Annotated in this window: 54 protein-coding genes, 1 pseudogene and 1 riboswitch (2 of these 56 running past the window's edge); of the genes and pseudogenes, 35 read left to right on the top strand and 20 right to left on the bottom strand. The window is 70.6% G+C overall.

Going from position 1 to position 55,619, the window contains the following annotated elements; genetic code table 11:
- The 9 genes and pseudogenes from BUB97_RS09395 to BUB97_RS09355 form a co-directional block, all read right to left on the bottom strand.
- Positions 1–591, bottom strand: partial view of a hypothetical protein gene (locus BUB97_RS09395; protein WP_245818256.1) — the 5' portion only. 807 nt of this gene lie to the left of the window's left edge; the window shows 591 of its 1,398 coding nt (coding positions 1–591); its start codon is at positions 589–591; its stop codon lies beyond the left edge, outside the window.
- Positions 582–1,031, bottom strand: a complete 450-nt coding sequence (locus BUB97_RS09390; protein ID WP_245818255.1) for a molybdenum cofactor biosynthesis protein MoaE — start codon at positions 1,029–1,031, stop codon at positions 582–584. Before BUB97_RS09390 ends, BUB97_RS09395 begins: the two co-directional genes overlap by 10 nt.
- A 9-nt stretch (positions 1,032–1,040) precedes the next feature.
- Positions 1,041–1,295: a molybdopterin converting factor subunit 1 gene (moaD, locus tag BUB97_RS09385; RefSeq protein ID WP_456306331.1), complete on the bottom strand. Its 255-nt coding sequence runs from the start codon at positions 1,293–1,295 to the stop codon at positions 1,041–1,043.
- Positions 1,292–1,966: a hypothetical protein gene (locus tag BUB97_RS09380; RefSeq protein ID WP_073133955.1), complete on the bottom strand. Its 675-nt coding sequence runs from the start codon at positions 1,964–1,966 to the stop codon at positions 1,292–1,294. The genes moaD and BUB97_RS09380 overlap by 4 nt, the downstream gene beginning before the upstream one ends.
- A 146-nt stretch (positions 1,967–2,112) precedes the next feature.
- Positions 2,113–2,727: a CDP-diacylglycerol--glycerol-3-phosphate 3-phosphatidyltransferase gene (gene pgsA, locus BUB97_RS09375; protein ID WP_073133953.1), complete on the bottom strand. Its 615-nt coding sequence runs from the start codon at positions 2,725–2,727 to the stop codon at positions 2,113–2,115.
- A gap of 219 nt (positions 2,728–2,946) precedes the next feature.
- Positions 2,947–4,983, bottom strand: a pseudogene (gene uvrC, locus BUB97_RS09370) (excinuclease ABC subunit UvrC); the annotation flags it as partial.
- A gap of 314 nt (positions 4,984–5,297) precedes the next feature.
- Complete coding sequence (folB, locus tag BUB97_RS09365; protein WP_073133951.1) at positions 5,298–5,696, bottom strand: dihydroneopterin aldolase; 399 nt, start codon at positions 5,694–5,696, stop codon at positions 5,298–5,300.
- A complete protein-coding gene (locus BUB97_RS09360; protein ID WP_073133947.1) occupies positions 5,693–6,469 on the bottom strand; it encodes an SDR family oxidoreductase in 777 nt (258 codons plus the stop codon). Before BUB97_RS09360 ends, folB begins: the two co-directional genes overlap by 4 nt.
- A gap of 9 nt (positions 6,470–6,478) precedes the next feature.
- Positions 6,479–7,423 (bottom strand): LysR family transcriptional regulator, encoded by a 945-nt coding sequence (locus BUB97_RS09355; RefSeq protein ID WP_073133945.1) that lies wholly within the window; start codon positions 7,421–7,423, stop codon positions 6,479–6,481.
- 129 nt (positions 7,424–7,552) lie between these two features.
- Here BUB97_RS09355 and BUB97_RS09350 point away from each other — a divergent pair, with 129 nt between their 5' ends.
- The 22 genes from BUB97_RS09350 (at position 7,553) to ychF (ending at position 31,755) form a co-directional block, all read left to right on the top strand.
- A complete protein-coding gene (locus BUB97_RS09350) occupies positions 7,553–8,719 on the top strand; it encodes an MFS transporter (RefSeq protein WP_073133943.1) in 1,167 nt (388 codons plus the stop codon).
- Between the two features lie 355 nt (positions 8,720–9,074).
- Positions 9,075–10,130, top strand: coding sequence for an alpha/beta hydrolase (locus tag BUB97_RS09345; RefSeq protein ID WP_073133941.1), 1,056 nt, complete (start codon positions 9,075–9,077; stop codon positions 10,128–10,130).
- Positions 10,130–10,876, top strand: coding sequence for an SDR family NAD(P)-dependent oxidoreductase (locus BUB97_RS09340; RefSeq protein ID WP_073133939.1), 747 nt, complete (start codon positions 10,130–10,132; stop codon positions 10,874–10,876). Before BUB97_RS09345 ends, BUB97_RS09340 begins: the two co-directional genes overlap by 1 nt.
- Positions 10,873–11,568 carry an SDR family NAD(P)-dependent oxidoreductase gene (locus tag BUB97_RS09335; RefSeq protein ID WP_073133937.1) on the top strand — a complete coding sequence of 232 codons (696 nt, stop codon included), beginning with the start codon at positions 10,873–10,875 and terminating at the stop codon, positions 11,566–11,568. Before BUB97_RS09340 ends, BUB97_RS09335 begins: the two co-directional genes overlap by 4 nt.
- A gap of 45 nt (positions 11,569–11,613) precedes the next feature.
- Positions 11,614–11,732: riboswitch (TPP riboswitch) on the top strand.
- A gap of 87 nt (positions 11,733–11,819) precedes the next feature.
- A complete protein-coding gene (gene thiC / locus BUB97_RS09330; RefSeq protein ID WP_073133935.1) occupies positions 11,820–13,640 on the top strand; it encodes a phosphomethylpyrimidine synthase ThiC in 1,821 nt (606 codons plus the stop codon).
- Positions 13,641–13,723: 83 nt separating this feature from the next.
- Positions 13,724–14,704 (top strand): Bug family tripartite tricarboxylate transporter substrate binding protein, encoded by a 981-nt coding sequence (locus BUB97_RS09325; protein ID WP_073133933.1) that lies wholly within the window; start codon positions 13,724–13,726, stop codon positions 14,702–14,704.
- 193 nt (positions 14,705–14,897) lie between these two features.
- Entirely contained in the window at positions 14,898–16,088 is a 1,191-nt protein-coding gene (gene zapE / locus BUB97_RS09320) for a cell division protein ZapE (RefSeq protein WP_073133931.1), read from the top strand.
- Positions 16,089–16,178: 90 nt separating this feature from the next.
- Positions 16,179–16,778 carry a hypothetical protein gene (locus BUB97_RS09315; RefSeq protein WP_073133929.1) on the top strand — a complete coding sequence of 200 codons (600 nt, stop codon included), beginning with the start codon at positions 16,179–16,181 and terminating at the stop codon, positions 16,776–16,778.
- Positions 16,779–16,971: 193 nt separating this feature from the next.
- Positions 16,972–17,103 (top strand): hypothetical protein, encoded by a 132-nt coding sequence (locus BUB97_RS27225; protein ID WP_277614026.1) that lies wholly within the window; start codon positions 16,972–16,974, stop codon positions 17,101–17,103.
- A 186-nt stretch (positions 17,104–17,289) separates the two neighbouring features.
- Positions 17,290–18,243 carry a malate dehydrogenase gene (gene mdh, locus BUB97_RS09310; protein WP_073133927.1) on the top strand — a complete coding sequence of 318 codons (954 nt, stop codon included), beginning with the start codon at positions 17,290–17,292 and terminating at the stop codon, positions 18,241–18,243.
- 54 nt (positions 18,244–18,297) lie between these two features.
- The gene (gene sucC, locus BUB97_RS09305; protein ID WP_073133925.1) at positions 18,298–19,491 is read left to right on the top strand and encodes an ADP-forming succinate--CoA ligase subunit beta; all 1,194 of its coding nucleotides are present in this window, start codon (positions 18,298–18,300) and stop codon (positions 19,489–19,491) included.
- Between the two features lie 2 nt (positions 19,492–19,493).
- On the top strand, positions 19,494–20,384 hold the full coding sequence (gene sucD / locus BUB97_RS09300) for a succinate--CoA ligase subunit alpha (RefSeq protein WP_073133923.1): 891 nt from the start codon (positions 19,494–19,496) through the stop codon (positions 20,382–20,384).
- Positions 20,385–20,724: 340 nt separating this feature from the next.
- Positions 20,725–21,288: an alkyl hydroperoxide reductase subunit C gene (gene ahpC / locus BUB97_RS09295; RefSeq protein WP_073133921.1), complete on the top strand. Its 564-nt coding sequence runs from the start codon at positions 20,725–20,727 to the stop codon at positions 21,286–21,288.
- A gap of 79 nt (positions 21,289–21,367) precedes the next feature.
- Complete coding sequence (gene ahpF / locus BUB97_RS09290) at positions 21,368–22,963, top strand: alkyl hydroperoxide reductase subunit F (RefSeq protein WP_073133919.1); 1,596 nt, start codon at positions 21,368–21,370, stop codon at positions 22,961–22,963.
- A 66-nt stretch (positions 22,964–23,029) separates the two neighbouring features.
- Positions 23,030–24,001, top strand: a complete 972-nt coding sequence (locus BUB97_RS09285) for a LysR substrate-binding domain-containing protein (protein WP_073133917.1) — start codon at positions 23,030–23,032, stop codon at positions 23,999–24,001.
- A gap of 222 nt (positions 24,002–24,223) precedes the next feature.
- A complete protein-coding gene (locus BUB97_RS09280; RefSeq protein WP_073133915.1) occupies positions 24,224–25,705 on the top strand; it encodes a SulP family inorganic anion transporter in 1,482 nt (493 codons plus the stop codon).
- A 127-nt stretch (positions 25,706–25,832) separates the two neighbouring features.
- Entirely contained in the window at positions 25,833–26,918 is a 1,086-nt protein-coding gene (locus tag BUB97_RS09275) for a branched-chain amino acid aminotransferase (RefSeq protein WP_073133913.1), read from the top strand.
- A gap of 83 nt (positions 26,919–27,001) precedes the next feature.
- Positions 27,002–27,541: a PRC-barrel domain-containing protein gene (locus BUB97_RS09270; RefSeq protein ID WP_073133911.1), complete on the top strand. Its 540-nt coding sequence runs from the start codon at positions 27,002–27,004 to the stop codon at positions 27,539–27,541.
- A gap of 12 nt (positions 27,542–27,553) precedes the next feature.
- Positions 27,554–28,735 (top strand): MFS transporter, encoded by a 1,182-nt coding sequence (locus BUB97_RS09265; RefSeq protein WP_073133909.1) that lies wholly within the window; start codon positions 27,554–27,556, stop codon positions 28,733–28,735.
- A 505-nt stretch (positions 28,736–29,240) separates the two neighbouring features.
- On the top strand, positions 29,241–29,897 hold the full coding sequence (locus tag BUB97_RS09260; RefSeq protein WP_073133907.1) for a 50S ribosomal protein L25/general stress protein Ctc: 657 nt from the start codon (positions 29,241–29,243) through the stop codon (positions 29,895–29,897).
- Positions 29,898–30,000: 103 nt separating this feature from the next.
- Complete coding sequence (gene pth, locus BUB97_RS09255; protein ID WP_073133905.1) at positions 30,001–30,573, top strand: aminoacyl-tRNA hydrolase; 573 nt, start codon at positions 30,001–30,003, stop codon at positions 30,571–30,573.
- Between the two features lie 87 nt (positions 30,574–30,660).
- On the top strand, positions 30,661–31,755 hold the full coding sequence (gene ychF / locus BUB97_RS09250; RefSeq protein WP_073133902.1) for a redox-regulated ATPase YchF: 1,095 nt from the start codon (positions 30,661–30,663) through the stop codon (positions 31,753–31,755).
- A 74-nt stretch (positions 31,756–31,829) separates the two neighbouring features.
- Here ychF and BUB97_RS09245 read toward each other — a convergent pair whose 3' ends face one another.
- The 5 genes from BUB97_RS09245 to BUB97_RS09225 form a co-directional block, all read right to left on the bottom strand.
- Positions 31,830–32,012: a hypothetical protein gene (locus tag BUB97_RS09245; protein ID WP_073133900.1), complete on the bottom strand. Its 183-nt coding sequence runs from the start codon at positions 32,010–32,012 to the stop codon at positions 31,830–31,832.
- A gap of 403 nt (positions 32,013–32,415) precedes the next feature.
- Positions 32,416–33,249 (bottom strand): serine O-acetyltransferase, encoded by an 834-nt coding sequence (cysE, locus tag BUB97_RS09240; RefSeq protein WP_245818254.1) that lies wholly within the window; start codon positions 33,247–33,249, stop codon positions 32,416–32,418.
- Positions 33,250–33,336: 87 nt separating this feature from the next.
- Positions 33,337–34,770: an ATP-binding protein gene (locus BUB97_RS09235; RefSeq protein ID WP_086062048.1), complete on the bottom strand. Its 1,434-nt coding sequence runs from the start codon at positions 34,768–34,770 to the stop codon at positions 33,337–33,339.
- Positions 34,771–34,794: 24 nt separating this feature from the next.
- Positions 34,795–35,490 (bottom strand): response regulator, encoded by a 696-nt coding sequence (locus BUB97_RS09230; RefSeq protein WP_073133898.1) that lies wholly within the window; start codon positions 35,488–35,490, stop codon positions 34,795–34,797.
- Positions 35,487–36,128 (bottom strand): MarR family winged helix-turn-helix transcriptional regulator, encoded by a 642-nt coding sequence (locus BUB97_RS09225; protein WP_086062047.1) that lies wholly within the window; start codon positions 36,126–36,128, stop codon positions 35,487–35,489. Before BUB97_RS09225 ends, BUB97_RS09230 begins: the two co-directional genes overlap by 4 nt.
- A 139-nt stretch (positions 36,129–36,267) precedes the next feature.
- Between BUB97_RS09225 and BUB97_RS09220 the strand changes: the two genes are divergently transcribed.
- The 8 genes from BUB97_RS09220 (at position 36,268) to BUB97_RS09185 (ending at position 45,998) form a co-directional block, all read left to right on the top strand.
- Entirely contained in the window at positions 36,268–37,167 is a 900-nt protein-coding gene (locus BUB97_RS09220) for a branched-chain amino acid aminotransferase (RefSeq protein WP_073133896.1), read from the top strand.
- Between the two features lie 348 nt (positions 37,168–37,515).
- Positions 37,516–40,401, top strand: coding sequence for a 2-oxoglutarate dehydrogenase E1 component (locus BUB97_RS09215; protein WP_073133894.1), 2,886 nt, complete (start codon positions 37,516–37,518; stop codon positions 40,399–40,401).
- 10 nt (positions 40,402–40,411) lie between these two features.
- Positions 40,412–41,656: a 2-oxoglutarate dehydrogenase complex dihydrolipoyllysine-residue succinyltransferase gene (odhB, locus tag BUB97_RS09210; RefSeq protein WP_073133892.1), complete on the top strand. Its 1,245-nt coding sequence runs from the start codon at positions 40,412–40,414 to the stop codon at positions 41,654–41,656.
- 109 nt (positions 41,657–41,765) lie between these two features.
- Entirely contained in the window at positions 41,766–42,161 is a 396-nt protein-coding gene (locus BUB97_RS09205; RefSeq protein ID WP_073133890.1) for a GFA family protein, read from the top strand.
- Positions 42,162–42,314: 153 nt separating this feature from the next.
- Positions 42,315–43,706: a dihydrolipoyl dehydrogenase gene (gene lpdA, locus BUB97_RS09200; RefSeq protein ID WP_073133888.1), complete on the top strand. Its 1,392-nt coding sequence runs from the start codon at positions 42,315–42,317 to the stop codon at positions 43,704–43,706.
- Between the two features lie 60 nt (positions 43,707–43,766).
- The gene (locus BUB97_RS09195) at positions 43,767–44,069 is read left to right on the top strand and encodes a PGPGW domain-containing protein (protein WP_073133886.1); all 303 of its coding nucleotides are present in this window, start codon (positions 43,767–43,769) and stop codon (positions 44,067–44,069) included.
- A 107-nt stretch (positions 44,070–44,176) separates the two neighbouring features.
- Positions 44,177–44,662: a winged helix-turn-helix transcriptional regulator gene (locus tag BUB97_RS09190; protein ID WP_073133884.1), complete on the top strand. Its 486-nt coding sequence runs from the start codon at positions 44,177–44,179 to the stop codon at positions 44,660–44,662.
- Positions 44,655–45,998, top strand: coding sequence for an MATE family efflux transporter (locus BUB97_RS09185; protein ID WP_073133882.1), 1,344 nt, complete (start codon positions 44,655–44,657; stop codon positions 45,996–45,998). The genes BUB97_RS09190 and BUB97_RS09185 overlap by 8 nt, the downstream gene beginning before the upstream one ends.
- An 11-nt stretch (positions 45,999–46,009) precedes the next feature.
- Here BUB97_RS09185 and BUB97_RS09180 read toward each other — a convergent pair whose 3' ends face one another.
- The 4 genes from BUB97_RS09180 to fsa form a co-directional block, all read right to left on the bottom strand.
- The gene (locus BUB97_RS09180; RefSeq protein ID WP_073133880.1) at positions 46,010–46,468 is read right to left on the bottom strand and encodes a cupin domain-containing protein; all 459 of its coding nucleotides are present in this window, start codon (positions 46,466–46,468) and stop codon (positions 46,010–46,012) included.
- Between the two features lie 362 nt (positions 46,469–46,830).
- Positions 46,831–47,727 (bottom strand): tyrosine recombinase XerC, encoded by an 897-nt coding sequence (locus BUB97_RS09175; RefSeq protein ID WP_408906128.1) that lies wholly within the window; start codon positions 47,725–47,727, stop codon positions 46,831–46,833.
- Complete coding sequence (locus BUB97_RS09170; protein ID WP_073133878.1) at positions 47,724–48,377, bottom strand: hypothetical protein; 654 nt, start codon at positions 48,375–48,377, stop codon at positions 47,724–47,726. The genes BUB97_RS09175 and BUB97_RS09170 overlap by 4 nt, the downstream gene beginning before the upstream one ends.
- Before the next feature lie 67 nt (positions 48,378–48,444).
- A complete protein-coding gene (gene fsa / locus BUB97_RS09165; RefSeq protein WP_073133876.1) occupies positions 48,445–49,101 on the bottom strand; it encodes a fructose-6-phosphate aldolase in 657 nt (218 codons plus the stop codon).
- Between the two features lie 42 nt (positions 49,102–49,143).
- Between fsa and BUB97_RS09160 the strand changes: the two genes are divergently transcribed.
- Positions 49,144–51,474 carry a primosomal protein N' gene (locus tag BUB97_RS09160; RefSeq protein ID WP_245818253.1) on the top strand — a complete coding sequence of 777 codons (2,331 nt, stop codon included), beginning with the start codon at positions 49,144–49,146 and terminating at the stop codon, positions 51,472–51,474.
- A 59-nt stretch (positions 51,475–51,533) separates the two neighbouring features.
- Here BUB97_RS09160 and BUB97_RS09155 read toward each other — a convergent pair whose 3' ends face one another.
- Together BUB97_RS09155 and BUB97_RS09150 are read right to left on the bottom strand one after the other, a co-directional pair.
- Positions 51,534–51,797, bottom strand: coding sequence for a hypothetical protein (locus tag BUB97_RS09155; protein WP_073133874.1), 264 nt, complete (start codon positions 51,795–51,797; stop codon positions 51,534–51,536).
- Positions 51,798–51,801: 4 nt separating this feature from the next.
- Positions 51,802–52,047: a hypothetical protein gene (locus BUB97_RS09150; protein ID WP_073133872.1), complete on the bottom strand. Its 246-nt coding sequence runs from the start codon at positions 52,045–52,047 to the stop codon at positions 51,802–51,804.
- Between the two features lie 368 nt (positions 52,048–52,415).
- Here BUB97_RS09150 and BUB97_RS09145 point away from each other — a divergent pair, with 368 nt between their 5' ends.
- The 4 genes in view from BUB97_RS09145 to atpD are tightly spaced (at most 24 nt apart) and all read left to right on the top strand, a layout consistent with a single transcriptional unit that may run on beyond the window.
- The gene (locus BUB97_RS09145; protein ID WP_073133871.1) at positions 52,416–53,012 is read left to right on the top strand and encodes a F0F1 ATP synthase subunit delta; all 597 of its coding nucleotides are present in this window, start codon (positions 52,416–52,418) and stop codon (positions 53,010–53,012) included.
- A gap of 2 nt (positions 53,013–53,014) precedes the next feature.
- Positions 53,015–54,547 carry a F0F1 ATP synthase subunit alpha gene (gene atpA, locus BUB97_RS09140; protein WP_073133869.1) on the top strand — a complete coding sequence of 511 codons (1,533 nt, stop codon included), beginning with the start codon at positions 53,015–53,017 and terminating at the stop codon, positions 54,545–54,547.
- A gap of 24 nt (positions 54,548–54,571) precedes the next feature.
- Entirely contained in the window at positions 54,572–55,468 is an 897-nt protein-coding gene (locus BUB97_RS09135; protein WP_073133867.1) for a F0F1 ATP synthase subunit gamma, read from the top strand.
- A gap of 13 nt (positions 55,469–55,481) precedes the next feature.
- A protein-coding gene (atpD, locus tag BUB97_RS09130; RefSeq protein ID WP_073133865.1) for a F0F1 ATP synthase subunit beta crosses the window boundary here: on the top strand, positions 55,482–55,619 show its start. It continues 1,293 nt past the right edge of the window; only the first 138 of its 1,431 coding nucleotides appear in the window; it begins with the start codon at positions 55,482–55,484; the stop codon falls past the right edge of the window.

The following is a 55,619-nucleotide window of genomic DNA, read 5'->3' as shown; positions in this document are numbered from 1 at the left end:
CAGCGCCACCGCCCCGGCCACCGGCACGGCCACCCGCGCCGCGGCGCGCCACCCCGCGAGCAGCGAGACGACGACGAGGGCGCCCATCAGGGGCAGGTGCGAGAGATGCGCGGCCGTGCCCACCGCGCCCAGCACGCAAAGCCAGGCCGCTTCTCCGCGCGAAAGGGCGGCGCGGCCGAATCCCAGCAGCAGCGCGCAGAGGAGCACGGCGGGGGTGAAGACATCCGGCATCACCAGCGCCACGGTGAAGGGTAGGGCTGTCAGCGCCGCCAGCAGGCCGCAGAGCAGCAGATGGCGCGCCGGGGTGGTGCCGCCGCCGAAGGCGCGCAGCGCGAGCCAGAGGAGGTGGGAGACCATGACGCCCTGGGCCACCACCACGGGCCAGAGGGTGCTGTGCCAGTGGAAGAGGAAGGCGGCCGGCCCGTAGATCCAGGGCTTGTCCCAGAGCATCAGCGGGCCGAGCGTCTGGTGCAGGAAGGCCCCGCTGTCGCTGAACAGCAGCGGATAGCCCGCGAGGAAGGCGGGCCAGGCGAGCATCAGCCCGCCCACCAGGACCGAAGCGAGAACCGGAGCCAGGGGTTTCAGCCCCATTCCCGCGTGCGCGCCTCGTCCTCGTGCCGGGCCTCCACCCAGCGTTCCGCGCCGCCGGCGAATTCCTCGCGCTTCCAGAAGGGCGCCCCGGTCTTCAGCCAGTCGATCAGGAAGGCGCAGGCCTCCAGCGCAGCCACGCGGTGCCGGCTGGCCGTGAGGACGAGGACGATGCCCTCGCCCGGCAGGATGCGGCCGTGGCGGTGGATGACGGTGCAGCCGGTGAGCGGCCAGCGCGCGCAGGCCTGTTCGACGATGCGGGCGATCGCCCGCTCGGTCATGCCGGGATAGTGCTCCAGCACCAGGGCCTGCAGCCCGTCATCGGCACGGCAGAGGCCGAGGAAGCTGGCGATGCCGCCGACATCCACGCGCCCGGCCGAAAGTGCCGCCGTCTCGGCCGCGAGGTCGAAGGGGCTGTCCTGCACGCGGATGGTCGGGGTCACGCCCATGGCTCAGCCCCCGGTCACGGGCGGGAAGAAGGCCACCTCGTCCCCGGGCTTCACCGGGTGGTCGGGGCCGCAGAAATCCTGGTTCACCGCCGTCCGCACCTGCGCCGGGTCGGCGAAGGCCGCGGCATGGCCGGGGGAGCGCGCGGCGAGCCAGCGCATGAGCCCGGCCACGTCGCGCACCTCCTCCGGGGGGGAGACCTCCTCCTCCCCGATGCCGGAACGCTGGCGCAGCCAGGCGAAGTAGAGGACCCGGATCAAGGGGTGGGCACCACCTGGGTGCTGCCATCCGGCCCGATGAGGGTGGTGGTGCCGCCCTGGCGGATGGCCGTGCCCGTGCCCACGCCCGGCTGGGTGTAGGTCTGGATGTTGCCGCCGCCGCCGGTGATCACGGCCGGCGGGCCGCCGGGCACCGGCAGCACCTGGCCGTCCACGCGCCGCTCCGGCGGGGTGGGCGGGGCGCCGCGGGGCACGCCGGCACGGGGCAGAGGCGGCGGGTCGAGCGGCGGCAGCGCCTCGGAGCTGCCGATCCGGCGGCGGGTGCCCGGCGCGGGGGCGCGCGGGTTGGGCGCGGCCTCCGGCGGCGCGCCCTGGCCGGGCGCGGTGCTGTTGGGCAGGTAGACGTCGGGGGATGTTCCCCGCTGCTGGCGCGCCCGCTCCAGCCCCTCGGAGCGGCTCCGCTCCTGGGGTGGGACGGTGGCAGCATCGGGGTTCTGGAGGGTGGCGCGCGGCGCTTCCTGGGCGGGCCAGACATTGCCGGGCTCGGGCGCCAGGGGCGGCACCTCGGCCGGCGTGCCCATGACCCGGCGCACGGTCAGGCTGTCCGGCGCGCCGAGCGGGTCGGTGCGGCCGAAGGGGGCCATGTCGATGTCGCCGAAGCAGCCGCCGAGCAGGAGGGCCAGCGGCAGGCTGGCAAACAGCCGGCCTCTCATACCCGGACGAAGGCGGTCCATAGTCGAAGTCCCTTTCCGATCGGCCCGGATGGTGCGGGCCTTCCGTGAAGTCGGTGAGTCGCTGCGGCGCAAGATGCGCGCGGGAGCCCCGTCTTGCTACCCGGTCTCGCTACCCGGGCGTTCCGCTACCCGGCCCGGCGACCCTCGCGCGAGCCCTCGCGGGCCAGATCCTCCGCCGCGGCGTGGCGCATTCCGGCTGTCATGTAGTCCCAGCCCGTCAGCAGGGTGAGGGCGGCGGCCACCCAGAGCCCCGCCTCGCCGAGCCAGGAGACCGGCAGGAAGCCCAGCCCGATGGCCGAGGCGCCGCTATCCCCCGCGATGATGGTGCCGATGGAGCCCATCTGGAAGCCGGTCTTCCACTTCGCCAGGCGGGTGACGGGCAGCCCGATCCGGATTCCCGCCAGGTATTCCCGCAGGCCCGAGACCAGGATCTCCCGCAGCAGGATGACGATCGCCGGAAGCAGGCCGAGCGGCGAGAGTCGGTCCATTCCGGCCAGCAGCATGAGGGCGGCGCCGACGAGCAGCTTGTCCGCGATCGGGTCCAGCATCCGCCCGAAGGCGGAGAAGGAGCCGCGTTCGCGGGCGATCTTGCCGTCGAAGTAATCTGTCACCGCCGCCGCCGAGAAGACGGCGCAGGAGAGGATGTCGCCCACTGGGGTGCGCAGGAACATCAACGCCACCAGCAGCGGGATCGCCGCGATGCGGGAGAGCGTCAGCAGGTTCGGCAGGTCGGTCGGCATCCGCGTCTCCTCAGGGCTTCCCCTAGCCCAGAATGTGGCCGCGGGGAACGCGGGGCAGGATTAACCTTCGGCCTCATGCCCCAGCGCGTCGGGCGCGGGGGGCGGGGAGGGGGGCTCAGGCTCTTCCGGCACCGGGTTCTCCACCGGGTCGGGCGCCTCCGCGATGGCGGTCACCGCCTTGCCGCGGCGCCCGCGCGGCTTCACCGCTTCCACCGGGCCGGTGGTGCCGGGGTGGAAGTGCTCATAGACCCGCTTGGCCACCGCCGGGCCGATCCCCGGCCCGTTCCGCAGGTCCTCCAGCGCCGCGTTCCGCACCCCCCGGGCCGAGCCGAAATGGTTCAGCAGGGCCCGCTTGATGGCGGTGCCCACGCCGGGAATGTCGTCCAGCTCGCTCTTCACCAGGGATTTGGAACGGCCGGCGCGGTGGGTGGTGATGGCGAAGCGGTGCGCCTCGTCCCGCAGGCGCTGGAGATAGTAGAGGACGGGGTCGCGCGGCGGCAGCTGGATCGGTTCGTGGCCGGTGCGGTGGAACCACTCGCGCCCGGCATCCCGGTCCGGGCCCTTGGCGACGGCGACCAGCGGCACGTCATGGATGCCCATTTCCGTCAGGATCTCCCGCGCGGCGTTGAGCTGGCCGAGGCCGCCATCGATTAGCACCAGGTCGGGCCAGGTGCCGCTCTCGCGCTCCGGGTCCTCCTTCAGGGCGCGGCCGAAGCGGCGCTCGAACACCTCCCGCATCATGGCGAAGTCGTCGCCCCCGGACATGCCGGGTCGTCCGCCGGTGGATTTCAGGGCGGTGCGGCCGGCGGCGTCATGCGCCAGCGCCTGCACATCCTCCTGCGCCAGCGGCTCCACCCCGGTGGCGTCCGCCGGGGCGGGGCCGGTATCCGTGCCCTTGCGGCCCTTCGCGGCGCCGGCGCCTTCCCCGCGGATGGAGAACTTGCGGTAGGCGTTCTTCAGGAAGCCCGAGGGGCCCGCGACCACCATCACGCCATAGGCATTGCTGCCCTGGATATGGGAGTTGTCGTAGATCTCGATCCGCTCCGGGGTGGAGGGCAGGTCGAAGAGCTTCGCCACGCCCTGCAGCAGCTCGCCCTGGGCCGCGCCCTCGGCCAGCTTGCGCTCCAGCGCCTCGCGCGCATTGGTCTGGGCGTGCTCCACCGCCGCGCGCTTCTCGCCGCGCTTCGGTGCGTGGACCTCCACCTTGCGGTCGGCCCGCAGCGCCAGCGCCTCGGCCACCAGCGCCGCCTCGGGCAGGTCGTGGGAGACGAGGACCAGGGGCGGGGGCGGCAGGTCGTCATAGAGCTGGCCGAGGAAGGCGGTGATCACCTCCGCCGGCTCCGCATCGGCGCGGATGCCCGAGAGGAAGAAGGGCCGGTTGCCGTTGTTGCGGCCACCGCGGAAGAAGAAGACCTGGACGCAGGCCTGGCCCGCTGCCTGGTGCAGCGCCACCACATCGGCGTCGCCGACGCCATCCAGGTTGATGCGGTCCCGGCCCTGCACATGGGTCAGGCCCCGGATCCGGTCCCGGATGGCGGCCGCGCGTTCGAATTCCAGCCGTTCGGCCGCCTCCTCCATCTCCTTGGCCAGGCGCTTCTGGATGGAGGGCGTCTCGCCGGAGAGGAACTGCGTCGCCTCCTTCACCAGCTCGCCATACTCCTCCTTCGAGACACGCTCGACGCAGGGGGCGGAGCAGCGGCGGATCTGGTGCAGCAGGCAGGGGCGGGAGCGGTTGTCGAACACCGTGTCCCGGCAGGAGCGCAGCAGGAAGACGCGCTGCAGGGCGGTCAGCGTCTGGTTCACCGCCCAGGCGCTGGCGAAGGGGCCCCAGTAGGAGGCGCCCTTCCGGCGCTCACCCCTGTGCTTGGCGATCTGCGGGTACGGATGATCTTCCGTGATCACGAGCCACGGATAGGACTTATCGTCCCGCAAGACGATGTTGTAGCGCGGCCGGAGCCGCTTGATCAGGTTGGCCTCCAGCAGCAGCGCCTCGGCCTCGGACGCCGTGGTGATCACCTCCAGGTGGCGCGTCTCGAAGACCATGCGCTTCAGCCGGTCCGGCAGCTTATGGACCTGGGTGTAGGCATAGACCCGCTTCTTCAGGCTGCGCGCCTTGCCGACATAGAGGGCGTCTCCCTTGGCATCGAGCATGCGGTAGACGCCCGGCGAGAAGGGCAGGGTGGCGAGGGCGGTCTCGATCACCTCGCGCCCCTCCATGGGGGCCTTCGGGGTGGTCTGCTCGTGGGAGAAGGCCATCAGGCTTGTTTCCGTTGGGTTTCCTGACCGCCTTGGCGGTTGTCCCCGAAAGCTGTGGATAAGCTTGTGGATGGAGGCGTGGGATTCATCGCTCGATAGAGGCGGATCAGGCCTCCCGACGCGCCCGCCCAAAATTTGTGCAACAACCTAAGTTATTGTTTTTGTGCTTCTTCAACTGCCGGTGGGCTTTCATGCTTCGTTCACATTGACCTTCCAGCCCAGTTCCGCCAGCCCCCCTGACCCTCTCCGGAGCGCAGGGGATGAATCCATCTCACAGCGGCGCGAGGGCGTTGACAGGCCACGAATCGTGACAATCAGGCGTCACGGCGGCGCTCCACGCTAACGCCGACGGCGCCCACGCCGGGCATGATGTCGGGCTTCTCCACCGTCACCCGCACCGCCTCCACCCGGTGGTCCTCCAGGCAGGCCAGGGCGATCCGCTCGGCGAGCGTCTCGGCCAGGCGGGTGTGGCCGCTGGTGGCCACCTGGCGGGCGCGTTCGGCCGCCGCGGCATAGTCCACCACCCGGTCCAGCCGGTCCGGCCCGACGCCGGAGGGGGCGGATTCGTCCTCCACCAGCATCTCGATCCCGATGACCACGCGCTGCGGCGCGGCCTCCTCCTTCGGGTAGATTCCCAGCCGTGCCTGGACGGTCAGGTCCCGCACGAAGACGCGGCGACGGGCGCGCCGGGCATCCGGAACATAGGCATTCATTCTTCCGGTCCCCCATGACCGCGCGGCGGGGACCATTGCAGGTGCTGCCCCCCATCCAGGGCGATCATCTGCCCCGTCATGGCCGGGAGGGAAAGGATGGCCATGACGCCCTGGGCCACCTCCTCCGGGCTGGAGCCGTGGCGGAGGGGGGTGCTTTCGCATTGCGCGCGGAACTGCGCCTCGGTCTGGCGCGTGCTCGCCACCGTGGGGCCGGGGCCGATCCCGTTCACCCGGATCCGGGGCGCCAGCGCCAGCGCCATGGACTGGGTGAGGGCCCAGAGAGCCGCCTTTGTCACGGTGTAGCTGACGAAATGCGGGGTGAGGGAGAGCACGCGCTGGTCCAGCATGTTCACCACCGCGCCCTCCGCCTCCTCGGGCAGGGCGAGGGCCATGGCCTGGGTGAGCACGAAAGGCGCCCGGAGATTGGGCTCCATGTGCCGGTCCCAGCTCTCGCGGGTGGCGTTGTCCCATTCGTCCCGCTCGAAACGGGAGGCGTTGTTCACCAGGACGCCGATCGGGCCGAGCTTGGCCGTGGCATCCGGGATGAGGGACTCGACCTCCGCCTCACGGGCGAGGTCCGCCCGCAGGAGGGTGGCGCGGCGGCCCAGGGCCCGGGCGCGCCCGGCCACCTCCTCCGCCTCCTCCGGACTGTCCCGGTGGTGGATGGCCAGGTCGAAGCCGGCTTCCGCCAGGGCAAGGGCGATCGCGCGGCCGATGCGCTTCGCGCCGCCGGTGACGAGGGCCGCACGGGGGATCTTCGGGGAAATCGTCATGCCGTTCCGCTAGATGGGGCCGTGGGGCCGGTCCGGGGAGAGGCCCTGCGCCGCGAAGGCGGGGAGGCGTGCCCTCTCCGCCAGGAAGTCGAGCACCGCCCGCACCCGGGCGGGCAGCCTCCCCCCGCCGCCGAGATAGACGGCGTGGAATTCCTCCAAATCGCCGGGATTGTGCGCCTCCAGCACCGGGCGCAGCCGGCCGGCGGCGATGTCGGCCGCCACGACGAAGAGCGCCAGCCGCGCCAGCCCGGCACCGGCCACGGCGAGCTGGCGCAGCGCATCCCCGTCATTGGCCTGCACCCGGCCGGTCACGGGCAGGGTGACGATCTGCCCGTCCCGCAGCAGCGGCCAGCCTTCCTGCGCCCGGGCATAGTTGAAGCCCAGCCGTTCATGCCCCTCCAGCGCCGCCGGCTCGCCCGGCTCGCCGGCGCGGGCGAGGTAGGCGGGGGCGCCGACGATCACCATCCGCGTGGCGCCGAGCTTGCGCGCCATGAGGCCCGAGCTGCGCAGCGGCCCCGCCCGGATGCCGACATCCGTGCGCTCCTGCATCAGGTCGATCACCGTATCCGTCTGCATCAGGTCCAGGCTGATGGCGGGGTGGCGGGCCAGGAATTCGGGGATGAGCGGGGTGAGGACATGCACCCCATAAGCGCTGCTGAGGCTGATCCGGACACGCCCGGCCGGCCGTTCCCCGGCGGCCACCAGCCCCTCGGCCTCGTCCAGATCGGCCAGGAGCCGCGTGGCGCGCTCGTAGAAGCCGCTCCCCTCCGGGGTCAGTTGCAGCTTGCGGGTGGAGCGCTGGACGAGGCGGGCGCCAAGCCGGGCCTCCAGCCGCCCGATCAGCTTGCTCACGGCCGAGGGCGTCATCCGCAGGGCGCGCGCGGCGGCCGAGAAGCCGCCGAGCTCCACCACCCGGACGAAGACCTCCATCTCGCCGGAGCGGTTGACCTCCATGCGCTCCCTCCTGCCGGATGTGCTGCCGGTTCACAGCTGCTGTGCCAGCCTGCAGGCTAATTCACGATCCCGGGGCGGTCCATCTTCGCCGCAACGCGAAACCCCCCTTCAGGGATCGGGACCTCTCCCATGCCACTTGCTCTCTATGCGCTGACGGTCGGTGCCTTCGGCATCGGCGTCACCGAATTCGTCATCATGGGCCTGCTGATCGAGGTGGGCGCCGATCTCGGCGTCTCCCTTGCCTCGGCGGGCCTCCTCATCTCCGGCTATGCGCTCGGCGTCGTGCTCGGCGCGCCGGTGCTCACCGCCTTCACGGCGCGCTGGCCGCGCAAGGCGGCGCTGATCGGTTTGATGGTCGTGTTCACCATCGGCAACGCCGCCTGCGCCCTCGCGCCCAGCTATGGGCTGCTGATGGCCGCCCGCGTGCTGACGGCCTTCGCCCATGGCACCTTCTTCGGCGTCGGCGCGGTGGTGGCCACCGGGCTCGTGGCGCCGGACCGGCGGGCCTCGGCCATCGCCACCATGTTCACCGGGCTGACCGTGGCGAACATCCTCGGCGTGCCCTTCGGCACCTGGCTGGGCCAGCACATGGGCTGGCGCGCCACCTTCTGGGCGGTGACGCTGGTGGGCCTCGTTGCGCTCGCCGTCATCGCCCTGCTGGTGCCGCGCGACAAGGCAGCGCCCGAGGCGGGGGACTGGCGGGCCGACCTGCGCGCCATGGCGCGCGGCCCGGTGATCGTCGCGCTGCTGACCACGGTGTTCGGCTTCGCCGGCGTCTTCGCCGTGTTCACCTATATCGCGCCGATCCTCACCCGGATCAGCGGCTTCGCCGATGCGGCGGTCTCGCCCATCCTGCTCGTCTTCGGCGGCGGGCTGGTGGTGGGGAACATCCTGGGCGGCAAGCTGGCGGACCGGAACCTCTCCCTCGCCCTGCTCGGTTCCATGGGCGCGCTGGCGCTGGTGCTGCTGGGGATGGGCCTGGTGATGGGCAACGGCATCCTCGCCATCCTCTCCGTCGGCCTGCTGGGCGCGACCGGCTTCGCCACCGTGGCGCCGCTGCAGATCTGGGTGCTGGAACGGGCGACCGGCGCGGGGCAAAGCCTCGCCTCCAGCCTCAATATCGCGGCCTTCAACCTCGGCAACGCGCTGGGCGCCTGGGCGGGCGGGCTGGTGATCGATCACGGGCCAGGGCTGGCCGCCGTGCCCCTCTTCGCCGCGGCCTTCCCGGTGGCGGCGGTGCTGCTCGCCTGGCCCTCATTGCGGCGGGAACGGGCGGGGGCGCTGGCGCGGGCTTGAAGCCCGGGCAGGATTAGACGGAGGGCTCTGCCCTCGACCCGCCAAGGGCTTGAGGCCCTTGGAACCCCGTTTGACTGCCGTGGATACCCCGGATCGAAGGGGTCTCGGGTTGCGGGTGTCCTTCCTGCGCTGGGAGTCGCCTCGGGTCCATGACCCGAGGCGCACCGTCAGCCCAGTGATTCCAAACTTTTAAAAGAAGATGATGGTGAGGGGTCCGGGGAGAGGAAGAATTCCTTCTTCCTCTCCCCGGGACAGACCGTCACCCCAGGTGGCGTACCCCCCAAGCCTGCGGCATCCTCCTTCCACCGGAGGATGGCCAGCAAAGGCCGCCCCCGCAGGGGAAGGACGGCCAGCCATGAGACGAGATTTCCTGCGTGCCGCCACGCTGACGGCCGCTGCCGCGGCCGTGCCCAGGGCGGGCGAGGCCCAGCCGGCGCCTGCCACGGCGAAGCGGCCGGTGACCTTGGCCGACTGGGGTTCATTCCATGTCGGCGGGAAGGAGCATGTGGTTTCCGGCCAGCCGGTGCGGGAGGTTCTGTTCTCCCCCGGCGGCGTGCCGGCGAAGGTGGACCCGAACGGTACCTATCTGATCGGCGGGATGTACGCGCAGTACATGGTTCCCGAGCCGGCGCGCGGCCGCTTTCCCTTGCTGATGTGGCATGGCGGCGGGCTGACCGGCGTGACCTGGGAGAACACGCCGGACGGGCGCGAGGGCTGGCAGCACTTCTTCCTCCGGCGCGGCTGGCCGGTCTATGTCTCGGACGCCGTGGAGCGCGGGCGGTCCGGCTGGACGATGCTGCCGGAGGCCACGGGCGGGCAGCCTGTGTTCCTCACTCTGGACAATCCCTATGAGCGGTTCCGTATCGGTGACGGCCCCGGTTCCTATGCGCGCAAGACCACCCTGCCGGGCAACCAGTTCCCGGCGGATGACGCGAGCTACCGGAACTTCGTGCGCCAATGCGTGCCGCGCTTCACCACCACCGATGCGCTGACGCTGGACGCCTATCTTGCCCTGCTGGACCGGGTGGGCCCGAGCGTGGTGATGGCGCACAGCCAGGCCGGGCTGTTCGGCTGGCGCGCCGCGCAGGAGCGGGCGGACAAGGTGCGCGCCCTGGTGCTGGTGGAGCCGGCGACGGTGGGCGACCCGGCCAAGGTGGCGGCGCTGAAGGACGTGCCGGTGCTGATGATCTATGGCGACTACATCGCGCAGGATGCGCGCTGGCCCACCATCCGCGCCAATGGCATCCGCTTTGCTGAGGCGGTGCGCGCCGCGGGCGGCACGGTGGATGTGGTGGACCTGCCCGAGCGAGGCATCAAGGGGAACAGCCACATGGTGATGATGGACCGCAACGGCGACGAGGTGGCGGCGCTGGTGCAGGACTGGCTGGCGGCCAAGGGGCTCTGGGCCTGATGGATGCCGTGCCCGCCCCGCTGACCGGGATCGCGCAAACGGGGCTCGCGGGCAAGCGCGCCCTCGTCACCGGGCATCGGGGCGGGATCGGCGCCGCCATAGTGGCGGTGCTGGAGGCCTCCGGCGCCGTCGTGGAGGGGCTGGACCGGCCGGAGCACGACCTGCTCGACACCGCTTCCATCGCGCCGGCGGTGGAAGCGGCGGCGGCGCGCATGGGCGGGATCGAGCTGCTGGTGAACAATGCCGGCGACACGATGATCGGCACGCTGCTGGACACGCCGCTGCACGAGGCCGAGCGGATCATGCGCGTGAACTGGCTGGCGCCCTTCGCGGTGATGCAGGCGGCGCTGCCGCATTTGCTAAAGCAGGGGGGCGCGGTGGTGAATATCGCCTCCGACCAGGCGTTGATCGGCAAGCCGGCCAGCGCGGCCTATGGCGCTTCCAAGGCGGCGCTGGCGCAGATGACGCGCTCGGCGGCGCTCGATTTCGCGTCCCAGGGGGTGCGCTTCAACGCCATCGCGCCGGGCAGCACGGACACGCCGATGCTGCGCGCGGTGATCGCGGATCTGGCGGCGCGCGATCCGTCGCGGCCCGCCTCCGAGGCGGCCTATACGGAGGCGGTGCCGCAGCGGCGCTTCGCGCATCCGCGCGAGGTCGCGGCGGTGGTGGCCTTCCTTCTGTCGGACCATGCGAGCTTCGTGACGGGCATCGTCATGCCCGTGGATGGCGGGACGACGGCGGCGTGAGCGCCGTTCTCGTCACGGGAGGCACGCGCGGCATCGGGCTGGCCTGCGCGCGGCTGCTGGCGGGGCAGGGGGTGCCGGTGCTCGCGGCGGCACGCCGCGCGCCGGAGGGGGCGCTGCCGGAGGGCGTGCGCTTCCTTGCCTGCGACGTGACCGATGCGGCTTCCGTGCGCGCCCTCTTCGCGCAGGCGGGCCCGCTGCGGGCGGCCATCCTGGCGGCGGGCGTGGCCGGCGGCGATCCGCCCGAGGCGGATGAGGAGCACTGGCGCCGCATCATCGCCTCCAATCTCGACGGCGCCTGGCGCTGCGCGGAAGGGGCGGCGAGGCTGCTGCCGGATGGGGAGGGGCGGATCGTGTTCCTCTCCTCCGTGCTCGGCCTGCGCGCCGTGCCGGACCAGGTGGCCTATTCCGCCGCCAAGCACGGGGTGATCGGGCTGATGCGCGCGCTGGCGCTGCGCCTCGCCCCGCGCGGAATCACCGTGAACGCCCTCTGCCCGGGATGGGTCGAGACGGAGATGGCCCGGGCCCGCTGGGGGGAGCTGGGCATGACGCGGGAGGAGGCCGCTTCGGGCACGCCGACCCGGCGCATCACGGCGCCGGAGGAGGTAGCGGCCATGGCGGCCTATCTCCTTTCCGCCGCTGCCGGGAATGTGACGGGGCAGGCGATCGCGCTGGATGGGGGCGCCGGGCTGTAGCCCGATTGGAACGTTGACAATCCGCCGCCGCCGGGCCGAGGCTGGGCGCCTCACCCGGGGGGTCCCGTCAAGGGGCTGAGATACGGCTGGCCGAGAGGCAGCGCCGTGACCCGATGAACCTGATCCAGTTCATGCTGGCGTAGGGACGGTGCGGCTGCCTGAAGGAGATCCCTGCCGGGATTCCGTGCGGCAACCTTCCATCTTTGCAGTCCAGCGCTGGGTCCATCGCGAAGGCGAAGGAGCTCTGGCGCATGTCCATCGAAACCACCACGCGGCCCGGCGTGCCGCAGGTCACCACCGGGCCGCTGCCCGCCTCCACCAAGGTGTTCCGGCCGGGGGTGCTGCACCCGGATATCCGCGTGCCGATGCGCGAGATCGCGCTGCATCCCAGCGCGGGCGAGCCGCCTGTCACCGTCTATGATTCCTCTGGCCCCTACACCGACCCCACCGCCGAGATCGCTATCGAACGCGGCCTGCCGCGCCTGCGCCGCTCCTGGATCGAGGCGCGGGGCGATGTGGAGGAGGGCGAGGGGCGCGCGGTGAGGCCGGAGGATAACGGCTTCGTCTCCGGCAGCCATCTCACCCCGGCCTTCCCCGTGCAGCACCGGCCGCTGCGCGCGAAGGCCGGGCGCGCGGTGACGCAGCTCGCCTATGCCCGCGCGGGAATCGTCACGCCGGAGATGGAATACGTCGCGATCCGGGAGAACCTGGGACGTGCCGAAATCCGGGCGAAGCTGGAGCGGGACGGCGAGGATTTCGGCGCCGCCATCCCAGATTTCGTCACGCCGGAATTCGTGCGGGAGGAGGTGGCGCGCGGCCGCGCCATCATCCCCGCCAACATCAACCACCCCGAGCTGGAGCCGATGGCGATCGGCCGCAACTTCCTGGTGAAGATCAACGCCAACATCGGCAACTCCGCCGTCACATCCTCCATGGCGGAGGAGGTGGAGAAGATGGTCTGGGCGATCCGCTGGGGCGCGGACACGGTGATGGACCTCTCCACCGGCCGCAACATCCACAACATCCGCGATTGGATCATCCGCAACGCGCCCATCCCCATCGGCACCGTGCCGCTCTACCAGGCACTGGAGAAGGTGGGCGGCATCGCCGAGGACCTCAGCTGGGAGGTGTTCCGGGACACGCTGATCGAGCAGGCGGAGCAGGGGGTGGACTACTTCACCATCCATGCCGGCGTGCGCCTCGCCCATGTGCCACTGAGCGCGAGCCGCGTGACGGGCATCGTCTCCCGTGGCGGCTCCATCATGGCGAAGTGGTGCCTGCACCATCACCGCGAGAGCTTCCTCTACGAGCATTTCGAGGAGATCTGCGACATCCTCCGCGCCTATGACGTCTCCTTCTCCCTCGGCGACGGGCTGCGGCCCGGTTCCATCGCGGATGCCAACGACGCCGCGCAATTCGCGGAGCTGGAGACGCTGGGCGAGCTGACGAAGATTGCCTGGGCGAAGGACTGCCAGGTGATGATCGAGGGCCCGGGCCATGTGCCGATGCACAAGATCAAAGCCAATATGGACAAGCAGCTGGCGGTCTGTGGGGAGGCGCCCTTCTACACTCTCGGGCCGCTGACGACCGATATCGCGCCGGGCTACGACCACATCACCTCCGGCATCGGCGCCGCGATGATCGGATGGTTCGGAACGGCCATGCTCTGCTACGTCACACCGAAGGAGCATCTGGGCCTGCCCGACCGGAATGACGTGAAGACGGGCGTCATCACCTACAAGATCGCGGCCCATGCTGCCGACCTCGCCAAGGGGCACCCGGCCGCGCGCCTCCGCGACGACGCCCTGTCCCGCGCCCGCTTCGAGTTCCGCTGGGAGGATCAGTTCAACCTCTCTCTGGACCCAGACACGGCGCGCAGCTTCCATGACGAGACGCTGCCGAAGGAGGCGCACAAGACCGCGCATTTCTGCTCGATGTGCGGCCCGAAGTTCTGCTCGATGCGCATCTCCCACGACATCCGGGCCGAGGCTCAGAAGGAGGGCATGGAGGCCATGGCGCGGAAATTCCGCGAGGGCGGGCAGCTCTATGTTCCGCTGGAATGGGGCGATTAGCCCCGGCCGGCCTGGGCGCACTTGCCTTTCCCATGGTCTTCCACCCCATGCTGGCGGCCGAGGAACAGCCAGGAAGGACTCCCATGCTCCCGTCGCGCCGCTCTCTCCTGCTGGCCATCGCGGCGGCCGCGCCGGCCGCCCCGGCCCTTGGCCAGGTCCCGGCGGGGTGGCCCGATCGTCCGCTCCGCCTGGTTCTCCCCTACACGCCCGGCGGCGGCACGGATGCGGTGGCGCGCGCCCTGGGCGCCCGGCTGAATGCCGCGCTCGGCCAACCCGTGGTGGTGGAGAACCGCCCCGGCGCGGGCGGGAACCTGGCCACTGAGCTGGTGGCGGGCGCCCGGCCGGACGGCCTGACCCTGCTGATGGGCAACCAGGGCCCCATCACGGTGAACCCCACCCTGTTCGGCCGGAACCTGAAGGTGAACCCGCAGACCGCGCTGGACCCGGTGGCGATGGTGGCGGAAACCCCGCTGGTGCTCGTGGCCGGGCCGGGGACGCAGGCCGGCACCCTCGCCGCCCTGATCGAGGAGGCCCGGGCGAAGAAGGGGCAGATGACCTATGCCTCGCCCGGCAATGGCGCGGCGGGGCATCTGGCCATGGCGCTGCTGCTGCAGCAGGCCGGGTTGGAGGCGACGCATGTGCCCTTCCGCGGGGCGGCGCCGGGGCTGACCGATGTGGCGGCCGGGCACATTCCGATGATGATCAGCACGCTCCCCTCGGTGGCGGGGCTGGTCGCGGGCGGCGCGCTGCGTGCCCTGGCGGTGACCGGGGACCGGCGGGTCGCCTCCATGCCGGAGGTGCCGACGGTGGCCGAGACGCTGCCTGGCTACCGCGTGACGGCCTGGTACGGGATCCTTGTCCCGAATGGCACGCCGGAGCCGATCCGGGCACGGATGGAGGAGGCGATCCTCGGCAGCCTCGGGACGCCGGATCTGGTGGTGAGCCTGGAGCGGGAAGGGGCCGTGCCCTATCCGATGCCGGGGGAGGAGTTCCGCCGCTTCATCGCCGCGGAAAGCGCGCGCTGGGCACCGGTGATCCGGGCCGCTGGCATCACGGCGGACTGACGTCCAGGCCCCTGCGGGCCCGCTCGGAAGGGAGCGCTCCGGTCGTTACGTTTCAATTTTCCTTCAATGCTCTCAACCCCTTGGCGACCTTCACTGAAGCAGGGTCTTCAAGACATTTGTGCAACAGGGTGGTTGAGAAAACACGGTTCGCGAAGTTGCGAGCGGGCTGTGAACCGGGCTAGACCGGCGGCCGATGGACGGCACCACGCCCGCACCAGCCCTCGCCCCGGCCGTTTCGCCGGATGTGTCGCAGGGCCCGCTTCCTCTCTACCGCACGCGTGTGGCGGCGGGCGGATTGCGCGCGGACCCTGCCCAGGAGCGCGCGGCGGAGACGCTGCAGGACCTGTGGCGCCGCCTGCGCGGCTATGATCCGAAGCCCGAGCCCAATAAGGAGGAGCCGGGGCTTCTCGCCCGCTTCTTCCGCCGCAAGCCCGTGGACGAGCAGCCGGACGGCCCGCCGCTCGGCCTGTACCTCGTCGGCGAGGTGGGGCGGGGGAAGTCCATGCTCATGGACCTCTTCTTCGAGACGGCGGACGTACCGCGGAAGAAGCGCGAGCACTTCCACGCCTTCATGCAGAAGTGCCACCGGCGCATCCATGAGTATCGCCGCACCCATGGCGATGCGAGCGACCCGATCCCGCCGCTGGCGGACAGCATCGTGGCCGAGGCGGCGCTGCTCTGCTTCGACGAGTTCCAGGTGCATGACATCACCGATGCCATGATCCTCGGCCGCCTCTTCGAGGCCCTCTTCGCCCGCGGCGTGGTGGTGGTGGCCACCTCCAACACCGCGCCGGCCGACCTGTTCAAGGGCAAGCCGGGGCGCGACGCCTTCCTGCCCTTCATCGCCATGATCCAGAAGCGGTTGGAGGTGCTGCACCTCGAATCCCTTCAGGATTACCGGCGCGACCGGATTCGCGGCCTGCCGACATGGCACAGCCCGGTGAACGGCCGCGCCACCCGCGCGCTCGACGCGGCCTTTGTCGAGCTCTCGGGCGTCGCCCATGGCGCGCCCTGCTCGCTTTCGGTGCTCGGCCGCAAGGTCGAGGTGCCGCAGGCGCATCGTGGGGTGGCCCGCGCCGATTTCGAGGCGCTGTGCGGCGCCTTCCTCGGCGCGGCCGACTACCTCGCCATCGCCACCCATTTCCACACGCTCGTGCTGGACGGCGTGCCACGGTTGGGGCCGGAAAATTTCGACCGGGCCCGCCGCTTCGTGACGCTCATCGACACGCTCTATGAGCACCGTTGCAAGCTGGTCGCCTCGGCCGAGGCCGAGCCCGACCAGCTCTACGAGAAGGGGGAGGGGGCGGCGATATTCCAGCGCACCGCCTCCCGCCTCATGGAAATGCAGAGCCAGGACTACCTGGCCCTGCCGCATTTGACATGACGTAGCCCGGCACCGGATTGGCTTGGCGCTGGCCTGAGGGGGCAGGGCGCCAGGTGGGGATCCGGGGCTGGGTCTTGGGGGAGATTTGACATGCTGCGTTCCTTCGCCATCGCGGCCGCCGCGATCGTGGCGCTTGCCGCCGCCCACCCGGCCGATGCCGCCGGGGGGCGGCGCGCCGAGGCACGTTCCTCGGGCAAGGCCGCCCGCGTTGCCGCGCCCGCGCGCAGCAGCGCGCGCCCGGCGTTGACGGCCTCGCGCCGCCCTGTCGCCATCGCGCCGTCCAGCCGCTCCGCCCGCGTGGAGCGGGCCGGCCGCGCCACGGTCCGCACCGCCGCGCGCGGTTCGGCGCGCCAGGTGGTCGCCAGCCGCTCCGGCCGGCTGCAGGCCCGCGCCGGCGGTCGTCGCGACGCGGTGCGTGCCGCCGACCGCCGCCAGGCCGCCGCGCAGAGCGGGCGCCCGGGCCTGCGGATGGTGAGCCTGTTCTCCGCCCCGGCGGCGGCGGCTTCGCTGCCCGGGCGCGGCGGCAAGGCCGGGAAGCCGGCTCGGGCCCAGGGCCGCTCCGAGGGGCGGTCCGGCGTGTGGCATGCCGGCCTGCCCGCCGCCGATGGCGAGCAGATGGACTGCCCGTCCGGCACCATGGCCGTGCTCGCCCGCGGCCATTCCGACACCTTCCGCTGCATGCCGATGTGATGCTTCGGGCGGCCGGCGGGATCACCGCCCGGCCGCCCAGGCCTCTCCCGGCGGAGCGGCATTAACCTATGTTGTATCCCGCGAAGCACTTCGCGCGCGGGCCGGCGGGTGCGCTCTTTTTACCTTCCGGGGCTGATTGCGGCCCTTTTCTGGCCATGAAATTATGTTCGCACCAATTGAGGGAGCGAGCGGTATGGCCCAGGCGCCGGTAAGAACCACCGAGTCCATGATGGCGGAGCTGGTCCATCATGTGGCCGAGATGGTGAAGGCCCAGGCCGAGACGAACCGCCTCCTGCAGGAACTGCTGAAGGTTTCCGGCAAGTAGCCGTGGCGGGGCCGCCCGCGGGGGTGGGGCGGCCCTGTCCGCGAAGGAAGGAACGGGGTGCGCGGCACCCCCGCCTTGCCGGGGGCGCCAACCCCGGCTAATCCACGGCGCGTCCCTTCGCACTTGCCGCAAGCGGTAAGGCTGAACGATCGCCCAAGCTCTAGAGCCCTCTGGCAAGGACCCCCCATGGCCCGCAAGAAGATCGCCCTCATCGGCGCCGGCAATATCGGCGGCACGCTCGCCCACCTGATCGGCCTGAAGGAGCTCGGCGATGTCGTGCTCTTCGACGTGTTCGGGGGCGTTGCCGCCGGCAAGGCGCTGGACATCATGCAGTCCAGCCCCGTCGATGACTTTGATAGCCACATGACGGGTGGTTCCGACTACTCCGCCATCGCGGGCGCCGATGTCATCATCGTCACCGCCGGCTTCCCGCGCATGCCGGGCATGAGCCGCGACGACCTGCTGACGAAGAATGCCGGCGTGATGGGCCAGGTGGCCGAGGGCATCAAGCAGTACGCGCCCGACGCCTTCGTCATCTGCATCACCAACCCGCTCGACGTGATGGTGTGGGCCCTGCAGCAGAAGTCCGGCCTGCCGGCGCACAAGGTGGTCGGCATGGCCGGCGTGCTGGACAGCGCCCGCTTCCGCCTCTTCCTCGCGCAGGAGTTCAACGTCTCGGTCGAGGACGTGACGGCCTTCGTGCTGGGCGGCCATGGCGACACGATGGTGCCGCTGACGCGCTATTCCACCGTCGCCGGCATCCCGGTGCCGGACCTTATCAAGATGGGCTGGACGACGCAGGAGAAGATCGACGCGATCGTCAACCGTACCGCCAATGGCGGCGGCGAGATCGTGAAGCTGCTCGAGAAGGGCTCCGCCTTCTACGCCCCGGCCGCCTCCGCCATCGCGATGGCCGAGAGCTACCTGAAGGACAAGAAGCGCGTCCTGCCCTGCGCCGTGATGCTGAACGGCGAGTACGGGCTGCGCGACTTCTATGTCGGCGTGCCCGTGGTGATCGGCGCGGGCGGCGTGGAGCGCATCGTCGAGGTTGAGTTCACGGCCGAGGAGAAGGCCGCCTTCGACAAGTCCTGCGATGCGGTGAAGAAGCTCGTCGAGGACTTCAAGGCCCTCGGCGTCTGAGAAGCGGGCCGGGGGAAACCCCGGCCCTTTCCGAATCAGGAAAGCGGTGACCGCATGAACATCCACGAATATCAGGGCAAGGAGCTGCTGAAGCGCTACGGCGTTGCAGTGCTCGACGGCTACGTGGCGAAGACCCCCGAGGAAGCCGAGGCGGCGGCGAAGAAGCTGCCTGGGCCCGTGGTGGTGGTGAAGAGCCAGATCCATGCGGGCGGCCGCGGTGCCGGGCGCTTCAAGGACGACCCGAACGGCAAGGGCGGCGTGCGCGTCGTCAAGCCCGAGGCGGCCAAGGAAGCGGCGGCGGCCATGCTCGGCCACACGCTGGTGACCAAGCAGACCGGCCCCGAGGGCAAGGTCGTGAACCAGGTCTATGTGGAGGCCGGCTGCGACATCAAGCGCGAGCTGTACCTCTCCATCCTGCTCGACCGCGAGACGTCCCGCATCACCGTGATGGCCTCGACCGAGGGCGGCATGGAGATCGAGGAGGTGGCCGAGAACCACCCCGAGAAGATCCTCAAGGTCGCGATCGACCCGGCCTCCGGCCTCTATCCCTGGGCCGCGCGTAAGCTCGCCTTCGGGCTGGGCCTCGAGGGCAAGCAGGTCGGCACCTTCGTGAAGTTCGTGACCGCGATGTACGAGGCCTATACGGCGCTCGACATGGCGATCGTCGAGATCAACCCGCTGGTCGTGACCGGCGCGGGCGAGATCGTGGCGCTCGACGCCAAGGTCTCCTTCGACGACAACGCGCTCTTCCGCCACAAGGATCTCGAGGCGCTCCGTGACGACACGGAGATGGACCCGAAGGAGCTGGACGCGGTCAAGAACGACCTGAACTACGTCGCGCTGGACGGCGAGATCGGGTGCATGGTGAACGGCGCGGGCCTGGCGATGGCCACGATGGACATCATCAAGCTCTACGGCTCCTCGCCCGCGAACTTCCTCGATGTCGGCGGCACGGCGAATGCCGCGCGCGTGACCGAGGCGTTCCGGATCATCACCTCGGACAGCAACGTCAAGGCGATCCTCGTCAACATCTTCGGCGGCATCGCCAAGTGCGACATGATTGCCGAGGGCATCGTGGCGGCGAGCAAGAACCTCTCGCTTTCCGTGCCGCTGGTCGTCCGCCTCGAGGGCACCAACGTCGAGCTGGGCAAGAAGATCCTGGCCGAATCCGGCCTGGCGATCATCCCCGCCGACAACCTGGCCGACGCCGCGCAGAAGGTTGTCGCCGCCGTGAAGAAGGCTGCCTGATCATGGCCATTCTCGTCGACAAGCACACGAAGGTCATGACCCAGGGCTTCACTGGGTCGCAGGGCACCTTCCATGCCGAGCAGGGCATTGCCTACGGCACGAACTATGTGGGCGGCGTGACGCCGGGCAAGGGCGGCCAGACCCATATCGGCCTGCCGGTGTTCGACACCGTGGCGGATTGCGTGGAGAAGACCGGGGCCGACGCCTCCGTCATCTACGTGCCGCCGCCGTTTGCGGCCGACTCCATCCTGGAGGCGATCGCGGCCGAGGTGCCCCTCATCATCTGCATCACCGAGGGCATCCCGGTGCTGGACATGGTGAAGGTCAAGCGCGCTCTCTCCGGCAGCAAGTCCCGCCTGATCGGGCCGAACTGCCCGGGCGTGATCACGCCGGAAGCCTGCAAGATCGGCATCATGCCGGGCCATATCCACAAGCGTGGCTCGGTCGGCATCGTCTCCCGCTCGGGCACGCTGACCTATGAGGCGGTGGCGCAGACCACGGCGGCCGGCCTCGGCCAGTCCACCTGCGTCGGTATCGGCGGCGACCCGGTGAAGGGCACGGACTTCCAGGAAGTGCTGGAGATGTTCCTGGCTGACCCCGAGACGAAGCAGATCGTCATGATCGGCGAGATCGGCGGCCAGTCCGAGATCATCGCGGCCGAGTTCCTGGGCCGCGAGAACAAGCCCGGTTCCAAGACCTACAAGCCCGTCGTCGGCTTCATCGCCGGCGCGACCGCCCCTCCGGGCCGCCGCATGGGCCATGCCGGTGCCGTCATCTCCGGCGGCAAGGACACGGCCGAGGCGAAGATGGACGCCATGCGTTCGGCCGGCATCCATGTGGCAGACAGCCCGGCGGCGCTGGGCTCGACCATGGTGAAGGCCATCGCGGCCTGAACTGGGGCGGCATCACTGTCGAATCGGAAACGCCGCCAGGGGGGACCCTGGCGGCGTTTTTTTGTCTGGGGCCAGACCATCCAGGAGAAGAGGGCCCGGGAGAAGCCGGGCGGGGGAGGGCAGACGGGGGCGGCCCCACCCAGAGAAGGCCCGGTCCGGACGTATTTTCGGTTGCGCGGTCGGGGATTCTCACGGGCTGCGAGGCAGTTCGCCCGGCGGAATGATAGAGCAGGTCTATTGGGGCAGGAAAAGTTATCTATTTGGCTTATCTGCTGCGGTGCACTAACTTCCGGTCTCGCGAAGCCGCGTGGTCGCCGCGGCGCATGGCAAAGGAGCCCGCATGTCTCTCGTCAACACCAAGATCAAGCCGTTCAAGGCCCAGGCCTACAAGCAGGGCAAGTTCATCGAGGTGACGGAGAACGACGTTCTCGGCAGCTGGGCCGTGTTCTTCTTCTACCCGGCCGACTTCACCTTCGTCTGCCCGACCGAGCTGGGCGACGTGGCCGACCACTACGAGGAACTGCGCAAGATGGACGTGGAGGTCTACTCCGTCTCCACCGACACGCATTTCGTGCACAAGGCCTGGCACGACGCCTCCGAGACGATCGGCAAGATCCAGTACACGATGCTGGCCGACCCCACCCACGAGATCAGCACCAATTTCCAGGTGCTCCGTGAAGGCCAGGGCCTGGCCGACCGCGGCACCTTCATCGTGGACCCCGAGGGCGTGATCCAGGCCGTCGAGATCACCGCCGAGGGCATCGGCCGCAACGCCGAGGACCTGATCCGCAAGCTCCGCGCCGCCCAGTACGTCGCCGCCCATCCGGGCGAGGTCTGCCCGGCCAAGTGGCAGGAAGGCGAGGCCACCCTCGCCCCGTCGCTCGACCTCGTCGGCAAGATCTGAAGCCTCGAGCCGCCGCCTGCCCCTTCCGGGGCGGGCGGCACCCTCCTCCCCGTCCCTGTCGCCAAGCCGGAGATCGCTCGTGCTGGATGCTAACCTGAAGACTCAGCTCAAGGCCTATCTGGAGCGCGTGGTCCGTCCCATCCAGATCACGGCCTCCGTCAATGACAGCCCGAAGTCCAGGGAGATGCTGGCGCTGCTGCATGACGTGCAGTCCGTCTCCTCCAGGATCTCCGTCGTCGAGAATCGCGAGGACGGTGAGCGCGCTCCCTCCTTCGCGCTGACCAGCCCGGGCCATGACATCAGCCTGCGCTTCGCGGGCCTGCCCATGGGCCACGAGTTCACCTCGCTCGTTCTCGCGCTGCTGCAGGTGGGCGGGCATCCGCCGAAGCTGGAGCAGGCCGTGATCGACCAGATCAAGGATCTGGACGGCGAGTTCACCTTCGAGACCTATTTCTCCCAGTCCTGCCAGAACTGCCCCGAGGTGGTGCAGGCGCTGAACCTGATGGCCGTGCTGAACCCCGGCATCAAGCATGTCGCGATCGACGGCGCGGTGTTCCAGCAGGAGGTCGAGGCGCGGCAGGTGATGTCCGTGCCGACCATTTATCTGAATGGCGAGGTTTTCGGCCAGGGCCGCATGGGCGTCGAGGAGATTGTCGCCAAGCTCGACACCGGCGCCGCCGCGCGCGAGGCGAAGAAGCTCTCCGCCGAGGCGCCCTTCGACGTGCTGATCGTCGGCGGTGGCCCCGCCGGCGCGGCGGCCGCGGTCTATGCCGCGCGCAAGGGCATCCGCACCGGCGTCGCGGCCGAGCGCTTCGGCGGCCAGGTGCTCGACACCATGGGCATTGAGAACTTCATCTCCGTCCCGCACACCGAGGGGCCGAAGCTGGCCCAGGCGCTCGAGACGCATGTGCGCGAGAACGAGGTGAAGATCATGAACCTCCAGCGCGCCGAGGAGCTGAACCTCGACAAGGGCATGATCTCGGTCCGCATGGCGGGCGGCGCGACGCTGCATGCGAGGAGTGTCATCCTCTCCACCGGCGCGCGCTGGCGCTCCATGGGCGTGCCGGGGGAGGACATCTACAAGAACAAGGGCGTGGCCTATTGCCCGCATTGCGACGGCCCGCTCTTCAAGGGCAAGGACGTCGCGGTGATCGGCGGCGGCAATTCCGGCGTCGAGGCGGCGATCGACCTCGCCGGCATCGTGAAGCATGTCATGCTGATCGAGTTCGACACCAAGCTGCGGGCCGACGAGGTCCTGCAGCGCAAGCTGCGCAGCCTGCCGAACGTGAAGATCCTGGTCTCCGCCCGCACCACCGAGGTGAAGGGGGACGGCCAGAAGGTGACCGGCCTCTCCTATGAGGACCGCGTGACCGGCGAGCACCACACGATCAGGCTGGAGGGCATCTTCGTGCAGATCGGCCTGCTGCCGAACACGGAATGGCTGAAGGGCACGCTCGATCTCTCCCCGCGCGGCGAGATCATCGTGGACGCCCATGGCCAGACCTCGCTGCCCGGCGTCTTCGCCGCCGGCGACTGCACGACCACGCCCTACAAGCAGATCATCATCGCGGCGGGGGAGGGGGCGAAGGCCTCGCTCTCGGCCTTCGACTACCTCATCCGCAGCTCCGCCCCGGCGGCGGCCGAGGCGCCCGCCCTGGAAGCGAAGGCCGCCTGACCGCGCCCCTCGCCCCTGTCCCTGCCCCAGCCGGGCAGGGGCGGGGAAGCGCCGGACGGAGCGCGCATGAACCTTCGTGAACTGCAGTACCTTGTCGCCCTGGCGGAGCACCGGAACTTCCGGCGCGCCGCCGAGGCCTGCCTGGTCAGCCAGCCCACCCTCTCCACCCAGATCCGCAAGCTGGAGGAGGAGCTGGGCGTCACCCTGTTCGAGCGGACACCTCGCAGGGTGATGCCCACCCCGGCCGGGCAGGATGCCGTGGCCCGCGCGCGGCGGATTCTCACCGAGATGGACGGGATGCGCGAGGCCGCACGGCGCCTGTCCCGCCCGGAGGCGGGCACGGCGCGGCTCGGGGTCTTCCCCACGCTCGGCCCCTATCTCCTGCCGGAGGTGATGCCGCAGGTCCGCGCCCGCTTCCCGCAGTTGCAACTGCTGCTGACGGAGGAGAAGAGCGACCAGCTGCTGGAGCGGCTGCGCGAGGGGCGGCTGGATGCGGCCATCCTCGCCCTGCCGGTGCATGACCCGAACCTGCATGGCGAGCCCTTGTTCGAGGAGCCCTTCCTGCTGGCCGTGCCGAAGCATCACCCGCTGGCCTCGCGGGAAAGCCTGCGGCTGGAGGAGCTGTCGCGCCAGAACCTGATGCTGCTGGAGGACGGGCACTGCCTGCGGGACCAGGCGCTGGAGGTTTGCGGGCTGTCCGGCGCGCAGGAGCAGTCGGAGTTCCGCGCCACCAGCCTGGAGACGCTGCGGCAGATGGTGCTGGCCGGGCTGGGCGTGACGCTGATGCCGGCCCTCGCCGCGCGCGGCATGGCCCCGCATGCCGACAAGCTCCATCTGCTGCGCTTCGAGGACAGCCAGCCCAGCCGCCAGATCGGCCTGTTCTGGCGCAAGACCTCCGCCCTGGCCCCGCTGCTGCGGCAACTGGCCGAGCTGCTGCGCGCCGTGCCGCCGGAGCTTCTGGACCCGCGGAACGAGGGGCGCCCGGTCCCGTCGGAGGATCGCGGCCGTCTGGCGCCGGCGCCCGCGGCGGCCTCCTGATGGAGCCGGGGGTGGGTCCCGGTATTCCCATGTTGCGCCGCAGCAGCCGCTCTGCCAGTTTGGCCGGGTGAACCGGATCCTGATCGCGCTGCGCAACACGCGCCCCTGACACCATGCGGAACCCGGGCAGAACCTGCCCTGGGCCCGACCCGCCGCCGCCGATCCGTTCAATGCCCCGCGCGCCGACCTGCCTGCTGGTGGCCTGCTCTTCTGGAATTCCTCATGTCCGCTGCCCGACGCGCCCTCTCCGAGTGGTCGCCGAACATCACCCGTGACCTGCTGGCCGGCACCGTCGTCGCCCTGGCCCTGATCCCCGAGGCGATCGCCTTTTCCATCATCGCCGGAGTGGATCCGAAGGTCGGGCTCTATGCCTCCTTCTGCATCGCGGTGGTCACCGCCATCGCGGGCGGCCGCCCGGCGATGATCTCGGCCGCGACGGGCGCCATGGCGCTGGTGATGGTCGATCTCGTGCGCCAGCACGGGCTGGACCACCTGCTAGCCGCCACCCTGCTGACCGGCCTGCTGCAGATCGCGGCCGGGTATCTCCGGCTGGGCGACCTCATGCGCTTCGTCTCGGGCTCGGTCATCACCGGCTTCGTCAACGCGCTGGCCATTCTCATCTTCATGGCGCAGCTGCCGGAGTTCAACGGCGCGGGCCCGGTCTTCTACGCCATGGTCGCGGGCGGGCTCGCGGTCATCTACCTGCTGCCCCTCCTCACCAAGGCGATTCCCGCGCCGCTGGTCACCATCGTCCTCGGCACGGCCATCGCCGTGACGCTGGGCCTGGACCTGCGCTCGGTCGGCGACATGGGCGAGCTGCCGGCGGAGCTGCCCAGCTTCTTCCTGCCCAACGTGCCGCTGACCCTGGACACGCTCCTGATCATCCTGCCCTACAGCGCGACGCTGGCCATGGTCGGCCTGCTGGAATCGCTGATGACGGCCGCCATCGTTGACGAGATGACGGACACCGCCAGCGACAAGAACCGGGAATGCCGGGGCCAGGGCCTGGCCAATATCGTCGCCGGGCTGTTCGGCGGGATGGCGGGCTGCGCCATGATCGGCCAGTCCGTGATTAACGTGACCTCCGGCGGGCGCGGGCGGCTGTCTACCCTCTGGGCCGGGCTGTTCCTGCTCTTCCTCATCCTCGTGCTGAGCGACTGGGTGCGGCTGATCCCGATGGCGGCGCTGGTGGCCGTGATGATCTTCGTCTCGGTCAGCACCTTCCGCTGGGCCTCGCTGCGGGCGCTGGTGACCAACCCCCGCCAGTCCAGCTTCGTCATGCTGGCCACGGTCGCCGTGGTGGTGGCCACCCACAACCTGGCCCAGGGCGTGCTGGTGGGGGTGCTGCTGAGCGGGCTGTTCTTCGCCCATAAGGTGACGCGCGCCTTCGCCGTCTCCTCCGCGCTGGACGAGGCGGGGACCACCCGCACCTACCGGGTCACCGGCCAGATCTTCTTCGCCACGGCCAGCGCCTTCCACGACGCCTTCGACTTCCGCGAAGGGGTGGAGCGGGTGGTGATCGATCTGAGCGCCGCCCATTTCTGGGACATCACCGCCATCGGCGCGCTGGACCGGGTGGTGCTGAAGCTGCGGCACCAGGGCGTCGCGGTGGAGGTGGCGGGGCTGAACGCCGCTTCGGCCACCATGGTGGAGCGGCTGGGCACGCATCAGCGTGAGGGGGCGAGCCTGGCATCGGGGCATTGAGCGCACGGCCCATAGGTCAACAACCCTGACCGACGGACATGGGAGGAATGCGCCCCCGTGGTTTCCGCCGGCGTCTGCGTTGCGCTAGGATGACAGCCTAAGCAACAATATTGCGGACGTCGGCGCCATGAGCACGGAAATCAGCCTGACCCGGACCCACGCGCCCAAGGCGCGCCCCGACGATGCCTCCCTGTCCTTCGGGAAGGTCTTCACGGACCACATGTTCCTGATGGATTACGAGGAGGGGCGCGGCTGGCACGACCCGCGGGTGGTGCCCTACGGCTCCTTCACCATGGATCCGGCCACCTCCGTCCTGCATTACGGCCAGGCGGTGTTCGACGGGCTGAAGGCCTTCCGTGGCCCGGACGGCAAGATCCGCCTCTTCCGGGCGGAGCGCCATGCGCGGCGGCTCAACAAGTCCTGCGCCGCGCTCTGCATCCCCGAAATGGACGCGGACCTCGTCCGGCGCTCCTTCGAGGCGATCGTGGGCGTGGACCATGAATGGGTGCCCTCCGCCCCCGGCACCTCGCTCTATATCCGCCCGACCGTGATCGCGACCGAGGTGATGCTCGGCGTGCATCCGGCGCACCGCTACACCTATTTCGTCATCTGCTCGCCGGTCGGCTCCTACTACAAGGAAGGGGTGAAGCCGGTCCGCATCCTGGCGACGGACAAGTATGTGCGGGCGGTCGCCGGCGGGCTGGGCGAGGCCAAGACTGCCGCCAACTACGCCGCCTCCCTCGCCGCGCAGCGCGATGCCGAGCGCCAGGGCTACACCCAGGTGCTCTGGCTGGACGCGATCGAGCGCAAGGCGATCGACGAGGTCGGCACCATGAACATCATGATGCAGATCGGCGACGAGGTGATCACCCCGCCACTGGCCGGCACCATCCTGGACGGCGTGACCCGCAACTCCATCCTCCAGCTCCTGCGGGACTGGGGCGTGAAGGTCAGCGAGCGCCGGATCACGATCGACGAGGTGATGGAGGCCGGGCGCAACGGCACGCTGCGCGAGATGTGGGGCACCGGCACCGCCGCCGTCGTCTCCCCGGTGGGCGAACTGGGCTACAAGGGCGAGAAGATCGTCATCTCCAACGGCCAGACCGGTGCCCTCACCCAGAAGCTGTACGACGCGATCGTCGGCATCCAGTACGGCCGCACGAATGACGCGCATGGCTGGACGACCGAGGTGAAGGTCCCCGTCGAGGCCTGAAATCGGTCCCGTTCCCGTCCGTGCCCCCGCTGCGGGGCAAGGATGGCTTCGGCCGGGCGCGCGGATGCTCTAGGCTCGCGGCCATGCGCTGCCTTCCCCCCTGCCGCGCCCGGCACCTCACCTTCCGGCTGGCTCTGGCCATGTCGGGCCTCGCGGTGCCGGCCCTGGCCCAGGACACGCCTCCGCCCGCCGCCCAGCCCGCGGCCCGGAGCCCCGCCGCCCGGGAGGAACTGCCCCGCGAGGCCTCCCAGCGCGTCATCGGGCGCGAGGTGACCGGCCCCTCGGGCGACGTGGTCGGGCGCATCGTGAACGTGCTGCTGGACGATAATGGCCAGCCCCGTGCCGCCGTCCTCGACTATGGCGGCTTCCTCGGTGTCGGCCGGCGCCGCGTCGCGGTGGCCTGGCGCACGCTGCGCTTCTCGCCCGAGATCGTCCGCCTCGAACTCACCCGCGACCAGATGCGCGCCTTCCCCGACTACAAGGATGGCGAGCCGGTCGTCGTCGCGGCGCCCCCAGTGCCCGAGGCCGCCCCCGAGCCCGTACCGGCCGGGCCGGAGCCGGCGGCCCCGGGGACCCCGCAACCCCCCACGCCGCCCGGTGCCGACCCCGCGCGAAGCAACTAGGGGCGCCAGCGCATGGCGGGGCGCAGCGGGCGAGGGCTCGACTGGCTGAACTTCTTCATGTCCAACGTCCAGACGGGCTTTGGGCCGTTCATCGCCGTCTATCTCACGGCCCATGCCTGGACCGAGCTGGAGATCGGCCTCGCGCTGAGCGTCGGCGCCTTCGTCACCATGGCGATGCAGGTGCCGGCGGGGGCGATGGTGGATGCCACGCCCAACAAGCGCTTCGCCGCGGCGCTGGCGCTGCTGGCCATCGCCGCCTCCGCCCTGCTGCTGGCGCTGCTGCCCGAAACCCTGCCGGTGATGATCTCCGAGGTGCTGCATGGCGTCGCCTCCTGCATCCTCGGCCCCTCCATCGCCGCCATCAGCCTCGCGCTGGTGGGCCGGCAGGGGCTGGGGGAACGCCTCGGCCGGAATGCCCGTTACGCCGCGGTGGGCAGCGGCGTGGCGGCGGGGGTGCTGGGCGCGGCGGGCACCTGGCTTTCCGGCGCCTCGGTCTTCTGGCTGACCGCGGCCCTCTGCATCCCGAGCCTGATCGCCCTGGCGGCGATCCGCCCCGATGACCTGCACCCGCCCCGGCCGGAGGAGCGGGAAGGGGGAGCGCTGCGCGGGCTGGGCACGCTGCTCCGCAGCCGTGGCGTGCTCGTCTTCGCCCTGTGCTGCGGTCTTTTCACCCTGTCCAACGCGGCCATGTTGCCGCTGGCCGGCACGCAGGTGACGCGGCATGCGGGCGACGAGGCCAACCTCATCATCGCGGCCTGCATCATCGCGCCGCAGCTCATTATGGCCATGATCGCTCCCGGGATCGGGCGGCTCGCCCAGCGGCGCGGGCGGCGGCTGGCCCTGCTGATCGGCTTCGCGGCCCTGCCCGCGCGGGGCCTCCTGCTGATGCTGGTGGACAACCCGGCCTGGCTCATCCTCGTCCAGGCGCTGGATGGGATCAGCGCCGCCGGGCTCGGCGTCCTGCTGCCCCTGCTGGCGGCCGACCTCACGCGCGGCACCAACCGGTTCAACCTCTGCCTCGGCCTGTTCGGCCTCGCGGTGGGGATTGGCGGTACGCTCAGCACCACCCTGGCAGGGCTGGCCGCGGAATGGTTCGGGCCGGGCACCGCCTTCGCGATGCTGGCGGGGATCGGGCTGCTCTCGGTGGCCGTGGTGTGGCTTGCGATGCCGGAGACGCGGGAAGCCTCCGGGTGAGGTCCCCAGCCCCTATCGGCCTCGGGGTTCATGACCTCGTGCCGCTGGTGGCGTCCTGGGTTTGGGGCGTTCGAGGGAGGGCTCTGCCCTCGACCCGCCAAGGGCCTGAGGCCCTTGGAACCCCGTCTGACTGCCGTGGATACGATGATCGAAGGGGTCTCTGGTTGAGGGGTGCCCTTCCTGCGTTTGCAGTCGCCTGAGGTCGTGGACCTCAGGCGCACCGACAGCCGAGTGATTCCAAACCTGAAGAAAAAGAAGAAGGTGAGGGGGCCGGGAGAGGAAGAATCCTTCTCCCGCTCCCCGGGACAGACCGCCAGCCCAGAACAAGAGCGCGGCGGACAACTCGCCCAATGGGGCCGAGGATCGGGCGCCCGCCGGAAACCTTGCCCCCGCCGGCCGCCCCCGCTAAACCCCGCCCCACGCCGGCACCCCTGGAGGCCGGCGTGTTTTCGCGTGCCTGCATGGCGACGCGGAAGGAAACCCAATTCGCGAAGGAATGACGGCAATGGTCCAGACCATTCGGATCGAGGCCGCGGCGCGCGAGCGGGCCGGTAAGGGGGCGGCGCGCGCGACCCGGCGTGGGGGCATGGTCCCCGCAGTGATCTATGGGGCGAAGCAGGAGGCGACCCTTCTGTCTCTCGACCCGCGTGACGTGATGAAGGAGCTGCACAAGGGCGGTTGGCAGTCCCACCTGTATGAGGTGGCGGTGGCCGGTGCCGCGCCGGTGCGTTGCCTGATGCGCGACGTGCAGTTCCACCCCGTTTCCGACCAGCCCATCCATGTGGATTTCCAGCGCCTCGCCGCTGGCCAGCATATCCGCGTGAAGGTGCCGGTCGTGCTGCTCGGTGAAGAGGTTTCGCCCGGCATCAAGGCGGGTGGCGTCGCCAACCTGGTCCGCCGCGACCTCGAGGTGATGGCCGATCCGGACAACGTGCCGGAGCGCTTTGAGGTGGACGTGTCCGCCGCGGAGATCGGCGACACCTTCCGGTGGTCCAACGTCAAGGATCACCAGGGCGCTTCCGCGACCATCGCCCGCGACTTCGTCGTGCTGACGATCGCCCCGCCGGTCGTGGTGGTGGAAGAGGTCGTGGCGGCTCCGGCGGCTCCGGCCCCCGACGCCAAGGGCAAGGGCGGCAAGGGCGCGCCCGCGAAGAAGAAGTAAGGAGCGGCCGGGGGAGGGAACTCCCCTGGGCCCCCTCCTTTTTCTGTCAGTTTGGGGCGCGCACGCGGAAGCGGCGCGCCCCAACCTTTGATGGGGTCATGGGATGCTTCTGTGGGTGGGCCTGGGCAATCCGGGCGCGGAGCATGCGAAGCAGCGGCACAATATCGGCTTCATGGCCGTGGAGCGGATCGCCGCCCGGCACCGCTTCGGCCCCTGGCGCAGCCGCTTCAAGGGCGAGACCTCCGAAGGGCAGATCGCCGGGCAGCGGATCGTGCTGCTGAAGCCGCACACCTACATGAACGCCAGCGGCAACTCGGTTCAGCCCGCCGCCGCCTTCCACAAGATCCCGCTGGCCGACATCACGGCCTTCCATGACGAGCTGGACCTCGCGCCCGGCAAGGTGCGGGTGAAGAAGGGCGGGGGCGCGGCCGGGCATAACGGGCTGCGGGACATGCAGCGCGCCTTCGCGAGCCCCGACTTCTGGCGCGTCCGTCTCGGAATCGGCCATCCCGGGCACAAGGATCGGGTGCATGGCCATGTCCTCGGCAACTTCGCCAAGGTGGATGGGGAGTGGCTGGACCGGTTGCTGGATGCCGTGGCCGATGCCGCGCCGCTGCTGGCCGAGGGCAAGCCGGAAGAGTTCATGACGAAGGTCGCCCTGCTTACCCAGGGCTGACCCCGAACGCACCCCTAGCCTCCACCCGCCACCCCGGCGTAAGCCACCGCCAGATCCTCCCCGATAGCCAAGGAAAAGCAGGCCACCATGGGCTTCAACTGCGGAATCGTGGGCCTGCCCAATGTCGGCAAGTCCACCCTCTTCAACGCCCTCACCCAGACGGCCGCCGCCCAGGCCGCCAACTATCCCTTCTGCACGATCGAGCCGAATGTCGGCCGCGTGGCCGTGCCCGACCCGCGGCTGGATGAGCTGGCGCGCATCGGCAAGTCCATCAAGAAGGTGCCGACCTCCCTCGAATTCGTGGACATCGCCGGGCTGGTGCGCGGTGCGTCCCGTGGTGAAGGGCTGGGCAACCAGTTCCTCGCCAACATCCGCGAGGTGGACGCGATCGTCCACGTCCTCCGCTGCTTCGAGGATGGGGACATTACCCATGTCGAGGGCAGCGTGGATCCGGTGCGGGACGCGGAGACGGTCGAGACCGAGCTGATGCTCGCCGACCTCGACAGCCTCGAGAAGCGGCTGATCCCCGCCCAGAAGAAGGCGAAGAACGGCGACAAGGAGAGCGCGGCCTTCGTGGCGCTGGCCGAGCCGATCGTCGCCGCGCTGGCCGATGGCAAGCCCGCCCGCACCGCCGTGCCCAAGGGCGAGGAGGCTGCGGCCGCCCGGCTGCAGCTGATGACGACGAAGCCCGTCCTCTATGTCTGCAACGTGGAGGAAGGCTCGGCCGCCACCGGCAACGCCCATTCCGCGCGGGTGGAGGAGATGGCCCGCGCCCAGGGCGCGAAGGCCGTCATCGTCTCCGCCGCCATCGAGGCCGAGATCAGCCAGATGCCGGATGCGGACCGGGCGGAGTTCCTGGATAGCCTCGGGCTGAAGGATAGCGGCCTCGATCGCATCATCCGCGCCGGCTACGAGCTGCTCGGCCTCATCACCTATTTCACGGTGGGGCCGAAGGAATCGCGCGCCTGGACCATCAACCGCGGAACCAAGGCCCCGCAGGCCGCTGCGGTCATCCACAACGACTTCGAGCGCGGCTTCATCGCCTGCGAGACCATCGCCTTCGACGACTTCGTGGCGCTGGGCGGCGAGCAGGGCGCCAAGGAGGCCGGGAAGATGCGGGTGGAGGGCAAGGAGTATGTCGTCAAGGACGGCGACGTCCTGCTCTTCCGCTTCAACGTGTGAGACCCTGACATGGCAAGGGCCCGGCGGTTCCCCGCCGGGCCCTTCGCCGTTCTGCCCCCCTGAAGAATGGAGGCTTAGCGCGTGACCGCCGGGCGGCGGTGGCGCGTGACGCGGCGATGCGTGGCCGGGCGGCGGCGCGCGGCCACCTCGGTCACGGAGGTCGTCGCCTCGCGGGCGGACTCGACCGTGGCCGTCATGGCACCCGGGGTGACCGCATGGCTCGCGCCGCCGAGGCTGGCGAAAGCAGCAACAAACAAAGCACCGATGATCCAACGCATTGTGGCCTCACATTCCCGTGTGACGTGAGGATCATGGCAGGGGTTCCGCCAGCCGGCATGTGAATTCGTATCCATGTGGAAACGAGATGAACCGGGTGTAATGCCGAGGGCTCCGCCCTCGACCCGCCAAGGGCCTGAGGCCCTTGGAACCCCGTCTGACTGCCGTGGATACGATGATCGAAGGGGTCTCTGGTTTGCAGGGTGCATATCCTGCCCTTGCAGTCGCCTGAGGTCGTGGACCTCAGGCGCACCGTCCGCCGAGTGATTCCAAACCTCTAAAAGAAGATGATGGTGAGGGGTCCGGGGAGAGGAAGAATTCCTTCTTCCTCTCCCCGGGACAGACCGACCTAACCAGAGCAAGAACCCGGAAAAGCCCCGGGCCTCAGGCCGTCCCTGGCGGCAGACTCTGGTCCATGGCGAGGGCCGGCACGGCGTCCCGGCACCAGCCCACCACGCGGGCGGGCACGCCGGCGACGGTGGCACAGGGCGGCACGTCGGCCAGCACCACGCTGCCCGCGCCCACCTTGGCCCCGCGCCCGATTTCGATGTTGCCCAGCACCTTGGCGCCGGCCGAGAGGAGCACGCCGTCCCGCACCTTCGGGTGCCGGTCGCCCCGCTGTTTGCCGGTGCCGCCCAGCGTCACCTCCTGCAGGATCGAGACGTCGTTCCCGATCACCGCCGTCTCGCCCACCACCACGCCGGTCGCGTGGTCGATGAACACCCCGCGCCCGACGGGCACGGCGGGGTGGATGTCCACGCCGAAGACGAGGGAGCAGCGGCTCTGGAGATAAAGGGCCAGGTCGAAGCGGCCTTCCCGCCACAGCCCATGCGCGACCCGGTGCCAGGAGAGGGCATGGAAGCCCTTGTAGTGCAGGAAGGGCGTGAGCCAGCCCCGGGCTGCCGGGTCTCGCCGACGATTGGCGGCGAGGTCGGCGGCGGCGAGGCCGATCAGCGCCTGCCCGGCCGCCCGCACCAGGTCCTCCAGCCGCTCCGCCGGCATCAGCGCCTCGGACAGCTTGCGGGCGAGCAGCGCGGCAAGGGCCGGGGCGAGCGATTCGTGGCGCAGCACGGCGAGTTCGAGCAGCCCGCGCAGGACGGGTTCGGAATGGGCGGCGGCGACGGCCTCGTCACGCAGGGCGGCCCAGAGCTCCTCGGCCCCGGGCTCGGGACCGAAGCCGGATTCCGCGGAGCCCGCCTCCATGTCGAAACCGTCCATCGTTCCGCTCCCTCGAGGTCCGGAATCCATAGGGCAGCGCGCGCTGCCTGTAACCGCCCGGTTTCGCGGGGCGGCCCCCCGCGTCGCTCACATCGGGAGGCGGATGGTCGCCCGCAAGCCGCCCATCGGGCTCTCCCCTAGCGCGATCTCCCCGCCATGGGCCCGGGCGATGTCGCGGGCAATGGCGAGGCCGAGCCCGGTGCCGCCGGAGGAGAAGCTGGCGAAGGGCTTGAAGGCCCCCTCGCGCGCCGCGGCCGGAATGCCGGGGCCATCGTCGTCCACCGCCAGCTCCGCCCAGCCCGGGGTGGCCCGGACGGTGATGGTCACCCGCGCGGCGTGGCGCCGGGCGTTGTCCAGCAGGTTGCCGAGGCAGCGGCGCAGGGCATCCGCCCGCAGCGGCAGGGTGAGGGAGGGCGGGGCCTCCACCTCCACCGCCGGCCCGTCGCTCGCGCCGCGGCTCGCCATGTCCCGTGCCAGGGCCACGAGGTCGGTGGGTTCGGCGGCCTCCAGCACCTCGCCTCGCGCGAAGGCGAGGTAGGAGGCGACCATGCGCTCCATCTCCTCCACGTCCTGGGTCATGGCCACGGCATCCTCCTGCGCGTCGGAGGGCAGCATGGCGAGGCCGAGGCGCAGGCGGGTGAGGGGAGTGCGGAGGTCGTGGCTGATGCCGGCCAGCATCTCGGTCCGCTGGGTGACGAAGCGGCGGATATTGGCCCGCATGCCGTTGAAGGCGGCGGCGGCCTGCCGCACCTCGCTGGCGCCCTCGGGCTTGATCGGCCCGGTTTCCCGCCCCTTGCCGAAGGCCTCGGCGGCGGCGGCCAGGCGCCGCAGGGCGCGCACCTGGTTCTTCATGAACAGGGCCGCGACGACGAAGAGCAGCAGCGAGGCGCCGACGAGCCAGATGACGAAGAGATAGAGCGTGCCGGAGAAGAGCCGCTTCCGGGGCGCCTCCACATGCAGCACGCCGTCCGGCAGGCCCACGCGGATGATCACGCTGCGCGGGTCGCTCTGCCAGTCCGTGTCGAAGTTCAGGCGCAGGCGTTCGCGCAGGGCGTTGTCCAGGTCCTCCTCCAGCGGCAGCAGCGGCAGGCTCGCCGAGCGGGCGGGGGTCCGGCCCAGCGTCGCCCCCGGTTCGAAGGCGAGGGAGAGGTCCAGCCGCCAGGCGGCCTCGCGGAAGATCCAGCCCCGCTCCTCCTGCACGGGGTAGCGGGAGAGCAGCTCCACCACCATCCCGACATCCCCGGCCACGCCCCCGGCCAGGCGGCGCGAGATCACGTCGAGATGCGTGCCGTAGAAGATCTGCAGCGCGATGCCCTGGGTGACCACCAGGGGGATGAGGATGATGAGCAGCGCGCGCGCCAGCAGGCCGCGCGGCACGAAGGGGCGCAGGGCGGCGCTGATGGTGCCGCGCAGCCGGCGCCGGCGGGTCCAGGCCGGCGGGCAGGCCCGGGCCTCGGGCGGCGGCGCGTCGGCCCATCCCGGGTCGGGATGGATGCCCTTCGGTCCGATATCGGGCGCCATGGCGGAACCTCCCGGCTGGGGCATTCAGGCCCCCGGCCGCAGCACATAGCCCTTGTGGCGGACCGTGTGCAGGAAACGCGGCTCGCGCGGGTCGGGCTCGATCTTGCGGCGCAGCCGGGTGACGGTCACGTCCACCGCGCGCTCCCCGGCCTCGGGCGTGCCCATGGCGGCCGCGATCTCCTCGCGCGAGAGCACCTCGCCGCCGCGGCGGGCCAGGGCGACCAGCAGGGCGGCCTCTCCGCCCGTCAGCCGGGTCACGCCCTCCGGCCCGCGCAGCTCGCCGCGCTCGGCATCGAACCAGCGGAGCCCGAGCTGCACCGGGGGCAGCGGGGCGGAGGCGGGCGGCGCGGCGCGCTTGAGGATGGTGCGGATGCGCAGCGCCAGCTCGCGCGGGTCGAAGGGCTTGGCCAGGTAGTCGTCCGCCCCGTGCTCGAACCCCGCGATCCGGTCATCCGGCGCGCCGGCGGCGGTGAGCATGAGGATGGGCACGTCCTGCCCGGTGCGGCGCAGGCTTTCGGTCAGCTCCAGCCCGGTTTCGCCCGGCATCATCACGTCGAGCACCATCAGGTCGTATTCCATCGCGCCCAGCGCCTGCCGGGCCGCGGCGGCATCGCCGGCGACGGTGACGCGGAAGCCCTGCTCCGCGAGGAAGCGCTGGAGCAGGGCTCGCAGGCGCGAATCGTCGTCCACCACGAGGAGATGGGCGGCGCTGTCCGTCATGGGGCCTTCCCCGGCATGGGCTTGGGCGCGGGCGGGCGCGGCCCGGCATGGGGCGCCCCTGGCGATGCTCCCTGGGCCGGCACGGCGCGGGCGGAGGGGCGGTCCGTCCCGCCCAGCCGCTCCAGCGCCTTGCGGGCCTCGGGCCCCATCAGCCCCCGCATGACATGGCGGAAGCCCTCCACCGCCACCGGCCCGGCTTCGCGATAGGCGCGGGTGACGGTTTCGCGCTGGCGCTCGAAGAGGCGGCGCTCCAGCGCCTCTCCCTCGGGCGTGAGGGCGAGCAGGCGCTGGCGGCGGTCGGCGCGGCCGGGACTCTGGGCGACATAGCCCTGCTGCATCAGGGGCGTGAGCACCCGCGAGAGGGACTGCTTGGTGATGGCGAGGATGGATAGCAGCTCACCCACGGTGAGGCCGGGGCGGCGCCCGAGGAAGTGCAGCACGCGGTGATGGGCGCGGCCCATCCCCATCTCGGCCAGGATGGCGTCCGGCCCGGCGGTGAAGTCCCGGTAGCCGAAGAAGAGGAGGTCCTGCGCGAGGCGCAGCTCCTCCTCCCGCAGGAAGAGCAGGTTGCGGCCGGCGGCGCCTGCTCCGCCTGACGCGCCGGGCTGCCCTCCCGCCCCGCCGGTGCGTGTGTCCATCCCTTCAGGCATGGCTGCCCTGCTCCTTGATTGGGTCAGCATCGTTGACTCAAACATGCCGACCATTTTAGCGTGAATGCACTTAGAGAAATAAAATTACGCTTCAAGCGTGTTCCGCATTGCAGCAGAGGATTTCGCCATGGCTCCGCCCCCCTTCGACGACCGCGACGGCTGGATCTGGTTCGACGGATCCTTCGTCCCCTGGCGCGATGCCAAGCTTCATGTGCTCACTCATGGGCTGCATTATGCCAGCGGTGTGTTCGAGGGCGAACGGGCCTATTCCGGCCATGTGTTCAAGCTGCGCGAGCATACCGAGCGGCTGTTCGAAAGCGCCCGGATCCTTGGCTTCGAGATTCCCTGGACGGTGGCGGAGATCGACGCGGCCTGCACCGAGACCATGCGGCGCAACGGCCTGACCGAGGCCTATCTGCGCCCGATCGCCTATCGCGGCAGCGAGATGCTGGCGGTGGCGGCCCAGAACACCCGCATCCATGTGGCGATCGCCGCCTGGGCCTGGCCGAACCTGTTCGGCGAGGACCGGATGCGGGGGATCACCCTGGGCATGGCGAAGTGGCGGCGGCCGGCGCCGGACACGGCGCCGACGGCCTCCAAGGCGACGGGCCTCTATATGATCGGCACCATGTCCAAGCATGCCGCGGCGGCGGAGGGCTTCGACGACGCCCTGATGCTGGACTGGAAGGGCGACGTGGCGGAGGCCACGGGGGCCAACGCCTTCTTCGTCTTCGATGGCGCGCTGCACACGCCGTCGCCGGTCGGCTTCCTGGACGGCATTACCCGCCGCACAGTGATGAACCTGGCCCGGCAGGCCCAGATGAAGGTGGTGGAGCGCACCATCGCGGCGGAGGAGATCGGCCGGGCGAGCGAGGTCTTCCTGGCCGGGACCGCGGCCGAGGTGACGCCGGTGCGACGGATCGGCGAGCACCACTTCACCCCGGGGCGGATCACGGAAGCCCTGGTGGCCGAATATGGCCGGCTGGTGCGGATGAGCCCGGAGGAGGTGCTGCGCCGCGCCGCCTGAGACCTCCGCTTTGGCCCTGCCTTTGGCCCCATGTTCGGCCGTGCCCCCCCCCTCCGGGCGCGGCCGGACCGGCTTGTCGGACCCGGTTTCTGGGAGTTGTGAGCGAGCCCCGCCTTGCGCCGGCCTGACATGCCGGTAAGACGGGTGACAAGCGGCGCGCCACCGCCCAATTGGTGCGCGGGAGCCCGGGCGATGCCCCGGAGAGCAACGGAATGGAAACGGATACAGGTCCAGATATTGCGTGGCGGCTCGATGTGGCTCCGGGACACCGGTTGTCGCCCTGCCACAGACCTGCCCCGATGAAGTCCTAACCCCCTACCAGCCCGATCAGCCGAGAAGCGGAGCACCATGCCCGGAGTGGACATCCTAGCCAGTGCGATGACGGGGGCGAATGCCACCTTCCTCGCCGATCTTTACGCCCGCTGGGTCCAGGCCCCGGACAGCGTGGACGCCTCCTTCCAGGAGCTGTTCGCGGCGCTGAACGATGACGCGCGGGCCGTGCTGGGGGATGCCGCCGGCGCTTCCTGGGCCCCGCGCCCGCGCGGCGGCTTCGCGCCCGAGCCGGAGGCGCCGCCGGCGGCCAAGGGCAAGGGCGACAAGGGCGCCGCCCCGGCCGCCAAGCCGGCCGACCCCGCGGCCAGCAAGCAGCAGGTGCTGGATTCCATCCGTGCCCTGATGCTCATTCGCGCCTATCGCGTGCGCGGCCATCTGGAAGCCGACCTGGACCCGCTGGGCCTGCAGAAGAAGAAGCTGCATGCGGAGCTGGACCCGAAGACCTACGGCTTCTCCGACGCCGACCTCGACCGCCCCATCTTCATCGACAAGGTGCTGGGCCGCGAGACGGCGACGCTGCGCGAGATCCTCTCGATCCTGAAGGCCAGCTATTGCGGCACGATCGGCGTCGAGTTCATGCACATCCAGGACCCGGAGCAGAAGGCCTTCATCCAGCAGCGCGTCGAGGGCGCGCCCTGGCGGAGTGGCTTCGGCAAGGATGAGAAGCGCACCATCCTGCAGCAGCTGACCGAGGCCGAGGGCTTCGAGGCCTATTGCGCCCGCAAGTTCGTGGGCACGAAGCGCTTCGGGCTGGAGGGTGGCGAATCCACCATCCCCGCGCTGCAGGCGGTCATCGCCACCGCGGCCCAGGGTGGCGTGGGCGAGATCGCCATCGGCATGGCGCATCGCGGCCGCCTGTCCACGCTGGTGAACGTGGTGAAGAAGTCCTTCACCCAGGTCTTCGCCGAGTTCAAGGGCGCCGGCCATGCCGAGGACGTCCAGGGCTCGGGCGACGTGAAGTACCATCTCGGCACCTCCACGGATGTCGAGATCGAGGGGCGGCCGGTCCACCTCTCGCTGCAGCCCAACCCGTCCCACCTGGAAGCGGTGGACCCGGTGGTGATCGGCAAGGTGCGTGCCCGCCAGGACATGGCCGCCGACACCGGCCGCAAGTCCGTCATGGCCATCCTGCTGCATGGCGACGCGGCCTTCGCCGGCCAGGGCGTGGTTTATGAGACGATGGCGATGAGCCAGCTCATCGGCTACCGCGTCGGCGGCACCGTGCATGTGGTGACCAACAACCAGATCGGCTTCACCACCACCCCGGCGCATGCCTATTCGGGCCTGTACTGCACGGATGTGGCCAAGTCGGTCCAGGCGCCGATCCTGCACGTGAACGGGGACGACCCGGAGGCGGTGGTGTTCTGCGCCCGGCTCGCCACCGAGTTCCGGCTGAAGTTTGCCACCGACATCGTGCTCGACATCGTCTGCTACCGTCGCCACGGCCATAACGAGAGCGACGAGCCGGCCTTCACCCAGCCCCTGATGTATGCCCGCATCAAGGAGACGCCGACGACGCGCACGAAGTATGCGCAGAAGCTGGCGGCCGAGGGTGCGGTGCCCGAGGCCGAGGCCCAGGCCATCCAGGATGCCTTCTTCGCGAAGCTGGACGAGGCCTTCCAGGCCAGCCAGAGCTTCAAGCCCAACAAGGCCGACTGGCTGGAGGGCCACTGGGCCGGGCTGAAGGCCGCCGGCAATGACGAGCCGGAGGCCGAGACCGACACGGCGGTGCAGCCCGACACCCTGCGCGAGGTGGGCGCCGCCCTCTCCCGCGTGCCGGAGGGCTTCAACGCCAACCCGAAGATCCTCCGCCAGCTCGAGGCCAAGAAGCAGGCCATCGAGACGGGCGAGGGCATCGACTGGGCGACCGGCGAGGCGCTGGCCTTCGGATCGCTGCTGGTGGAGGGCCACCGCGTCCGCCTCTCGGGCGAGGACGTTCAGCGCGGCACCTTCTCCCAGCGGCATGCTTATCTGATCGACCAGCAGAGCCAGGCCGAATACGTTCCGCTGAACAACATCCGCGAGGGGCAGAGGAAGCTCGAGGCCTTCAACTCCCTCCTCTCGGAGTTCGGCGTCCTCGGCTTCGACTACGGCTACTCCCTGGCGGACCCGAACACGCTGGTCCTGTGGGAGGGGCAGTTCGGCGACTTCGCCAACGGCGCGCAGGTCATCATCGACCAGTTCGTCGCCTCCGCGGAGACGAAGTGGCTGCGGATGTCCGGGCTCGTGATGCTGCTGCCGCATGGCTATGAGGGGCAGGGGCCGGAGCACTCCTCCGCGCGCCTGGAGCGCTACCTGCAGCTTTGCGCGGAGCGGAACATGCGGGTGGGGAACATCACCACCCCCGCCAACTACTTCCATGCGCTGCGCCGCCAGCTGCGCGCGAACTACCGCAAGCCGCTGGTGCTGATGACGCCGAAGTCCCTGCTGCGGCACAAGCTGGCGGTGTCCTCGCTGGCCGAGTTCGGCCCGGGCAGCCGCTTCCAGGTGGTGCTGCCGGAGGTGGACGAGCTGGTGGCGCCCGAGAAGGTGAAGCGCGTCGTGCTCTGCACCGGCAAGGTCTACTACGACCTGCTGCAGGAGCGTCGCGACAAGGGCGTGAAGGACGTCGCCATCATCCGGATCGAGCAGCTCTACCCCTTCCCGAGCATCACCCTGCCCAAGATCCTGGCCCCCTACAGCAAGGCCGAGGTGGTGTGGTGCCAGGAGGAGCCGGAGAACATGGGCGCCTGGAACTTCCTCGACCGGAAGATCGAAGGCGTGCTGACCGCCATGGGTGGCAAGGCCAAGCGCCCGACCTATGTCGGGCGCCCTGCGGCCGCGAGCCCCGCGACGGGGCTTGCCAAGGTTCACGCGCAGCAGCAGGAAGCGCTGGTTCGCCAGGCGCTCGGCCTGGGTTGAGGAAGATTCGATGACCGAGATCCTGGTGCCCACCCTGGGCGAAAGCGTTTCCACCGCCACCGTCGCGCGCTGGCTGAAGAAGGTGGGCGAGGCCGTCGCGGCCGACGAGCCGCTGGTCGAGCTGGAGACGGACAAGGTGACGGTGGAGGTGAATGCCCCCTCCGCCGGCACCATCGAGAGCATCGCGGCCGATGAGGGCGCCGAGGTCGAGGTCGGCGGTCTGCTCGGCACGATGGGTGCCGGTTCGGGTGCCGGTGCCGGTGCGGCGGCGGCCAAGCCGGCCGCGGCGGCGCCCGCCGCCCCGGCCGCCCCGAAGGTGGAGGAGCCGCGCCCGGTGACCGGCCCGGTGTCCCGCCCCGGCGGCGCCGAACCCTCCGGCCATGCCCCGCTCCCCGCCGCGGCCAAGATGATGGCCGAGAAGGGCGTGAGCGCCGAGCAGATCGGCCAGGGCAGCGCCAAGGACGGCCGGATCGCCAAGGGCGACGTGCTGGAGTTCCTCTCCCGCCCGGCCGCCGCCGCTCCGGCCGCGGCGCCCAAGGCCGCCCGTGCGCCGGGCGAGGGCGAGGAGCGGGTGAAGATGACCCGGCTCCGCATCACCATCGCGCGCCGCCTGAAGGAGGCGCAGAACACCGCCGCCATGCTCACCACCTTCAACGAGGTGGACATGACGAATGCGATGGCGCTGCGGGCCGAGTACAAGGACGCCTTCGAGAAGAAGCACGGCGTGAAGCTCGGCTTCATGTCCTTCTTCGTGAAGGCCTGCGTCGCCGCCCTCCAGGAGTTCCCGGCCGTCAATGCCGAGATCGACGGCGACGAGATCGTCTACAAGAACTTCGTGAACATGGGCATCGCGGTGGGTGGCCCGTCCGGCCTCGTCGTGCCCGTGCTGAAGAACGCGCAGGACCTGTCCTTCGCGGGCATCGAGAAGGCGATCGGCGATTTCGGCCGCCGCGTGCGTGACGGCCAGCTGAAGCTGGAGGAGATGGCGGGCGGCAGCTTCACCATCACGAATGGCGGCATCTACGGCTCGCTGATGTCCACCCCCATCCTCAACCCGCCCCAGTCCGGCATCCTCGGGATGCATGCGATCAAGGAGCGGGCCATGGTGGTGGGCGGCAAGATCGAGATCCGCCCGATGATGTACCTGGCCCTGTCCTATGACCACCGGATCGTGGACGGGAAGGAGGCGGTCTCCTTCCTCGTGCGGGTGAAGGAAGGCGTGGAGGACGCGCGGCGCCTGCTGCTCGGCCTCTGATCTCCCTCGCGGGATCGGGTTCGGCGGGCCGGAAGGGGAGACCCTTCCGGCCCGCTCTCATTTCGCCGCCCCGTGCTAGCCTCCCGCCACCGGAAGGGGAGGGACAGCGATGCTCACGGGCCGTTGCCATTGCGGCGCCATCCATTACGAGATGCCCGATGAGGTGCTGCACCACGCCCTCTGCCATTGCTCCGACTGCCGGCGCCATGCCGGCGCGCCGATGGTCGGCTGGGCTATGGTGCCCGCCGGGGCGCTGAAGGTGAGGGGCGAGCCGGTGGTCTATGCCTCCTCCGAACATGGCCGTCGTCATTTCTGCGGCCGCTGTGGCACGGGGCTGTTCTATGTGAACGAGGCGACGCTGCCGGGCATGATCGATATCCAGACCGGCACGCTGGACGACCCCGAGGCCCTGCCGCCGGGCGCCCAGATCCAGGTGGCCGAGCGGCTCGGCTGGATGCGGCGCCTCGATTCGCTGCCGGAGTTCGAGCGCTACCCTGCGGGTTGATGAGGTTCGGGCACCTCTCGCGCCGCCGGCCCGGATCGCCGCCCCGCGGCACCGGAAACCCTGCCAGCGCGGATTTGCCCGCCCGCGCACCCTTCAATCCCGGGCGCGGGCCTGCTACCTGCCCACCCACGATCATTGCAGGACCCTTGCGCCATGGCCGACTCCTTCGACCTCATCGTCATCGGCTCCGGCCCCGGCGGCTATGTCTGCGCCATCCGGGCCGCCCAGCTCGGCATGAAGGTGGCCTGCGTCGAGAAGCGGGACACGCTGGGCGGCACCTGCCTCAACATCGGCTGCATCCCCTCTAAGGCGCTGCTCCAGTCCTCCGAGAATTTCGAGGAGATCGCCCATAAGTTCGCCGACCATGGCATCCAGGTGGAGGGCGTGAAGCTCGACCTGGCCCGGATGCAGGCCCGCAAGGGCGAGGTGGTGCAGGCCAACACCAAGGGCGTGGAGTTCCTGTTCCGCAAGAACAAGATCACCTGGCTCAAGGGCGCGGGGAAGATTACGGCGCCGGGCAAGGTCGAGGTGGCCGGCACCACCTATGAGACGAAGAACATCGTCATCGCCTCGGGCAGTGAGAGCGTGCCGCTCCGCGGCGTCGAGGTGGACGAGAAGCAGATCGTCACCTCCACCGGCGCGCTGGAGCTGGAGAGCGTGCCGAAGCACCTCGTCGTCATCGGCGGCGGCGTGATCGGTCTGGAGCTGGGCAGCGTGTGGCGCCGCCTGGGCGCCGAGGTGACGGTGATCGAGTTCCTCGACCGTCTGCTGCCCGGCATGGACAATGAGGTGGCGAAGAACTTCGAGCGTGTGCTGACCAAGCAGGGCTTCAAGTTCAAGCTCGGCCACAAGGTGACGGGCGCGACGAAGACGGAGGCCGGCGTCTCCCTCACGGTCGAGCCCGCCAAGGGCGGCGATGCCCAGGCGATCGAGGCCGATGTGGTGCTGGTCGCCATCGGCCGCCGCCCCTATATCGAGGGCCTGGGCCTCGATGCCGTGGGCGTGGCGCTGGACCAGCGGGGCCGCATCAAGACCGACGCGCATTTCGCCACCAACATCCCCGGCATCTATGCCATCGGCGACGTGATCGCCGGCGCCATGCTCGCCCACAAGGCCGAGGATGAGGGCGTGGCCGTGGCCGAGATCCTGGCCGGCCAGCATGGGCATGTGAACTACGGCGCCATCCCCGGCATCGTCTACACCTGGCCCGAAGTGGCCGCGGTGGGCGCCACGGAGGAGGAGCTGAAGGCCGCGGGCACCGCCTACAAGGTCGGCAAGTTCCCCTTCACCGCCAATGGCCGCGCCCGCGCCATGGGCGATGTGGACGGCTTCGTGAAGATCCTGGCCGACAAGACGACCGACCGGGTGCTGGGCGCGCATATCCTGGGCCCGGATGCCGGCCACCTGATCGCCGAGCTGGTCACGGCCATCGAGTTCGGTGCCAGCGCCGAGGATGTGGGCCGCATCTGCCACGGGCATCCGACGTTGAGCGAGGCGGTGAAGGAAGCGGCGCTGGCCGTGGATGGCCGCCCCATCCACATCTAGATCTGACAAGGCCGCGCGCCCCGCTTGACCGGCGGGCCGCGCGGGCCATCTCCGGGCGCGATGAACGAGACGCGCCCGGCTTTCGTCACCCTGAACCCCCGGCCCCGCCGCAAGGCCCTGGGATGGTCCTTCCTCACGCTTGGCGTGTTGGGATGCGTGCTGCCCTTCCTCCAGGGCTTCCTCTTCCTCGCCCTCGGCGTCTTCGTGTTGCGGGACCAGTATCTCTGGGCCGCCAATCGCTGGGCCTGGGTGCAGGGGCGCTGGCCCGGCGCGGTGGCCCGGATCGAATCGACCGAGGCTTCGGTGAACACGAGGCTGTCCGGATGGGGGCGCGGCATCCGGCGAGCGCTCGGGCGCGGCTAGCGGCCGTTCCCGCGCCCGCTTTCGGGCATCGCTGCCTACCGGCGAGGGTTCAGCTTGCATTATGCAAGCGAATTGGCTTGCATCACGCAAGCTGCCGAGGGTCGCCCATGCCGCGCACCGATTTCTCCCGGATGGGCTGTCCCATCGCCCGCTCCATGGAGGTACTGGGGGAACGCTGGGCCATCCTGGTGATGCGGGAGGCCTTCTACGGCACCACCCGTTTCGACGACTTCGCCCGCCATCTCGGCATCGCCTCCAACATCCTCAGCACGCGGCTGAAGGAGCTCGTGGAGCACGGGATGCTGGAGCGCGTGCCGGAAGGGGCGCGCCATGCGTATCGGCTGACCGAGAAAGGCCGCGACTTCTTCCCGGCCTTCCTTGCCCTCAAGCAATGGAGTGACCGCTGGATGGCGCCGAACGGGCCGGCCGTGCGGATGGTGGACCGCACGACGGGGCAGGACATCGCCGTGCCGCCGCCCGCCGGGGCCGATGGGCGGCCCCTGACGCCGGAGGCGGTGCGGCTGCTGCCCGGGCCCGGGGCGGGGGAGGCGATGCGGCGCCGCCTGGCTCTCGCGGAGCTGGCCGATGGCTGACGGCCTGGCCATCATGGCCCCGCGTCCCTCCGCCGCGCGGCAGATCCTCGCCCTGGCGGGCCCCACCGCGCTCAGCGCGCTGCTCCAGGCGGCGGGGCAGGTGGCCGAGACCTGGCTGGCCGCGCGCCAGGGCACGGCGGCGCTCGCCGGCTGGTCGGTGGTGCTGCCCTTCAGCCTTCTCATGCAGCAGATGTCGGCCGGCGCCATGGGCGGCGGCGTGGCCTCGGCCATCGCCCGCGCCCTGGGCGGCGGGCGGCGGGACGAGGCCTCGGCGCTCGTGATCCATGCCGTGCTCATCGCCGTGCTGGCGGGGGCGGCTTTCGCCATCCTGCTCGCGGGCTTTCCCCATGCGGTCCTGGGTCTCATCGGCGGCGCTGCGGCGGCCGAGGCGGCGGCGCCCTATGCCATCCTGCTCTTCGGGGTGGGGGCGGTGCCGGTCTGGCTGGCGAACACCCTCGCCTCGGTCCTGCGCGGCGGGGGGCGGCACGCGCTGGCGGCCCGGGTGCTGCTGCTGACCTGGATGGCCTATCCGCCCCTGGCCTGGGCCCTGGCCGAGCCCGCCGGGCTGGGCCTTCCCGGTATCGGCGCCGCCATGGCCGCGGTGTTCATTGCCTCCAGCCTCGTCATGGGGTTGGTGGTGCTGCGGGGCGGGGCGGGGTTCCGGCCGGTGCTGCGGCTTCGGCCCTCAGGCGCGATGTTCTGGCGGATCCTCTCCGTGGGGCTGGTGGCCTGTGCGCTGGCGGGGGTGGCGAACCTCACCACCATCCTCGTCACCGCGCGCATCGCCTCCCAGGGGCCGGCGGCGGTGGCGGGCTACGGCATCTCGGCGCGGCTGGAATTCCTGATGATCCCGATTGCTTTCGGCGTGGGATCGGCGCTGACCGCGCTGGTCGGGCGCGCGGTGGGTGCGGGAGACTGGGAAGGGGCGCGGCGCCTGGCCTGGACGGGAGGCTTCATGGCCTTCGCCGTCACCGGCGTGATCGGCGCGGCGGTGGCCATGGCCCCCTATAGCTTTGCCCGCTTCTTCTCGGCCGATCCGGCGGTGGTGGAGATCGCCGCGCGCGCCCTCTCCTATACCGGCCCGGCCTTCGGCGGCTTCGGCCTGGGCATGGCGATGTACTTCGCCTCCCAGGGGGCGGGGCGGATGGGGTGGCCGATGCTGGCCGGCCTCTCCCGCATCGCGGTGGCGGTGGGCGGCGGCTGGATGCTGTCCGACCTCGCCGGGATGGGGCTGGACGGGCAGTTCCTCGCCGTGGCGCTGGGCATCACCGCCTACGGGCTCTTCACCGCGCTGGGCGTCAGGCCCGGCGTGTGGCCGGGCCTTCCCAGGAACTGACCGGCCCGGCTTCAGGGCGCGGGGTGCGTGTCCCCCGCGCGCTGCGGCGGCAGCTTGATCGCCAGGGCGCGGAACCGCCCGGTCGCGGCGCGTGAACCCGCGTGATGCGTGCCGCGCGGGATGACGATCAGGTCCCCGGGCTTCACCTGCACCTCGCGGTCGCCCAGCCAGAAGGAGCCGGTGCCGTCCAGGATGAGCTGGATCTCGTCCGTCTCGGAATGGAAGTGCTTGAACACGTTGCCGCTCTGCACCGCCACCGTGCCATGCTCGGTCGCGACCAGCGTGCGGGAGCGGAGGTCGGTGTTGTTCACCAGCGGGCCGATCTCGTCCTCGGTCATCGCGGTCAGGTTGACGATCCGGGGCGCGATGCCCGGCGCCGGCTGGGCCTCGGCCTGCGGCACGATGCGGGCGGCGAACAGGCCCGCGGCGAAGGCGAGGGCAAAGCCGCCGCAGAGAAGCGGAGTGCGCATGGTCGTTTCCCCAGGATGATCCCTGGCCAGGATCATGGGCCCGGCCGATGCGGGGGCGCAATCAGGGTGGGGTGGGTTTCCGTTCGAGGGCTCTGCCCTCGCCCCGCCAAGGGCCTGAGGCCCTTGGAACCCCGTCTGACTGCCGTGGATGCCCCGGATTGAAGGGGTCTCGGGTTGCGGGGGCCTGTTCTGCCGTTGCAGTCGCCTGAGGTCATCCACCTCAGGCGCACCGTCAGCCCTGGTGATTCCAAACGTCTAGAAAAAGATGATGGTCGAAGGCACTGCCTTCGACGGGTCCGGGGAGAGGAAGAATTCCTTCTTCCCTCTCCCCGGGGCAGACCAGCACATCAGGACAAGGCGGATCAGTCCGCGCGGGGATGTGCCCGGCGCCAGGTGTCCAGCAGTCCGGCCTGGTCCACGCCCGTATAGCGTTGGGTGGTGGAGAGGCTGGCATGGCCCAGCAGTTCCTGGATGGCGCGGAGGTCCGCGCCGCCGCCCAGGAGGTGGGTGGCGAAGGAGTGGCGCAGGGCGTGCGGCGTGGTGTGTTCGGGCAGGCCGGTCGCGCGGCGCAGGTCGCGCAGCGCGCGCTGGGCGACACCGGGGTTCAGCCGCCCGCCCTTGGCGCCGGTGAAGAGGGGCGCGTCGGGTGTGGCCGGGCCTCGGTGGCGCAGCCATTCGGCCATGGCCTGTTCCACCGCCGGCAGCACGGGCACCACGCGTTCCTTGCGCCCCTTGCCCATGACGCGCAGCCCCACCCCGGCGCGCGGCGCGTCGCGCATGTCGAGGGAGAGCGCCTCGGAGATGCGGAGGCCGCAGCCATAGAGAAGGGTGAAGAGGGCCTGGTTCCGTGCCGCCATGGCCGGGCTGTCCTCGGCGCTGTCGGTGGTGGCGGTGCGGGCCTGGGATTCGGTGAGGGCGCGCGGCACGGGCGGCTTGCGGCGCGGGCCGGTCAGCCCGCCCAGCGGCAGGGGCGCCAGCCCGTGGCGGCGGACGAGGAAGCGCAGGAAGGTCTTGATGGCCGAGAGCTGCCGCGCGCGGGAGGAGGCGCCGATGCCCTGCGCGGCGCGGTGGGCGAGGAAGGCGCGCAGGTCGGCCAGGCGCAGGGCCGCGAGATCCGGTTCCTCGCCCTGGTGGTTCGCGAGGAAGCCGAGCAGCTCCGCCACGTCGCGGCCATAGGCCTCCACGGTTTCCGGGCTCGCGCGGCGCTCCTGCGCCAGCCATTCCAGGAAGGCTTCCCGGGCGGCGAGGGGGGCGATCACGCGCTTGTCCCGGGCGTCGTATCCAGTGCCCGGGCCAGCGCATGGGCCAGCAGGCGCAGCGGCGCGGTGGCGCCCCGGAGCGGCAGCCGCCCCGCTTCCCGCGCGCCGAGCACGAGCAGGCGCGGATAGGAGCCGGGCAGCAGCGCGAGCGCATCGCGGGTGATCAGCGGATGGGCCTCACCATGCAGCAGCGCGGCCTCGGCGGGGGCGTCGCGCAGCAGCACCTCGCGGCCGTCGGTCAGCCGGGCGATGGCGCCGTCCGGCAGGGCGCGCAGGGAAGGGGAGGGGGGGCCTTCCTCCGCCAGCGCCGCGCTCTCCAGCCCGAGCAGGTCGGGCCATTCGGCCGAGACCACGGCCAGGGGATCCGCGGCGCCGATCAGGGCGGTCACGGCGAGGGCAGCACGCAGGGTCAGGTCCTGCGCGCCCCGTGCCACCTCCGCGACGGCGCCGGTTTCGGCGCGGGCGGCGGCCAGGAGGGCGGCCATGTGGTCGGCCAGGTTCTCCCCATGCACGCGCTGGGGTGGGTGCAGGGCGCGGTAGAGGCCGGGCCGTTCCGCGAGGAAGCGCGGATGGGCGGCCAGGTAGGTCGCCACCCGCGCCGCCTCGGCCTCGCGGTTCGGCTCCTCTGGCTGGGGGGCGGGGCGGGTCATGGCGGGCACTGTGCCAGGGCGGGCCGGGGGAGGCGAATCGCCCCCGGCCCCCGGCGCTACAGGGGAGTTAGAGGATGGACTGGCCGGTCTTCTTCCAGTCCGCCAGGAAGGTCTCCAGCCCCTTGTCGGTCAGCGGGTGCTTGTAGAGGGACTTGATGACCGAGGGCGGCAGGGTGGCGACATGGGCGCCGAGCTTGGCCGCCTGGATCAGGTGGATGGGGTGGCGGATGGAGGCCACCAGCACCTCGGTGCGGAGGGCGGGGTAGTTGTCATAGATCTGCACGGTATCGGCGATGAGTTGCATGCCGTCCTGCCCGATATCGTCCAGCCGCCCGACGAAGGGGGAGATATAGGTGGCCCCCGCCTTGGCCGCGAGCAGCGCCTGGGCCGCGGAGAAGCAAAGGGTCACGTTGACCATCACCCCGTTGTTCACCATATGTTTGCATGCGCGCAGCCCCGCCTCGGTCAGCGGCAGCTTGATGACCACGTTGGATGCGATGCGGCCGAGATGCTCGCCCTCGCGCATCATGCCGTCGTAATCCGTGGCCGTGACCTCGGCGGAAACGGGGCCGGGGGTGATGTCGCAGATCTCCTTGATCACCTCGGCCATCGGGCGGCCGGACTTGGCGATCAGGGAGGGGTTGGTGGTGACGCCGTCGAGCAGCCCGCTCTCGGCGAGGGCGCGGATTTCGGAGACCTCGGCGGTGTCGACGAAGAATTTCATGAGCTCGGTCCTGGGTGGCCTGTCAGGGGCGGATCAATAGCGATGGAAGAGGCCGAGTCCAGCGCCAAGGAACCCTCCTTCGACGGCGGGCTGTTCGGGGAAGGGCTTGTGTCCGCCCCGGCGGCGACGGGGAAGGGCAAACGGCGGGGTGCCGCGCCCAAGGGCCCACCCGCGCGGCGCATCCGCGTCCTGCTCCCCCTGCCGCTCGATACGCCGAGTGGCGGCGCCTATGACTACCGCGTGCCGAACGGCGCGCCCCTACCGGAAATCGGCAGCTTCGTCGCCGTGCCACTGGGCGGGCGAGAGATGCTGGGCGTGGTGTGGGATGGCGAGCCCGACCCGGAGCTGGCCGAGGGGCGCCTGCGCGACATCATCGGCGTCCTGCCCGCGCCGCCGATGAGGCCCGCGCTGCGCCGCTTCGTGGAGTGGGTGGCCGCCTATACCCTCTCGCCGCCTGGCGCCGTGCTGCGCATGGCGATGTCCGTGCCCTCCGCGCTCGAGCCGCCGGGCCAGCAGGCGGGATGGAAGCTCTCGGCCGCCGGGGAGGCGGCGCAGGGTGGCGCCCCGGGCTACCGCATGACCCCCCAGCGCCGCCGCGTGCTGGACGTGATGGAGCCCGGCGAGCCCCGGGCCGGGGCCGATATCGCGGATGAGGCGGAGGTCTCGACCGGCGTGCTGCGCGGCATGGCCGATCAGGGGCTGATCGAGCCCGCGCTGCTGCCGCGGCCCCGAAGCTTCACCCGGCCCGACCCGGAGCATCCCGGGCCTTCCCTGGCCGAGGAGCAGGAGGAGGCGGCGGCCGTCCTGCGCGAATCCGTGGCGAAGCGGGCCTTCGGCGTCACGCTGCTGGCGGGGGTGACGGGCTCGGGCAAGACCGAGGTGTATCTGGACGCGGTGGCGGAATGCCTCCGCCAGGGCCGGCAGGCGCTGGTGCTGCTGCCCGAGATCGCGCTCTCCTCCCAGTGGCTGGACCGCTTCAAGGCGCGCTTCGGCTGTGCGCCGGCCATCTGGCATTCCGAGCTGTCGGGCCGGCTGCGCCGGGCCACCTGGCGCGCGGTGGCGGATGGGGAGGCGGCGGTGCTGGTCGGCGCCCGCTCGGCCCTGTTCCTTCCCTTCCCCGATCTCGGCCTCATCATCGTGGACGAGGAGCACGAGACCGCCTTCAAGCAGGAGGACGGAGTCATCTACCACGCCCGGGACATGGCCGTGGTGCGGGCGCGGATGGCCGAGGCCACCTGCGTCCTCGTCTCCGCCACGCCCAGCCTGGAGACGCTGACCAACGCCGAGCAGGGCCGCTATGCCGCGGTGAACCTGCCCCGCCGCCATGGCAGCGCGGGCCTGCCGGAGGTGACGGTGCTGGATTTGCGGAAGGTGCCGCCGGAGCGGGGCCGCTTCATCGCCCCGCCGTTGATCGAGGCCATTAACGAGACCCTGGCGCGGGGGGAGCAGGCCATGCTGTTCCTCAACCGCCGGGGCTACGCGCCGATGACGCTGTGCCGCACCTGCGGGCACCGCATCCGCTGCCCCAATTGCACGGCCTGGCTTGTGGAGCACCGGGCGCAGCGGCGCCTGCAATGCCACCATTGCGGCCATGCCGAGCCGATCCCCCAGCACTGCCCGGAATGCGGCGCCGAGGGGAGCCTGACGGCCATCGGGCCGGGGGTGGAGCGGGTGCAGGAAGAGGCGGCGATCCTTTTCCCCGATGCCCGCCGCCTGGTGATGGCCAGCGATACCATCCCCGGCCCGGCGGCGGCGGCGGAAGCCGCGCGGCAGATCGCGGACCGGGAGGTGGACCTGCTGATCGGGACGCAGATCGTCGCCAAGGGCTGGCATTTCGCCCATCTGACCCTGGTGGGGGTGGTGGATGCCGATCTCGGGCTCGCGGGCGGGGACCTGCGGGCGGCGGAGCGCACCGTGCAGCTGCTGCACCAGGTCTCGGGCCGCGCGGGACGCGCGGAAAGCCCGGGGCGAGTGATGCTGCAGTCCTGGAACCCGGACCACCCGGTGATGCAGGCCCTCGTCTCCGGCGACCTGCCGGCCTTCATGGCCGAGGAGGCGGAGGCACGCCGTCCCGGCGGCTGGCCGCCCTTCGGCCGGCTGGCGGCGCTGATTGTCAGTTCGGAGGATGAGCGCGCGGCCGACCGGGTGGCGCGGGACCTGGGCCTGGCCGCGCCGGGTGGCGATGGCGTGCAGGTGCTCGGCCCGGCCCCGGCACCGCTGGCCATGCTGCGCGGCCGCCACCGGCGCCGGCTGCTGCTGAAGGCCCGGCGGGATGTCGCGGTCCAGCCGCTCCTGCGGGAGTGGCTTTCCCGCGTGGAGGTGCCGAATGCCGTGCGGGTGCAGGTGGATGTGGACCCGGTGAGCTTTCTCTAGGCACGCCTCGGCCCGCCCCGGAATGCATCCGGGGCGGGCCTCCAGGCGTCCGTCCTGCCTCAGCCCTGGCGGGGCAGGCTCTCGATGGCGTTGCGGGCGTTGGCCACGCCCTCGCCCTCGATCAGGCTCTCCGTCTCGTCCGGATGGTCCACGAATCCGGGCAGGGGGGAGTGCGTCGCGGGATCGGCATGGGTGGGGTCCTTCTCCAGGGCCTCGTCCAGCTCGGATCCCGGGCCGATTCCGGGCTGCGGGCCGCCTTCCCAGCCCCCCGTCTCCCGCAGCCGCCGTGCCTCCGGCGTTTCCTGGACCTTGGGGTCGGCCATGGGCTTAGGGCTTGCCGCCCGAGCGGGTGCCGGCCTCGCCGCCGCCCTCGTCGGTCTTCTTGCCCAGGTCCTCGCCATCCGGCGCGATGAAGCCGGTGGTGCCGGTGTTCATGTTCGCCGGGTCCGAGGCGGGGAAGCTATCCTCGACCGCCTTGTCGGCCTTGGCCTGGCTGCCCGCGCCGGGCTTGAGGTCGGAAACCCAGGAATTCGTCTCCTGGTCCCGCTTCTGGTCGGTCCTGTCCTTGTCCATGGTCGCCCCCTTCGGAGGTTTGTCGTTCAAAGCCGGGCCTGCGCGGCGCCACCGCGCCGCCACCCGTCGGATATGAAGCGTCTCAGCAGGGGGGAGGGTTCCATTGGCCCCTCGCATCACCATCTTCCAACCTTCCCCGGGGCGCTTCCCGACGGCCGGGGGCACGGAAGCCGCGCGGAGCGGCGGATCGTTCCGATCCAGGCGATTGCCGCGCCGCATTGCATCATGTTAAGGGGCGCGCGCCAGCGCCTGGGGGGATTCCCCGGGGCGTCTCGCGCAGGTCCGTGAAACCCCTGTGACGCCAGCCCGGCGCCGCGGGCGCGGAGCGGGCCGACGGGTCCTCACCAACCCCTCGAACGGGATCGCCAGTGGCCTCCGAAGCAGCCGCCAACGACCAGCCCCAGAACAAGGCCTCCGGCCCCCGCACGGGCGGCGTCGCGCAGCGCTACGCCCTGGCCCTGCTGGAGCTGGCCAAGGACAAGAAGACGGTCGATGCCGTCGCGACCGATGTCGAGAACCTCGCCTCCCTGGCGCGGGACGATGCCGGCTTCCGCGCCTTCCTCGACGACCCGCGCCTGGGCGCGAAGGCCCAGCAGGCCGGCGCCTTCGCCGTGCTGGACCGCGCCGGGATCGGCGGGGACGTGAAGAACATGGTGGGCGTGCTCATCGCCAACCGTCGCCTGGTGGAGCTTCCCTCCGTCCTGGCCACCTTCGGCCTCCTGCTGGCCGAGCAGCGCGGGCAGCAGGCCGCCGAGGTGACCACGGCGCACCCGCTGAACGCCACCCAGCGCACCCAGATCGTGGCCCGCCTCACCGAGGCTGGCTTTTCGAATGTCCGCCTGTCCGAGACAGTGGACCCGTCCATCCTGGGCGGCCTGATCGTGAAGATCGGGTCCCGCCTCTATGACACTTCCATCAAGTCCAGGCTTCAGCGCCTGAGCTACGCCATGAAGGGGGCCGCCTGACCATGGACATCCGTCCCGCCGAAATTTCCGACATCCTGAAGCAGCAGATTGCTGGCTTCGACACCGACGCCAATGTGGCCGAGGTCGGCACCGTCCTGACGGTCGGTGACGGCATCGCCCGTTGCTACGGCCTGCAGAACGTCATGGCCGGCGAGATGGTGGAGTTCCCCTCCGCCGGCGTGCGCGGCATGGCGCTGAACCTCGAGACCGACAATGTCGGCATCGTGGTCTTCGGTGACGACAGCCGCATCCGCGAGGGCGACACCGTCTCCCGCACCGGCACGATCGTGGACGTGCCCGTGGGCCGTGGCCTGCTCGGCCGCGTGGTCGATGGCCTCGGCAACCCGATCGACGGCAAGGGCCCGCTCACCGACGTGACGCGCTCGCGCGTCGAGGTGAAGGCGCCGGGCATCATCCCGCGCAAGTCCGTGCACGAGCCGATGCAGACCGGCATCAAGGCGATCGACAGCCTGATCCCGATCGGCCGCGGCCAGCGCGAGCTGGTCATCGGTGACCGCCAGACGGGCAAGACCGCTGTCATCATCGACACGATCCTGAACCAGAAGCCGATCAACGCGCAGGGCGACGAGAGCAAGAAGCTCTACTGCATCTACGTCGCGATCGGCCAGAAGCGCTCCACCGTCGCCCAGCTCGTCCGCACCCTCGAGGAGCGCGGCGCGATGGAGTACTCGATCGTCGTGGCCGCCACGGCCTCCGACCCGGCCCCGATGCAGTTCCTGGCGCCCTACACCGGCTGCACCATGGGCGAGTTCTTCCGCGACAACGGCATGCACGCGGTCATCTTCTACGACGACCTCTCCAAGCAGGCCGTCGCCTACCGCCAGATGTCGCTGCTGCTGCGCCGTCCGCCGGGCCGCGAGGCCTATCCGGGCGACGTGTTCTACCTGCACTCCCGCCTGCTGGAGCGCGCGGCCAAGATGGGTGAGGCCGCCGGCCTCGGCTCGCTGACGGCGCTGCCGGTGATCGAGACGCAGGCGGGCGACGTGTCCGCCTACATCCCGACCAACGTGATCTCGATCACGGACGGCCAGATCTTCCTGGAGACCGAGCTGTTCTTCAAGGGCATCCGCCCCGCCGTGAATGTCGGCCTCTCCGTGTCCCGCGTGGGCTCGGCGGCGCAGATCAAGGCGATGAAGCAGGTGGCCGGCAAGATCAAGCTGGAGCTGGCGCAGTACCGCGAGATGGCGGCCTTCGCCCAGTTCGCCTCGGACCTCGACGCCTCCACCCAGGCCCTGCTGGCCCGCGGCGCGCGTCTGACCGAGCTGCTGAAGCAGCCCCAGTACGCGCCGGTTCCGGTGGAGGAGCAGGTGGTGGCGATCTTCGCCGGCACGCGCGGCTACCTGGACAAGGTGCCCGTGAACCGCGTCGGCGAGTTCGAGAGCCGCATGCTGTCCGAGCTGAAGGCCGCCAAGCCCGAGATCCTGGAATCGATCCGCAGCAGCGGGCAGATCACCGGCGATAACGACAAGGCTCTGGCTGCCTTCCTCGACGGCTTCGCCAAGTCCTTCGGCTGAGCCGGGAGGGAGCGGAGAGCCTCCATGGCCAGCCTCAAGGACCTGCGCGGTCGCATCAACAGCGTGAAGTCCACGCGCAAGATCACGCAGGCGATGAAGATGGTCGCCGCCGCCAAGCTCCGCCGCGCCCAGGCGCAGGCGGAGGCGGCGCGACCCTATGCCCAGCGGATGGAGCGCATGCTCGCCTCCCTCGGCGCGGCGGTGGCGGATAGCCCCGATGCGCCGAAGATGCTGATCGGCACGGGGCGCGACCAGGTCCACCTGCTGGTCGTGGTGACGGCCGAGCGCGGCCTTTCCGGCCCCTTCAACACGAATGCCGGCCGCTTCGCGCGCGCCCGCATCCGCGCGCTGGAGGCCGAGGGCAAGACGGTGAAGCTGCTGACAGTGGGCCGCAAGGGCGCGACCTACCTCAAGCGCGAGTTCGGCAGCCGCTTCGTCGGCGAGGTCAGCTACCACAACGTCAAGCGCATCGGCTTCGAGCAGGCCGACGAGCTGGCCACCCGCATCACCGCGATGCTGGAGGCGGGCGAGTTCGACGTCTGTACGCTGATCTACAACCGCTTCCAGAGCGTGATCAGCCAGGTGGCGAGCGAGCAGCGGCTCATCCCCGCCCCGCTGCCCGCGAATGACACGGCCGCCGCCCCCGCCGCCGCGGGCGAGCTGCCGGCCCTCTACGAGTACGAGCCGAGCGAGGAGGAACTCCTGGCGGCGCTGCTGCCCAAGAACCTCGCCATCCAGATCTACCGTGCGCTGCTGGAGAACGCGGCCGGCTTCTATGGAAGCCAGATGACCGCGATGGACAACGCCACCCGCAACGCCGGCGACATGATCAACAGGCTGACGCTCAACTACAACCGCACGCGACAGGCCAACATCACCAAGGAGCTGATCGAGATCATCTCCGGTGCTGAAGCGGTCTGACAGGAGCCAACCCATGAAGAACAACGTCGGCAAGGTCACCCAGGTCCTCGGCGCCGTCGTGGACGTGCAGTTCCCCTCCGAGCTGCCGAACATCCAGAACGCGCTGACCACCATGGTGGGCGAGCGCACCCTCGTCCTCGAGGTCGCGCAG

The sequence above is a fragment of the Muricoccus roseus genome (assembly GCF_900141905.1).
In the GTDB taxonomy this organism is placed as follows: Bacteria; Pseudomonadota; Alphaproteobacteria; order Acetobacterales; family Acetobacteraceae; genus Roseomonas; species Roseomonas rosea.
This window is presented reverse-complemented; position numbering and strand designations above follow the sequence as displayed.

Excerpts from the sequence above, each read along its gene's own strand:
- BUB97_RS09285 (WP_073133917.1), top strand. The coding sequence starts at position 23,030 with ATGAACCTTCGTGAACTGCAGTACCTTGTCGCCCTGGCGGAGCACCGG.
- ahpC (WP_073133921.1), top strand. The coding sequence starts at position 20,725 with ATGTCTCTCGTCAACACCAAGATCAAGCCGTTCAAGGCCCAGGCCTAC.
- lpdA (WP_073133888.1), top strand. The coding sequence starts at position 42,315 with ATGGCCGACTCCTTCGACCTCATCGTCATCGGCTCCGGCCCCGGCGGC.
- BUB97_RS09150 (WP_073133872.1), bottom strand. The coding sequence starts at position 52,047 with ATGGACAAGGACAGGACCGACCAGAAGCGGGACCAGGAGACGAATTCC.
- BUB97_RS09280 (WP_073133915.1), top strand. The coding sequence starts at position 24,224 with ATGTCCGCTGCCCGACGCGCCCTCTCCGAGTGGTCGCCGAACATCACC.
- fsa (WP_073133876.1), bottom strand. The coding sequence starts at position 49,101 with ATGAAATTCTTCGTCGACACCGCCGAGGTCTCCGAAATCCGCGCCCTC.
- sucD (WP_073133923.1), top strand. The coding sequence starts at position 19,494 with ATGGCCATTCTCGTCGACAAGCACACGAAGGTCATGACCCAGGGCTTC.
- BUB97_RS09345 (WP_073133941.1), top strand. The coding sequence starts at position 9,075 with ATGAGACGAGATTTCCTGCGTGCCGCCACGCTGACGGCCGCTGCCGCG.
- folB (WP_073133951.1), bottom strand. The coding sequence starts at position 5,696 with ATGAATGCCTATGTTCCGGATGCCCGGCGCGCCCGTCGCCGCGTCTTC.
- BUB97_RS09230 (WP_073133898.1), bottom strand. The coding sequence starts at position 35,490 with ATGACGGACAGCGCCGCCCATCTCCTCGTGGTGGACGACGATTCGCGC.
- BUB97_RS09155 (WP_073133874.1), bottom strand. The coding sequence starts at position 51,797 with ATGGCCGACCCCAAGGTCCAGGAAACGCCGGAGGCACGGCGGCTGCGG.
- BUB97_RS09350 (WP_073133943.1), top strand. The coding sequence starts at position 7,553 with ATGCCACTTGCTCTCTATGCGCTGACGGTCGGTGCCTTCGGCATCGGC.
- BUB97_RS09325 (WP_073133933.1), top strand. The coding sequence starts at position 13,724 with ATGCTCCCGTCGCGCCGCTCTCTCCTGCTGGCCATCGCGGCGGCCGCG.
- BUB97_RS09270 (WP_073133911.1), top strand. The coding sequence starts at position 27,002 with ATGCGCTGCCTTCCCCCCTGCCGCGCCCGGCACCTCACCTTCCGGCTG.
- BUB97_RS09185 (WP_073133882.1), top strand. The coding sequence starts at position 44,655 with ATGGCTGACGGCCTGGCCATCATGGCCCCGCGTCCCTCCGCCGCGCGG.
- BUB97_RS09275 (WP_073133913.1), top strand. The coding sequence starts at position 25,833 with ATGAGCACGGAAATCAGCCTGACCCGGACCCACGCGCCCAAGGCGCGC.
- BUB97_RS09215 (WP_073133894.1), top strand. The coding sequence starts at position 37,516 with ATGCCCGGAGTGGACATCCTAGCCAGTGCGATGACGGGGGCGAATGCC.
- BUB97_RS09195 (WP_073133886.1), top strand. The coding sequence starts at position 43,767 with ATGAACGAGACGCGCCCGGCTTTCGTCACCCTGAACCCCCGGCCCCGC.
- odhB (WP_073133892.1), top strand. The coding sequence starts at position 40,412 with ATGACCGAGATCCTGGTGCCCACCCTGGGCGAAAGCGTTTCCACCGCC.
- BUB97_RS09380 (WP_073133955.1), bottom strand. The coding sequence starts at position 1,966 with ATGAGAGGCCGGCTGTTTGCCAGCCTGCCGCTGGCCCTCCTGCTCGGC.
- BUB97_RS09220 (WP_073133896.1), top strand. The coding sequence starts at position 36,268 with ATGGCTCCGCCCCCCTTCGACGACCGCGACGGCTGGATCTGGTTCGAC.
- BUB97_RS09135 (WP_073133867.1), top strand. The coding sequence starts at position 54,572 with ATGGCCAGCCTCAAGGACCTGCGCGGTCGCATCAACAGCGTGAAGTCC.
- BUB97_RS09265 (WP_073133909.1), top strand. The coding sequence starts at position 27,554 with ATGGCGGGGCGCAGCGGGCGAGGGCTCGACTGGCTGAACTTCTTCATG.
- BUB97_RS09180 (WP_073133880.1), bottom strand. The coding sequence starts at position 46,468 with ATGCGCACTCCGCTTCTCTGCGGCGGCTTTGCCCTCGCCTTCGCCGCG.
- BUB97_RS09235 (WP_086062048.1), bottom strand. The coding sequence starts at position 34,770 with ATGGCGCCCGATATCGGACCGAAGGGCATCCATCCCGACCCGGGATGG.
- BUB97_RS09225 (WP_086062047.1), bottom strand. The coding sequence starts at position 36,128 with ATGGACACACGCACCGGCGGGGCGGGAGGGCAGCCCGGCGCGTCAGGC.
- zapE (WP_073133931.1), top strand. The coding sequence starts at position 14,898 with ATGGACGGCACCACGCCCGCACCAGCCCTCGCCCCGGCCGTTTCGCCG.
- pgsA (WP_073133953.1), bottom strand. The coding sequence starts at position 2,727 with ATGCCGACCGACCTGCCGAACCTGCTGACGCTCTCCCGCATCGCGGCG.
- pth (WP_073133905.1), top strand. The coding sequence starts at position 30,001 with ATGCTTCTGTGGGTGGGCCTGGGCAATCCGGGCGCGGAGCATGCGAAG.
- BUB97_RS27225 (WP_277614026.1), top strand. The coding sequence starts at position 16,972 with ATGGCCCAGGCGCCGGTAAGAACCACCGAGTCCATGATGGCGGAGCTG.
- cysE (WP_245818254.1), bottom strand. The coding sequence starts at position 33,249 with ATGGACGGTTTCGACATGGAGGCGGGCTCCGCGGAATCCGGCTTCGGT.
- ychF (WP_073133902.1), top strand. The coding sequence starts at position 30,661 with ATGGGCTTCAACTGCGGAATCGTGGGCCTGCCCAATGTCGGCAAGTCC.
- atpA (WP_073133869.1), top strand. The coding sequence starts at position 53,015 with ATGGACATCCGTCCCGCCGAAATTTCCGACATCCTGAAGCAGCAGATT.
- BUB97_RS09205 (WP_073133890.1), top strand. The coding sequence starts at position 41,766 with ATGCTCACGGGCCGTTGCCATTGCGGCGCCATCCATTACGAGATGCCC.
- BUB97_RS09160 (WP_245818253.1), top strand. The coding sequence starts at position 49,144 with ATGGAAGAGGCCGAGTCCAGCGCCAAGGAACCCTCCTTCGACGGCGGG.
- BUB97_RS09340 (WP_073133939.1), top strand. The coding sequence starts at position 10,130 with ATGGATGCCGTGCCCGCCCCGCTGACCGGGATCGCGCAAACGGGGCTC.
- mdh (WP_073133927.1), top strand. The coding sequence starts at position 17,290 with ATGGCCCGCAAGAAGATCGCCCTCATCGGCGCCGGCAATATCGGCGGC.
- BUB97_RS09170 (WP_073133878.1), bottom strand. The coding sequence starts at position 48,377 with ATGACCCGCCCCGCCCCCCAGCCAGAGGAGCCGAACCGCGAGGCCGAG.
- thiC (WP_073133935.1), top strand. The coding sequence starts at position 11,820 with ATGTCCATCGAAACCACCACGCGGCCCGGCGTGCCGCAGGTCACCACC.
- BUB97_RS09190 (WP_073133884.1), top strand. The coding sequence starts at position 44,177 with ATGCCGCGCACCGATTTCTCCCGGATGGGCTGTCCCATCGCCCGCTCC.
- BUB97_RS09315 (WP_073133929.1), top strand. The coding sequence starts at position 16,179 with ATGCTGCGTTCCTTCGCCATCGCGGCCGCCGCGATCGTGGCGCTTGCC.
- BUB97_RS09260 (WP_073133907.1), top strand. The coding sequence starts at position 29,241 with ATGGTCCAGACCATTCGGATCGAGGCCGCGGCGCGCGAGCGGGCCGGT.
- BUB97_RS09355 (WP_073133945.1), bottom strand. The coding sequence starts at position 7,423 with ATGGAGGTCAACCGCTCCGGCGAGATGGAGGTCTTCGTCCGGGTGGTG.
- sucC (WP_073133925.1), top strand. The coding sequence starts at position 18,298 with ATGAACATCCACGAATATCAGGGCAAGGAGCTGCTGAAGCGCTACGGC.
- BUB97_RS09360 (WP_073133947.1), bottom strand. The coding sequence starts at position 6,469 with ATGACGATTTCCCCGAAGATCCCCCGTGCGGCCCTCGTCACCGGCGGC.